50 protein-coding genes and 1 tRNA gene (2 of these 51 only partly in view) are annotated in these 56713 nt (G+C 69.4%); 24 read left to right on the top strand and 27 right to left on the bottom strand.

The genetic code is table 11. From position 1 onward, the window contains the following. On the bottom strand, nt 1-1135 hold the 5' portion of the coding sequence (locus tag ACX80J_RS02900; RefSeq protein ID WP_459345631.1) for a fumarylacetoacetate hydrolase family protein. 326 nt of this gene lie to the left of the window's left edge; 1135 of the gene's 1461 nt are visible here — the first part of the coding sequence; the start codon lies at nt 1133-1135; the stop codon falls past the left edge of the window. Between the two features lie 211 nt (nt 1136-1346). Between ACX80J_RS02900 and ACX80J_RS02895 the strand changes: the two genes are divergently transcribed. Beyond that, nucleotides 1347-3260 (top strand): FAD-binding monooxygenase, encoded by a 1914-nt coding sequence (locus ACX80J_RS02895; RefSeq protein WP_459345630.1) that lies wholly within the window; start codon nt 1347-1349, stop codon nt 3258-3260. A 34-nt stretch (nt 3261-3294) separates the two neighbouring features. Here the strand turns inward: ACX80J_RS02895 and ACX80J_RS02890 are convergent, their stop codons facing one another. From ACX80J_RS02890 to paaA, 6 genes are read right to left on the bottom strand one after another with little or no spacing between them, the layout of a single operon-like run. Then, a complete protein-coding gene (locus ACX80J_RS02890) occupies nt 3295-4071 on the bottom strand; it encodes an enoyl-CoA hydratase/isomerase family protein (RefSeq protein ID WP_459345629.1) in 777 nt (258 codons plus the stop codon). Between the two features lie 48 nt (nt 4072-4119). Continuing rightward, the gene (paaE, locus tag ACX80J_RS02885) at nt 4120-5283 is read right to left on the bottom strand and encodes a 1,2-phenylacetyl-CoA epoxidase subunit PaaE (protein WP_459345628.1); all 1164 of its coding nucleotides are present in this window, start codon (nt 5281-5283) and stop codon (nt 4120-4122) included. Beyond that, nucleotides 5283-5822, bottom strand: a complete 540-nt coding sequence (gene paaD / locus ACX80J_RS02880) for a 1,2-phenylacetyl-CoA epoxidase subunit PaaD (protein WP_459345627.1) — start codon at nt 5820-5822, stop codon at nt 5283-5285. Before paaD ends, paaE begins: the two co-directional genes overlap by 1 nt. A gap of 14 nt (nt 5823-5836) precedes the next feature. After that, nucleotides 5837-6667, bottom strand: coding sequence for a 1,2-phenylacetyl-CoA epoxidase subunit PaaC (gene paaC / locus ACX80J_RS02875; protein WP_459345626.1), 831 nt, complete (start codon nt 6665-6667; stop codon nt 5837-5839). After that, complete coding sequence (paaB, locus tag ACX80J_RS02870; protein WP_459345625.1) at nt 6664-6981, bottom strand: 1,2-phenylacetyl-CoA epoxidase subunit PaaB; 318 nt, start codon at nt 6979-6981, stop codon at nt 6664-6666. The genes paaC and paaB overlap by 4 nt, the downstream gene beginning before the upstream one ends. Before the next feature lie 2 nt (nt 6982-6983). After that, nucleotides 6984-8006: a 1,2-phenylacetyl-CoA epoxidase subunit PaaA gene (gene paaA / locus ACX80J_RS02865; protein WP_459345624.1), complete on the bottom strand. Its 1023-nt coding sequence runs from the start codon at nt 8004-8006 to the stop codon at nt 6984-6986. A gap of 155 nt (nt 8007-8161) precedes the next feature. Between paaA and ACX80J_RS02860 the strand changes: the two genes are divergently transcribed. Continuing rightward, a complete protein-coding gene (locus ACX80J_RS02860; RefSeq protein ID WP_459345623.1) occupies nt 8162-8785 on the top strand; it encodes a TetR/AcrR family transcriptional regulator in 624 nt (207 codons plus the stop codon). Nucleotides 8786-8831: 46 nt separating this feature from the next. Here ACX80J_RS02860 and paaZ read toward each other — a convergent pair whose 3' ends face one another. The 4 genes from paaZ to ACX80J_RS02840 are packed head-to-tail and all read right to left on the bottom strand — an operon-like array spanning nt 8832 to nt 13809. Next, nucleotides 8832-10919 (bottom strand): phenylacetic acid degradation bifunctional protein PaaZ, encoded by a 2088-nt coding sequence (gene paaZ, locus ACX80J_RS02855; RefSeq protein ID WP_459346756.1) that lies wholly within the window; start codon nt 10917-10919, stop codon nt 8832-8834. A gap of 33 nt (nt 10920-10952) precedes the next feature. Further along, on the bottom strand, nt 10953-11816 hold the full coding sequence (locus ACX80J_RS02850; protein WP_459346755.1) for a 3-hydroxyacyl-CoA dehydrogenase family protein: 864 nt from the start codon (nt 11814-11816) through the stop codon (nt 10953-10955). After that, nucleotides 11813-12604 (bottom strand): enoyl-CoA hydratase/isomerase family protein, encoded by a 792-nt coding sequence (locus ACX80J_RS02845; protein WP_459346754.1) that lies wholly within the window; start codon nt 12602-12604, stop codon nt 11813-11815. The genes ACX80J_RS02850 and ACX80J_RS02845 overlap by 4 nt, the downstream gene beginning before the upstream one ends. Next, on the bottom strand, nt 12601-13809 hold the full coding sequence (locus ACX80J_RS02840; RefSeq protein WP_459345619.1) for a thiolase family protein: 1209 nt from the start codon (nt 13807-13809) through the stop codon (nt 12601-12603). Before ACX80J_RS02840 ends, ACX80J_RS02845 begins: the two co-directional genes overlap by 4 nt. Before the next feature lie 177 nt (nt 13810-13986). On the opposite strand from ACX80J_RS02840, the gene purD reads away from it, so the two are divergent. The 3 genes from purD to ACX80J_RS02825 all read left to right on the top strand — a co-directional run bounded on the left by purD (nt 13987) and on the right by ACX80J_RS02825 (nt 17373). Beyond that, nucleotides 13987-15279 carry a phosphoribosylamine--glycine ligase gene (purD, locus tag ACX80J_RS02835; RefSeq protein ID WP_459345618.1) on the top strand — a complete coding sequence of 431 codons (1293 nt, stop codon included), beginning with the start codon at nt 13987-13989 and terminating at the stop codon, nt 15277-15279. Then, nucleotides 15276-16175 carry a phosphoribosylaminoimidazolesuccinocarboxamide synthase gene (locus ACX80J_RS02830; protein WP_459345617.1) on the top strand — a complete coding sequence of 300 codons (900 nt, stop codon included), beginning with the start codon at nt 15276-15278 and terminating at the stop codon, nt 16173-16175. The genes purD and ACX80J_RS02830 overlap by 4 nt, the downstream gene beginning before the upstream one ends. Nucleotides 16176-16383: 208 nt before the next feature. Then, complete coding sequence (locus tag ACX80J_RS02825; protein WP_459345616.1) at nt 16384-17373, top strand: NHL repeat-containing protein; 990 nt, start codon at nt 16384-16386, stop codon at nt 17371-17373. Nucleotides 17374-17425: 52 nt separating this feature from the next. Here the strand turns inward: ACX80J_RS02825 and ACX80J_RS02820 are convergent. From ACX80J_RS02820 to ACX80J_RS02800, 5 genes are all read right to left on the bottom strand, one after another. Then, nucleotides 17426-17502, bottom strand: a tRNA-Pro gene (locus ACX80J_RS02820). A gap of 99 nt (nt 17503-17601) precedes the next feature. Then, entirely contained in the window at nt 17602-19467 is a 1866-nt protein-coding gene (locus ACX80J_RS02815) for an ABC transporter ATP-binding protein (protein WP_459346753.1), read from the bottom strand. Beyond that, nucleotides 19464-21287: an ABC transporter ATP-binding protein gene (locus ACX80J_RS02810; RefSeq protein ID WP_459346752.1), complete on the bottom strand. Its 1824-nt coding sequence runs from the start codon at nt 21285-21287 to the stop codon at nt 19464-19466. The genes ACX80J_RS02815 and ACX80J_RS02810 overlap by 4 nt, the downstream gene beginning before the upstream one ends. Before the next feature lie 105 nt (nt 21288-21392). Next, a complete protein-coding gene (locus ACX80J_RS02805; RefSeq protein ID WP_459346751.1) occupies nt 21393-22334 on the bottom strand; it encodes a metallophosphoesterase in 942 nt (313 codons plus the stop codon). Nucleotides 22335-22362: 28 nt separating this feature from the next. After that, nucleotides 22363-24621: a transglycosylase domain-containing protein gene (locus ACX80J_RS02800; protein ID WP_459346750.1), complete on the bottom strand. Its 2259-nt coding sequence runs from the start codon at nt 24619-24621 to the stop codon at nt 22363-22365. A 35-nt stretch (nt 24622-24656) separates the two neighbouring features. Here ACX80J_RS02800 and ACX80J_RS02795 point away from each other — a divergent pair, with 35 nt between their 5' ends. Genes ACX80J_RS02795 through ACX80J_RS02785 form a run of 3 tightly spaced genes read left to right on the top strand, consistent with a single transcriptional unit; the run spans nt 24657 to nt 26236 of the window. Beyond that, nucleotides 24657-24812: a DUF4177 domain-containing protein gene (locus ACX80J_RS02795; protein WP_298253797.1), complete on the top strand. Its 156-nt coding sequence runs from the start codon at nt 24657-24659 to the stop codon at nt 24810-24812. Nucleotides 24813-24814: 2 nt separating this feature from the next. Continuing rightward, nucleotides 24815-25318, top strand: a complete 504-nt coding sequence (locus ACX80J_RS02790; protein WP_459345611.1) for a RidA family protein — start codon at nt 24815-24817, stop codon at nt 25316-25318. 3 nt (nt 25319-25321) lie between these two features. Beyond that, complete coding sequence (locus ACX80J_RS02785; protein WP_459345610.1) at nt 25322-26236, top strand: NUDIX hydrolase; 915 nt, start codon at nt 25322-25324, stop codon at nt 26234-26236. 161 nt (nt 26237-26397) lie between these two features. On the opposite strand, the gene ACX80J_RS02780 is transcribed toward ACX80J_RS02785, so the two are convergent. Then, complete coding sequence (locus tag ACX80J_RS02780) at nt 26398-27075, bottom strand: Crp/Fnr family transcriptional regulator (protein ID WP_087028341.1); 678 nt, start codon at nt 27073-27075, stop codon at nt 26398-26400. 240 nt (nt 27076-27315) lie between these two features. Between ACX80J_RS02780 and ACX80J_RS02775 the strand changes: the two genes are divergently transcribed. The 4 genes from ACX80J_RS02775 (at nt 27316) to ACX80J_RS02760 (ending at nt 32544) form a co-directional block, all read left to right on the top strand. After that, the gene (locus ACX80J_RS02775) at nt 27316-28512 is read left to right on the top strand and encodes a MarP family serine protease (RefSeq protein WP_459345609.1); all 1197 of its coding nucleotides are present in this window, start codon (nt 27316-27318) and stop codon (nt 28510-28512) included. Between the two features lie 297 nt (nt 28513-28809). Further along, complete coding sequence (locus tag ACX80J_RS02770) at nt 28810-30504, top strand: ABC transporter substrate-binding protein (protein WP_459346749.1); 1695 nt, start codon at nt 28810-28812, stop codon at nt 30502-30504. A 97-nt stretch (nt 30505-30601) separates the two neighbouring features. Further along, a complete protein-coding gene (locus ACX80J_RS02765) occupies nt 30602-31606 on the top strand; it encodes an ABC transporter permease (RefSeq protein WP_459345607.1) in 1005 nt (334 codons plus the stop codon). After that, the gene (locus ACX80J_RS02760; RefSeq protein WP_459345606.1) at nt 31603-32544 is read left to right on the top strand and encodes an ABC transporter permease; all 942 of its coding nucleotides are present in this window, start codon (nt 31603-31605) and stop codon (nt 32542-32544) included. The genes ACX80J_RS02765 and ACX80J_RS02760 overlap by 4 nt, the downstream gene beginning before the upstream one ends. An 88-nt stretch (nt 32545-32632) precedes the next feature. Here ACX80J_RS02760 and ACX80J_RS02755 read toward each other — a convergent pair whose 3' ends face one another. The 5 genes from ACX80J_RS02755 to ACX80J_RS02735 form a co-directional block, all read right to left on the bottom strand. Further along, nucleotides 32633-33592: a DUF5996 family protein gene (locus ACX80J_RS02755; RefSeq protein WP_459346748.1), complete on the bottom strand. Its 960-nt coding sequence runs from the start codon at nt 33590-33592 to the stop codon at nt 32633-32635. Nucleotides 33593-33724: 132 nt separating this feature from the next. Next, nucleotides 33725-35575 (bottom strand): dipeptide ABC transporter ATP-binding protein, encoded by a 1851-nt coding sequence (locus ACX80J_RS02750; protein ID WP_459346747.1) that lies wholly within the window; start codon nt 35573-35575, stop codon nt 33725-33727. A 55-nt stretch (nt 35576-35630) separates the two neighbouring features. Continuing rightward, complete coding sequence (gene aroQ / locus ACX80J_RS02745) at nt 35631-36122, bottom strand: type II 3-dehydroquinate dehydratase (RefSeq protein ID WP_459346746.1); 492 nt, start codon at nt 36120-36122, stop codon at nt 35631-35633. Between the two features lie 7 nt (nt 36123-36129). Continuing rightward, the gene (locus ACX80J_RS02740) at nt 36130-37455 is read right to left on the bottom strand and encodes an MFS transporter (RefSeq protein ID WP_459345602.1); all 1326 of its coding nucleotides are present in this window, start codon (nt 37453-37455) and stop codon (nt 36130-36132) included. A 171-nt stretch (nt 37456-37626) separates the two neighbouring features. Continuing rightward, on the bottom strand, nt 37627-38208 hold the full coding sequence (locus ACX80J_RS02735; RefSeq protein ID WP_459345601.1) for a TetR/AcrR family transcriptional regulator: 582 nt from the start codon (nt 38206-38208) through the stop codon (nt 37627-37629). A 113-nt stretch (nt 38209-38321) separates the two neighbouring features. Here ACX80J_RS02735 and ACX80J_RS02730 point away from each other — a divergent pair, with 113 nt between their 5' ends. After that, the gene (locus tag ACX80J_RS02730; RefSeq protein WP_459346745.1) at nt 38322-38744 is read left to right on the top strand and encodes an organic hydroperoxide resistance protein; all 423 of its coding nucleotides are present in this window, start codon (nt 38322-38324) and stop codon (nt 38742-38744) included. A 143-nt stretch (nt 38745-38887) separates the two neighbouring features. On the opposite strand, the gene acs is transcribed toward ACX80J_RS02730, so the two are convergent. Beyond that, complete coding sequence (acs, locus tag ACX80J_RS02725; protein ID WP_459345599.1) at nt 38888-40846, bottom strand: acetate--CoA ligase; 1959 nt, start codon at nt 40844-40846, stop codon at nt 38888-38890. A gap of 628 nt (nt 40847-41474) precedes the next feature. Between acs and ACX80J_RS02720 the strand changes: the two genes are divergently transcribed. From ACX80J_RS02720 to ACX80J_RS02710, 3 genes are read left to right on the top strand one after another with little or no spacing between them, the layout of a single operon-like run. After that, entirely contained in the window at nt 41475-42632 is a 1158-nt protein-coding gene (locus ACX80J_RS02720) for a hypothetical protein (protein ID WP_459346744.1), read from the top strand. A gap of 55 nt (nt 42633-42687) precedes the next feature. Continuing rightward, entirely contained in the window at nt 42688-43491 is an 804-nt protein-coding gene (gene nth / locus ACX80J_RS02715) for an endonuclease III (RefSeq protein WP_459346743.1), read from the top strand. A 48-nt stretch (nt 43492-43539) separates the two neighbouring features. Next, the gene (locus tag ACX80J_RS02710) at nt 43540-44241 is read left to right on the top strand and encodes an NUDIX hydrolase (protein WP_459346742.1); all 702 of its coding nucleotides are present in this window, start codon (nt 43540-43542) and stop codon (nt 44239-44241) included. Here ACX80J_RS02710 and ACX80J_RS02705 read toward each other — a convergent pair. Together ACX80J_RS02705 and ACX80J_RS02700 are read right to left on the bottom strand one after the other, a co-directional pair. Continuing rightward, on the bottom strand, nt 44153-45646 hold the full coding sequence (locus ACX80J_RS02705) for a hypothetical protein (protein WP_459346741.1): 1494 nt from the start codon (nt 45644-45646) through the stop codon (nt 44153-44155). The genes ACX80J_RS02710 and ACX80J_RS02705 overlap by 89 nt on opposite strands. A gap of 98 nt (nt 45647-45744) precedes the next feature. Further along, nucleotides 45745-47436, bottom strand: a complete 1692-nt coding sequence (locus tag ACX80J_RS02700) for a bifunctional 3'-5' exonuclease/DNA polymerase (RefSeq protein WP_459345594.1) — start codon at nt 47434-47436, stop codon at nt 45745-45747. A gap of 105 nt (nt 47437-47541) precedes the next feature. On the opposite strand from ACX80J_RS02700, the gene ssd reads away from it, so the two are divergent. The 7 genes from ssd (at nt 47542) to ACX80J_RS02665 (ending at nt 52819) form a co-directional block, all read left to right on the top strand. Continuing rightward, the gene (gene ssd, locus ACX80J_RS02695) at nt 47542-48687 is read left to right on the top strand and encodes a septum site-determining protein Ssd (protein ID WP_459346740.1); all 1146 of its coding nucleotides are present in this window, start codon (nt 47542-47544) and stop codon (nt 48685-48687) included. Next, nucleotides 48684-49997: a TadA family conjugal transfer-associated ATPase gene (locus ACX80J_RS02690; protein WP_459346739.1), complete on the top strand. Its 1314-nt coding sequence runs from the start codon at nt 48684-48686 to the stop codon at nt 49995-49997. The genes ssd and ACX80J_RS02690 overlap by 4 nt, the downstream gene beginning before the upstream one ends. Next, nucleotides 49994-50764 carry a type II secretion system F family protein gene (locus ACX80J_RS02685; protein WP_459346738.1) on the top strand — a complete coding sequence of 257 codons (771 nt, stop codon included), beginning with the start codon at nt 49994-49996 and terminating at the stop codon, nt 50762-50764. Before ACX80J_RS02690 ends, ACX80J_RS02685 begins: the two co-directional genes overlap by 4 nt. Then, on the top strand, nt 50761-51435 hold the full coding sequence (locus ACX80J_RS02680; protein WP_459346737.1) for a hypothetical protein: 675 nt from the start codon (nt 50761-50763) through the stop codon (nt 51433-51435). The genes ACX80J_RS02685 and ACX80J_RS02680 overlap by 4 nt, the downstream gene beginning before the upstream one ends. A gap of 130 nt (nt 51436-51565) precedes the next feature. Continuing rightward, complete coding sequence (locus tag ACX80J_RS02675) at nt 51566-51973, top strand: DUF4244 domain-containing protein (protein WP_459345589.1); 408 nt, start codon at nt 51566-51568, stop codon at nt 51971-51973. Next, the gene (locus tag ACX80J_RS02670) at nt 51973-52440 is read left to right on the top strand and encodes a TadE family type IV pilus minor pilin (protein ID WP_459345588.1); all 468 of its coding nucleotides are present in this window, start codon (nt 51973-51975) and stop codon (nt 52438-52440) included. Before ACX80J_RS02675 ends, ACX80J_RS02670 begins: the two co-directional genes overlap by 1 nt. Before the next feature lie 4 nt (nt 52441-52444). After that, entirely contained in the window at nt 52445-52819 is a 375-nt protein-coding gene (locus tag ACX80J_RS02665; protein WP_459346736.1) for an Rv3654c family TadE-like protein, read from the top strand. 58 nt (nt 52820-52877) lie between these two features. On the opposite strand, the gene ACX80J_RS02660 is transcribed toward ACX80J_RS02665, so the two are convergent. Both ACX80J_RS02660 and ACX80J_RS02655 read right to left on the bottom strand, forming a co-directional pair. Continuing rightward, nucleotides 52878-55397, bottom strand: a complete 2520-nt coding sequence (locus tag ACX80J_RS02660; protein WP_459346735.1) for a DEAD/DEAH box helicase — start codon at nt 55395-55397, stop codon at nt 52878-52880. Nucleotides 55398-55445: 48 nt separating this feature from the next. Further along, the gene (locus ACX80J_RS02655) at nt 55446-56096 is read right to left on the bottom strand and encodes a GNAT family N-acetyltransferase (protein ID WP_459346734.1); all 651 of its coding nucleotides are present in this window, start codon (nt 56094-56096) and stop codon (nt 55446-55448) included. Nucleotides 56097-56185: 89 nt separating this feature from the next. Between ACX80J_RS02655 and trhO the strand changes: the two genes are divergently transcribed. After that, nucleotides 56186-56713 carry the 5' portion of an oxygen-dependent tRNA uridine(34) hydroxylase TrhO gene (trhO, locus tag ACX80J_RS02650; protein WP_459345584.1) on the top strand. Its footprint extends 399 nt past the window's final position, so the window shows 528 of its 927 coding nt (coding positions 1-528); the start codon lies at nt 56186-56188; the stop codon falls past the right edge of the window.

Here is a 56713-nt window from a genome sequence, read left to right as displayed (position 1 = left end):
CGGCGGCGACGTCGCGGATGCCGCCGTCGGTGACGATGGCCGCGGCACCGCGCACCTGCGCCCGGAGGGCCAGGATGTCGCCGATGGTGCCGGTTCCCTTCTCCCCGCGTGCTTCCATGACGAGGATCTCGCCCGCGTCGATGGAGTCGATGGCCCGTTTCTGGGCGTTGTAACCGCCGCCGTATTCCGTGAAGAGGTCCTCCCTGTTCGGGACGTAGCGCAGCGTACGGGCCAGGCCGACCACGCGGCGGTCGGGGCGGGTCGATGTGAGGCCGTCGATGCTGACGTTGTTCAGGCCACGCTTGCGCAGCTGGGAGGACAGCGTCGCCGTGGCGACTGCTTCGAGCTTCTTCTTCAGGTCAGGGGTCAGGACCGACGGGCGCGGGGAGAGCCCTGCTGCTTCCCGGGATCCGTAGGCTTCCTCACGCTGCACGTCGTCGGTCTTCGGCTGCGCGCCGAGATCCGCGAAGGGAACGGTTCCGTCCGTCACGCTGGTGACGAGGCGGCCGGTGGTGAGTCCGCCGCCGATCTCCGTGACCTCGACCTCGAGTGTGTCGCCCGGAACCGCGACCGACGCTCCCGCCGGCGTGCCGGTGAGGATGATGTCACCGGTCTCGAGCGTCAGGAGCTGGGACAGGTCGGCGATGAGCCGCGCGAACGGGAACAGCAGGTGTGCGGTGGTGTCGTCCTGTACCAGGACACCGTTGTGCCAGGTGCGGACGCGGAGGCCGGCAGGATCGACGCCGTCGGCCGGGATCAATCCCGGTCCCACCGGCGTGAATCCGTCGCCGCCCTTGGACCGGAGGTTCGAGCCCCTGTCCGCGTGGCGGAGGTCGTAGACGCCGAGGTCGTTGCTCGCCGTCACCCATGCCACGTGGTTCCAGGCGTCCGGAAGGGGTACGCGCCGGGCCGGTGGTCCGATCACCAGCGCTATCTCGCCCTCGAAGCCGAGCAGTTCGCAGCCCGCAGGCCGTTCCACCGTGCGGTTCGTGAGGGCGAGGGACGACGACGGCTTCAGGAAGTAGGACGGCTGCTCGGGGACGCGACCCCGCTGGGCAGCGCGGCTGGGGTAGTTGAGGTGGACCGCGATGACCTTGCGGGCCGTAGCCAGCATTTCCTGCGCCACTTCCTGCATAGTCCGCTCCTTCGGGGACTCATCAGATATGAAATCGTATACGGACCCTAGGTCGGGACGACGCCGCCGTCAAGGGTCCCTCCGAAGGGGGAAGGGCACCCGCTGTTGCCTGCGCTCCTCTTCGGAATTAGCGTTCAGGTGCAACAGTAGAACGAGTAGTTCGGACATCGAGCACGACCAGCGTGGCATCACGACGAAGTGAGGAAAGCCCGTGCAATTCCACCACCATGGTTACGTCTCCGGTGATCCCCGTACCCGGCCCGCAGCAGGGGTCGGAGTGGAGCGGCCTGCAGATCTTCCGAACGACGTCGACGTCCTGATCGTCGGCACCGGGCCGGCCGGCATGATCACAGCCGCGCAGCTCTCGCAGTTCCCGGGCATCACCACGCGGATTGTCGAACGTCGACCTGAACGGCTGGCCATCGGTCAGGCCGACGGCATCCAGGCCCGGAGCGTCGAGACGTTCCAGGCGTTCGGGTTCGCCCAGCGGATCACCGAGGAGGCCTACCGGATCGTCGAGATGGCCTTTTGGAAGCCGGACGCGAAGGATCCCTCGCGCATCGTCCGGACGGCCCGCCCCGAGGACGATCCGACGGGCATCAGCGAGTTCCCCCACCTCATCGTCAACCAGGCGCGGGTCCTGGACTACTTCGCCGAATTCATGAAGAACTCCCCGACCCGGATGGAGCCCGACTACGGGTACGAATTCGTCCGGCTTCAGGTCGATGACGACGCCGAGTACCCGGTGACGGTGACGCTCGTCGGGACGGCGGGGGAGCGGCAGGGACAGGAGCGCGTCGTCCGGGCGAAGTACGTGGTGGGGGCCGACGGTGCCCGCAGCAAGGTCCGCCAGGCGATCGGCTGCACGCTCGCCGGGGACAAGGCCAACCACGCCTGGGGTGTCATGGACGTCCTCGCCGTCACCGATTTTCCCGACATCCGGCGAAAGTGCGCCATCCAGTCCGGGAACGGTGGCAGCATTCTGCTGATCCCCCGCGAGGGCGGACATCTCTTCCGCATGTACGTCGACCTCGGCGAAACGGACCCGCACGACAACGGCGCCGTCCGGCGCACGACCATCGAGCAGATCATCGCCAAGGCCAATGCCATCCTCAGCCCCTACCGGCTGGACGTGCGCGACGTCCCCTGGCACAGCGTCTACGAGGTGGGGCACCGCCTGACCGATCGATTCGACGACGTCCTCCCCGCTGACATCGGTACCCGGACGCCGCGCGTGTTCATCACGGGGGACGCCTGCCACACGCACAGCGCGAAGGCCGGTCAGGGGATGAACGTCTCCATGCAGGACGGCTTCAATATCGGCTGGAAGCTCGGCCACGTGCTCGAGGGCCGCAGCCCGGAGAGCCTGCTGGCGACCTACTCGGCCGAGCGCCAGGTCGTGGCGAAGAACCTCATCGATTTCGACAGGCAGTGGTCCACCCTCATGGCCAGGAAGCCGGAAGAGTTCGACGACCCCTCCGAGCTCGAGCATTTCTACGTCCGGACACAGGAGTTCCCGGCGGGCTTCATGACGCAGTACCAGCCCTCCATGCTCATCGCGGAACCGGTGCACCAGGATCTCGCGCGGGGCTTCCCGATCGGCAAGCGGTTCAAGTCCGCCCCCGTCGTGCGGGTCTGTGACGGCATCCCGATGCACCTCGGACACCATGCGGTTGCCGACGGGCGGTGGCGTATCTACGTCTTCGCGGATGGGGCGGCAGCGGGCGCTTCGTCCACGACGGCCGGGTTCGCCGACTGGCTCATGACGGCACCCGGATCGCCCCTGGCTGCCACGCCGGAAGGCGCGGACGCGGACGCGTGGTTCGACGTGAAAGTGGTCTACCAGCAGGACCACACAAAGGTGGACCTAAGCGTGGTGCCGGTTGCCTTCAAGCCGGCGGTCGGGCCCTTCGGGCTCACCGACTACGAGAAGGTCTATGCGACGGATCCGGCTGCGGACATCTTCGACCTCCGTCGGCTCGACCGTTCCGGGGTGGTGGTCGTGGTCCGCCCCGACCAGTATGTCGCCGCCGTGGCTCCCCTCGACGCTACCGGCGAGCTCGAGCAGTTCTTCGCGGGCCTCCGCTCGCGCGGAACAGCCCGCCACCTGGGGGAGGTCCGGTGAGCGGCGAGACTTCGGGTACGGCAGCGGCGGGTCCCTACAGCTGGCCTCCGGTGAAGCGCGGTATCCGCTTCTGCTGGAACGCTGCGAAGCCCTCGGCGTAGTCGGCGCTGCCGCAGAGCCGGCCCTGCACGCGGTTCTCGTGCTCGAGCGACTCCCACAGTCCCAGCCGCTGGTCGCGGATCTGGGCCACGAGTTCGCGCGATGCGAGGAAGGCCTGTGTGGGCCCGTCGGCCACTGCTGCCGCCCTGGCACGGGTGAACTCGAGCAACTCGTCTGCTGCAAGGGATCGGCTGAAGAGGCCGGAGCGTACTGCTTCGGCTCCGGTCATGAGGTCGGCGGTGTAGATCAGGTCCAGTGCGCGGTGGGCGCCGAGCCGCTCGGTGAACAGCGCGTGCCCACCGGAGTCGAGGGTGGCACCGAGCCGTGCGAAGGGGGACCCGATTTTCGCCGTGTCCGCGACGTACACGACGTCGGTGGCGATGGCCAGGCCCAGTCCCAGCCCGAGGCAGGCGCCCTGGACCGCGGCGAAGGTGGGGGCGGGAAAGCTGCTCATGGCGCGCAGCAGGGGGGTGACCTGCTCCGCGAGGAACCCGTAGGCGTCGTCGACCGCCGGGTCGACGGCGGAGATGTCCCGGCCGGCGCAGAAGCCGCGGCCCTCGCCCCGCAGGATCAGGGCCCGCACTCCGGCCCGTCCGGCCTCGGCGTACGCGTCGCCGAGTTCCTCGAGGGCCGCCTCGTCGAGGGAGTTCATCCGGTCCGGCGCGTTCAGCACCACTTCGGCCACGGGCCCGTGGATCAGCAGGTCGATCATGGTCGCTCCTTCGCAACGGAGCCGGAGACAGAGGGCCCGGCATGGCGTTCAGGCATCGAAGTCGACCACGAGCTGATCGGACGTCGGCCGGGTCTGGCAGGTGAGGACGAAGCCGTTGTCGACTTCGTCCTTCTCCAGGGCGTAGTTCTCCTCCATGACGAAATCGCCGGAGACGACCCTGGCCCTGCAGGTGCCGCAGACGCCGCCGGCGCAGGCGAACGGCACGTCGGGGCGGACGCGCAGCGCGGCGTTCAGCACGGTCTCGCGGGCACTCCTCGGCGACTCGACGACGCCGGAGAGTCCGTCGAGGGTGAAGGTGATGCCGTAGTTCTCGCCGGCGGGGTCTGCTTCGACGCGACGGCCCTGCTGGCCCTCCGGGCTCCCGGGCTTACCCGTGGTGAAGAGTTCGAAACGGATCTTCTCCTCGGGGACGCCGCGCTCCGCGAGACTGTCGCGGCAGAGCTGGACGAGTTCGAACGGCCCACAGAGGAACCACTCGTCGGTGCGGTCCACCTGCACCACCTCGTCGAGGATGGCGTCGAGCTTGTTCCCGTCGATGCGCCCGGACATCAGGGGGCTGATGCGCTGCTCGCGGGAGAGGACGTGGTGGACGGCGAGCCGGGAGGGGTATTTGTCCTTCAGGTCGCCGAGCTCCTCGGCGAACATGACGTCGATCGCCGAGCGGTTGGCGTACACGAGGTCGAAGGTCGAGGAGTCGGAGGCACGCAGCACGGCCTTGGCGATGGCCATGATCGGTGTGATGCCGGAACCCGCGGCGAAGGCCACGAGGTGCACGGAGGCGTTGAGGGCGATCTGCTCGGCGGCAAGCTCCTCCGCGTTGTTCATCGTGGTGAGCCCGAGCCTGGGGGTGAACGCCCCCTGGGGGTTCATGACATCGAGCCGGTCACCGGCCCTGAGGGACTCGTTGGCCCAGGAGGAGAACACTCCGCCGAGGTCCTGCTTGATGGCGACCCGGATCTCCCCGGGAACAGGTTCGGCACAGAGGGAGTAGGAGCGGCGTACCTCGTGCCCGTCGATCATCGCGCGGAGGGCGACGTACTGGCCCGGAAGGTAGTTGTAGTCACGAACGAGCTCGGGGGGTACGGCGAAGGCCACCTCGACCGAATCGGAGGTGAGTCTGCGGACCTGGGTCACCTCGAGGGTGTTGAACGTGGCCCGGCGCCTGGTCGGCCCGGTGAGGGTATCGGGCATCAGTGGACCTTGAAGTAGTCGAAGGGCTCCAGGCAGTCGTTACAGACGTGGAGGGCTTTGCAGGCCGTGGATCCGAAGCGCGTCATCTCGCGGGTGTCGAGCGAGTGGCAGCGCGGGCACTTGACGGTCAGGCCGAGGCGGACGGGTCCGACGGCGGCCGTTCCCGTGGGTGGCGCGATGCCGTACTCGTCGAGCTTCCGGCGGCCCTCGGCGCTCATCCAGTCCGTGGTCCAGGCCGGCTGCAGGACGACTTCGATCCGGACGTCGTCGTACCCGGCGGCGTTCAGGGCCCGGGTCACCTCCGTGCTGATCGTCTCCATGGCGGGACACCCGGAATACGTGGGTGTGATGACGACGACGGCGCGGCCGCCGTCGATCCGTGCATTCCGGAGGATCCCGAGGTCGGCGATGGACAGGACGGGCACCTCCGGATCGTCGACGGTGGCGGCTATGTCCCACACCCGCCCTGCGTCGTCGGACGTGGGCCGCAGCTCCTGTCCCGTGGGGTACGTCGTGTCGCTGTGCTGCTCCTGGGTCATGGTCGTGCTTCCGGTCACCAGGTGGCGCCCGGGTGCTGACGGGCCAGCACCTGCATCTCGGCCAGGATGTGGCCGCGCTGCTCGCTGAACTCACCGGAACGGTTTCCACCGTAGGCGCCGGGGACGCCGGGCAGGTCGAGGCCGGCTTCACCGAGGGCAGCGCCGATCCGCCGGTCGAAGTCGGGGCGGAGGGAGGACGGCAGCACGGCGGCGCCGCCGAGGGAACGGACCAGGTCGTCGTCGTCGTGGAACAGTTCATCGACGTAGGGCCACAGGTAGTCGAACCCGGCCTGGATGCGCCGCCTGGATTCCTCGGTGCCGAGACCCAGGCGCAGCACCCACTGGGTTGCGTGGTCCTGGTGGTACTGGACCTCCTTCAGGGCCTTGCCGGCGATGGCTGCAAGCGTGGGATCCGTCGAGGACACCAGCCGGCGGTAGAGCTCGTACTGGTAGAAGGAGAAGATGAGCTGACGCGCGATCGTCTGTCCGAAGTCGCCGTTCTCCTGTTCGACGAGGCGGCACGAGCGGAATTCCTCCTCGTCCCGGAAGTACGCCAGGTCGTCCTCGGTCTTCCCCCACGCCGTGCCGGCGTAGGTGAGGAAGAAGCGGGCATGTCCGAGCAGGTCCAGGGCGATGTTGGCCAGTGCCACGTCCTCCTCGAGTTCGGGAGCGTGGGCGATCCACCCGCCCAGGCGCTGGGCGAGGATCAGGGCGTCGTCTCCCAGCCACAGGGCGTAGCGGGCGACGTCCTCGGGCGCCCTGGTGCCGGCGGCGGCGATCTCCTCGGCGCTGATGGCGCTGCCGGCGCTGATCCTCGTGGCCGAGTCGTGGGATGCGAAGCTCACAGGTGCTTCACTCCTTCACTCTTCGTGTAGTAGATGGCATGCCGGTAGCTCTTGCCCTGGGGCGATTCGAAGTAACCGCCCTTGGAGTCGGGATCCGATGCGGTGATCGCCTCGGAGGGGATGACCCAGACGGACGTGCCCTCGTTGCGACGGGTGTACAGGTCCCGGGCGTTGCGGATCGCCATGGTCGCATCCGGGGCATGCAGCGAGCCGGCGTGGACGTGGGAGAGCCCGCGCGAGGACCTCACGAACACCTCCCACAGCGGCCACGCGGCAGATGATGCTGCGCTCTCGGCGGGGTCGCCGGAATCCATGCTCAGGCTCCTGCGAGTTCGGCCGAGGCGCGCTGCGTCGCCCTCTTGCCGGCGTACGCGGCTGCCGCTTCGCGGACCCAGGCGCCGTCGTCGTGGGCTTTGCGGCGGGTCTGCAGGCGCTGGACGCTGCAGGGGCCCTTGCCGGACAGCACGGCCTTGAACTCGTTCCAGTCGAGCTGCCCGTAGTCGTAATGTCCGCGCTCCTCGTTCCACCTGAGGTCGGGATCGGGCAGGGTCAGGCCCAGGGCCTCGGCCTGCGGGACGATCATGTCCACGAAGCGCTGGCGCAGCTCGTCATTGGAGAAACGCTTGATGTTCCAGGCCATCGACTGCTGGGAGTTGGGGGAGTCCTCATCGGGAGGGCCGAACATCTGCAGGGCCGGGCCGTATGTGCGGTTCACTGCGTCCTGCGCCATCTTCTTCTGCGCGGGCGTTCCGTGGGAGAGCTCGAGCAGGATCTCGAAGCCCTGCCGCTGGTGGAAGGACTCCTCCTTGCAGACGCGCACCATCGCCCGGCCGTAGGGACCGTAGGAGGCGCGGCACAGCGGGACCTGGTTGGCGATGGCAGCGCCGTCGACCAGCCAGCCGATCGCCCCCATGTCGGCCCAGGTGCGGGCCGGGTAGTTGAAGATCGAGGAGTACTTGGCCTTGCCGTCCAGCAACTGCTGGGTGAGGACGTGGCGTGGGGTTCCCAGTGTCTCGGCCGCGGAGTAGAGGTACAGGCCGTGTCCGGCCTCGTCCTGGACCTTGGCCATGAGGATGGCCTTGCGCTTGAGCGAGGGCGCCCGGGAGATCCAGTTCCCTTCCGGCTGCATGCCGATGATCTCGGAATGCGCGTGCTGGGAGATCTGGCGGACGAGCGTCTTGCGGTAGGCCGCGGGCATCCAGTCCCGTGGCTCGATCCGGGAGTCGGCGGCGATGAGGCGGTCGAAGTGCTCCTGCCCGGCGCGGTCCTCGTCGGAGGGAACGGGGCCGGCAGCCTCGGCGGCAGGGATGGAGCGGAGCCCGGGAGTCTGCGTCGTCATGGTGTCCCTTTCTTCGAAGGTGCCAGGCCAGGAGACTGACTGACCGTTCGTTCAGAATATAATGTTCATGGGACCGGGTCAACGCTCCCTGGCCGCGCAGGCCGTTCTAGACTCGTACTTCCACGTCCGTCCTCCCCGTCGAAACAGAGGTCCTCATGACGAACGCACCGGCGCCCGCGTCCGCGCCGACGGATACGCCGCGCCGGGGCCGGCCGGGCTACGACCGCGAGACGCTGCTGCGCGTGTGCGTGGACGTCTTCAACCTCCACGGGTACGACGCAACGTCGATGGGCACCCTGGCCGGGCACCTCGGGATCTCCAAGTCCGCCATCTACCACCACGTCGAGTCGAAGGAGGAGATCCTGGAGCAGGCCCTGAACCGGGCCCTCGATGCCCTCGAGGAGGTCATCGCCTCCGAGGACAGCGCCGCCGTGTCCGACCTGGAGCGGCTCGAGCACGTGGTGCGGCGGACAGTGTCCGTGCTCGTCGACCAGATGCCCTACGTGACCCTCCTGCTGCGGTTGCGGGGCAACTCCGACGTCGAACTCCGGGCGCTCGAGCGTCGGCGTTCCATCACCGCCCAGGTCGCAGCGTTCATCGAACGAGCCCAGCAGGAAGGCTCGCTGCGGACCGACCTGAGCAGCCGGTCGGCCGCCCGCCTGCTGCTGGGCATGATCAACTCGATCGTCGACTGGTACCGGCCCGAGGCCGGCAAGTCCACCGGTGAGCTCGCCGACACCGTCGTCGCGCTCGCCTTCTCCGGGTTGCGCGCTCCGTAACTGGGTCGAAACCCGGTTCGATGGCCGAGGCCGCCGTGCGGTCCGATCAGGCGGAGGGCCAGGTTTTGGCGACCAGTGTCAGCACGTCGTAGGTCGCCACGATCTCATCGCGCTGGTTGTGCAGGACCACGTCCCAGCACACCTCTCCGTACTCGTCAGTCACCCGCGGCGTGATCTGCTTCGCCGTCAGGGTCACCCGGATGGCGTCGTCGTAGGTCACGGGCGTGATGAATCGCAGGTTCTCGAGACCGTAGTTCGCCAGGACGGGTCCGGGCGCGGGGTCGACGAACAGCCCCGCGGCCCAGGAGACGAGCAGGTAGCCGTGGGCGACCCGGCGGGGGAAGAACGGGTTGGCTGTCGCAGCGTCCTCGTCGGTGTGAGCGTAGAAGGTGTCGCCGGTCGTTCCGGCGAAGTCGCTGATGTCCTCGAGGGTCACCGTGCGGAGCTCGGACGCGAACTGGTCGCCGATGCGCAGGTCTTCGAGCGATTTGCGAAAGGGGTGGATGCCCGTGCCGTTGTCCACGCTCTCGCGGGTCACGGTCTCCGCCGTGCCGCCCCGATGCCAGATCCCGGTGATGGCGGTGAGGATGTCCGGCGGACCCTGGATCGCGGTGCGCTGCATGTAGTGCTTGACGCCGCGGACGCCGCCGAGTTCCTCGCCGCCGCCTGCACGCCCCGGCCCGCCATGGATGAGGTGGGGCATGGGGGAGCCGTGACCGGTGGACGTCGTGGCGTCCTGCCGGTTCAGGTAATGCACGCGGCCGTGGTGGGCGCTGATGCCGGCGGCGAAGCGGGCCGCGGTGGCGCCGTCATTGGTGCAGACGGTCGCCACGAGTGAGCCGCCGCCGAGAGCGGCCAGGCGCACGGCGTCGTCGATGTCGGTGTAGCCGATGACGCTGGTGACCGGCCCGAAGGCTTCGACGACATGCACTTCCGGCGTCAACGGATCGTCGAAGGACAGGATGGTGACGGGGAAGAAGGCCCCTGCTGCCTCATCGGCGCCCGTCGGGGCGTCCGGACCCCCGAGGCGGACCATGCCGCCCGCTCCTACCAGTCGCTCCACCGCCTTGCGCACTTCGGACTGCTGCTCCTTGGACGCCAGGGCACCCATCGTGACGCCGTCGGTGCGCGGGTCGCCGACCACCACCCGCTGCTGCACCCGCTCCGCGACCGCCGAGACGACGTCCTCGACACGGTTCTGCGGCACGATGACGCGGCGGATGGCAGTGCACTTCTGCCCGGCCTTGGAGGTGATCTCGACGAAGACGGCCTTGACGAAGGCGTCGAATTCCGGGGTGTCGGGCGTGGCGTCCGGACCGAGGATGGCGGCGTTCAGCGAGTCCGTCTCCGCGGTGAACCGGATGCCTTCGTTGAGGACCCTGTCGGAAGAACGCAGGGTCTGCGCCGTTCCGGCGGACCCGGTGAAGGCCACGTGATCACGGTAGTCGAGGTGATCGAGCAGGTCCCGGGCGGAGCCGGAGATCAGCTGCAGCGACCCCTCGGGCAGGATCCCGGAATCGACCATCAGCCGCACGCAGGCCTCGGTGACATAGCCGGTAGGAGTGGCGGGCTTCACGATGGTCGGCATGCCGGCGAGGAAGGACGGTGCGAACTTCTCGAGGAAGCCCCAGACCGGGAAGTTGAAGGCGTTGATCTGCACGGCGACGCCGGGCATCCGGGAGTACAGGTGCTCACCCAGGAACGATCCGTCCCTGGACAGCTGCTCGACGGCCCCGTCCACGATGACGTTGGCGTTGGGAAGCTCGCGGCGACCCTTCGAGGAGAAGGTGAACAGGGTGCCGATTCCCCCGTCCACGTCGAAGAAGTGGTCCTTGAGCGTGCCTCCCGTGAGGTAGGAGACGTCGTAGAGTGCCTGCTTGTGCTCGGTGAGGTACTGGGCGATCTCCTTGAGCTTGAGCGCGCGTTCATGGATGGTGTACTCCCCGAGCGAGTGCTGTCCCACCGTGCGCCCGAACTCGATGGCTGCCCTGATGTCGAGCCCGTCGGTCGATATGCGGGCGACCGTCTCGCCGGTCGATGCGTCCCGAACCTCGGTGACCTTCTGCGGGTCGTCCGGGGTCCACCATCGGCCCTGGACGTAGCTGGGGAGGATGGTCTGGGTCTGGAGTGCCACGGGAGTCCTTTCACTGCGATGTCGGGGGTGGATCTAGTCGTCGTAGGTGTAGAAGCCCTTGCCGGTCTTGCGGCCCAGTTCCCCGCGATCCACCATGTCGCGCATCAGTTGAGGGGGCTCGAACCGGGGGCCCAGGGTGGAGGCCAGGTACTCCGCGATCCCGAGGCGCACGTCCAGGCCGACGATGTCCGTGAGGGCGAGGGGGCCCACCGGGAACCTGTAGCCCAGCACCATCGCATTGTCGATGTCGGTCGGCGAGGCGACACCTTCCTCCACCATGCGGATGGCTTCGATCGCGATGGCGACGCCCAGTCGTGACGACGCGAAGCCGGGGGCATCACGAACCACGACCGGCGTCTTGCCGAGGTCCTGGACCCACTGCACGGAGAGGTCCCTGAGTTCGGGTGCGGTGTGCCTGGAGATGACGACCTCGACGAGCTTCGATGCCGGTACCGGGTTGAAGAAGTGCAGGCCGCAGAACCGTTCGGGCCGGGCCAACTGTTCGGCCAGTCCGTCCACGGACAGTGAGGACGTGTTCGTGGCGAGCCAGGCGGTAGGGGAGAGGTGGCGTTCGACGTCCTGCAGGGCGGAGACCTTCAGGTCCCAGGACTCGGGGACGGCCTCCACGACGAGTCCGGCCGGCGCGAAGTCGGCAGGGTCGAGGGAGACGGTGAGCCGGCTCGCGAGTTCCTCGAAGGTGCTGCCGACGGTCCCGCGTTCCACGGAGGCGGCGAGGTCCCGTTCGATGCGCTGGCGGGCTGAATTCGCTGCTGCGTCGTCACGTTCCACCACCGTGACCGTCGAGCCGGCGACGAGGAGGGCGTGCGCAATGCCCCCTCCCATCCGGCCTCCGCCGAGGACGCCCGTCACGGCCGGGATGGTCTGCGCGGGGCTCATTCGTGCTCCTGGTGCGGCGGGTTCTTGCGGTCGAGGAAGGCCTGCATGCGGTCGAACTTGGCTTGGGACTCGAACAGCACGGCCTGGGCGAGCTCATCGATGTGCGGGTGGGCCGACCGGGGCGCGGCGAAGACGCGTTTGGAGATGCGCACGGCGAGTGGATCCTGCCGGGCGATGCGGTCGGCCAGCGCGTGCGCAGCTGCGAGCAGGTCGCCGGGGGGATGCAGTTCGGTGACCAGATGCAGGGCGAGGGCCTCCTCGGCGTCGAGGATCCGCCCCGCCAGCAGGATGTCCAGCGCGACGGGCTCGCCGACGAGCTCCTTGAGCCGCCACAGCCCGCCTGCGGCGGCGATGATTCCCAGGCCGGTCTCGGGTTGCCCGAGCCGGAGGTCGGGGGTGGCGATGCGGAAGTCGGCCGCGTATGCCAGCTCCGCGCCTCCCCCCAGGGCGAAGCCGTCGATCGCGGCGATCACGGGCAGGGGCAGCCTGTGGATCCGGTCGAAGATCTGCGAGTTGATCCCGGTCAGCGCGTCGTCGCGGCGTCGTTCCCTCAGCTGCGCGATGTCCGCTCCGGAGGCGAAGATCCCCCTCCCGTCGGCACGGGTGCCGGAGAGGATCAGGATTTTCGGCACGCGCTCCAGGTAGCCGCACACCGTGTGCAGTTCCTCGACCATGGTGGCGTCGATGGCGTTGCGTACTGCGGGGCGGTCGAGGGTGATGGAGAGGCGGTCCTCCCGTTCCTCGCTCCGCAGCGCAGTGAACTCTCCGCCGAACTGCCGGCCGGTCATGGCGTCTCCACGAGGAGGGCGCTGCCCTGGCCGACGCCCACGCACAGGGTCGCCAGCCCCCGTGCTGCTCCTTCACGCTCCATCCGTCCGAGCAGCGTGACCACCAGGCGTGACCCTGATGAGCCCAGCGGGTGTCCCAGGGCGATGGCCCCGCCGTACCTGTTGACGATGGAAGGGTCCAGCCCCAGGCGTCGAATGCAGGCGAGGGACTGCGTCGCGAAGGCTTCGTTCAACTCGACGGCATCGAGGTCTGTGATGCTCCAGCCCGCGCGCTCGAGCACCTTCTGCGTGGCGGGGACGGGCCCGAGGCCCATGAGGTGCGGTGGGACGCCGGCGGAGGCGCCGTCGACGATCCGTGCCCGCGGAGTCAGCCCGTACTTCTTCACGGCGGCTTCGGACGCGACGAGGATCGCGGAGGCTCCGTCGTTCAGGGAGGAGGAATTCCCGGCCGTGACCACCGAGCCGTGAGTCACGACCGGGCGCAGCCCGGCCAGGGTCTCCATCGTCGTTCCGGGGCGCGGTCCCTCGTCCGTGTCGACGACGGTCTCGGTCCCCTTCCGTCCCTGGACCGGAACCGGAAGAATCTCCTGGTCGAAGGAGCCGGCCTTGATGGCGGCGATCGCCTTGTCGTGCGATGCCACGGCGAATGCGTCGGCGTCCTCCCGTGTGACGCCGTCGACCCGCGCAACCTCCTCGGCGGTCTCGGGCATCGAGAACGTCATCTTGTCGATCTTCCGAAAGGCGGGATTCGTGAACCGCCAGCCGATGGAGGTGTCGAAGACCTCTCCGGGCTTCGCATAGGCCGTGGTCGGTTTCTCCATCACCCAGGGAGCACGGGACATCGACTCCACGCCGCCCGCGACCACCAGCTCCGCCGCTCCGGCCTTCACCATGTGGGAGGCCATCGTGATCGCACTCAGCCCGGAGGCACACAGCCGATTGACGGTGATCCCGGGTACGGTGTCGTCGAAACCGGCCAGCAGCCACGCCATGCGCGCGACGTTGCGGTTCTCCTCACCGGCGCCGTTGGCATTGCCCAGGATCACCTCGTCGACGGTCTGTGGGTCGATGCCGGCGTCGGTCACCACCTGCCTGACCACCAGGGCGGCCAGGTCGTCCGGGCGTATGCTCGCCAGCGATCCGCCGTACCGCCCGATCGGGGTGCGCCTGCCACCGACCAGGAAGGCTTGGGGAAGGAAAGACATGAGGCAGCTCCCGTCACGACGGGCGAGGGGTCGTCGTCGACTCCTAGTTACTGACCGTTCGTTCACCAAAGAATCCCATGCTGATCAGGGCCCGTCAACACGGGCCGTCCCGCCGGGTGGCGTAACAGGGGACGGGCGCTGTGTGCGTCGGAACCCTCTCCAGTACGCTGTCCTACTGTGAAGGTTCTTGTGCTGGGCCCCGGAGGCCGCGAACATGCCATCGTCCGGGCCTTGCTGGCCGACCCGCACGTCCGGGAGGTGCACGCGGCCCCCGGCAACGCCGGGATCGCCGAGGACGTCCCGACCCACGACGTCGACGCGAACGACCCCGCCGTCGTGACCGAACTGGCCCGCCGGCTCGGCTCCGACCTTGTCGTGATCGGCCCTGAGGCCCCGCTCGCCGCCGGCGTCGCCGATGCGCTGCTGGAGGCGAACATCCCCGTCTTCGGTCCCACGAAGGCTGCGGCCCAGCTCGAGGCGTCCAAGGCGTTCGCGAAGCAGGTCATGGCCGCTGCCGGCGTACCCACCGCGATGGCCCGGGTGGCCGCGACGGACGAGGAGGCGATCGAGGCGCTGTGCACCTTCGGCGCCCCGTACGTCGTGAAGGACGACGGGCTGGCCGCCGGCAAGGGCGTCGTCGTCACCGACGACCTCGAGGCGGCGCGTGCGCATGCGTCGGCGTGCTTCGAGGCAGGCGGCACCGTGGTCATCGAGGAATACCTCGACGGACCCGAGGTCTCGCTGTTCGTCCTCTCCGACGGCAGCACCGTGGTCCCGCTCGCGCCGGCCCAGGACTTCAAGCGCATCTCCGACGGCGACCAGGGCCCCAACACCGGGGGCATGGGCGCGTACTCGCCGCTGGAGTGGGTTCCCGGGGGCCTCGTCGACGAGGTCGTCGCCCGCGTCGCGCAGCCTGTGATCGACGAGATGGCCCTTCGCGGCACGCCCTTCGCCGGTGTCCTCTACGTGGGCCTCGCCCTCACCTCGCGGGGCATGCGGGTGATCGAATTCAACGCGCGGTTCGGTGACCCCGAGACGCAGGCGGTGCTCGCCCGGCTGACGACGCCGCTCGGGGGAGTGCTGCTCGCTGCCGCGAAGGGCGCCCTCGACCAGGTCGACCAGCTCAACTGGTCACCGAGGACGGCCGTCGCCGTCGTACTCGCATCCGAGAACTACCCCGATGCTCCCGCGACCGGGCGCCGCATCCGCGGGCTCAAGAAGGCCGCGAAGGTCGACGGCGCGCACGTGCTGCATGCCGGCACGGCGCTCCGCGACGGCAAGGTGGTCAGCGCCGGCGGCCGCGTGCTCGCCGTCGTCGGACTGGGGGACTCCCTCGAGGATGCGCGGTCCACCGCCTACGAGAGCCTGGAGCTGATCGAGCTCGAGGGTGGCCAGTACCGGACGGACATCGCGCTGAAGGCCTCCCGCTCCGAAGTCAAGGTCACCGGGCCCGCGGCGGCTCCGGCATGAGCACCTTCGCCCCCGCCCACCTCGAGCTGCCCGGCTGGCGGCACGTCTACTCCGGCAAGGTGCGGGACCTGTACGAACCGGAGGACGGGCGCGACGACGTCGTCCTCGTCGTCGCGAGCGACCGGATCAGCGCGTACGACCACGTCCTGGCCACGGAGATCCCCGACAAGGGGCGTGTGCTGACCCAGCTCAGCCTCTGGTGGTTCGAGCGGCTCACCGTCATCCCCAACCACGTGATCGCCTCCGACGGAGCCGGCGGCGTGCCGGCCGCCGTCGAGGGCCGGGCCATGATCTGCCGGAAGCTCGTCATGTACCCGATCGAGTGCATCGCCCGCGGCTACCTCACCGGGAGCGGGTTGGTCGAGTACCGGGAGTCGCAGACGGTGTGCTCCCTGCCGCTGCCCGCCGGGCTGGTGGACGGCTCACGCCTTGAGCCGGCCCTGTTCACGCCCTCGGCCAAGGCCGAGGTGGGCGAGCACGACGAGAACATCAGCTACGACGCCGTCGTCATGACCGTGGGCGACGACGCCGCGGCGCAGCTCCGTTCACTGACGCTCGACATCTACACGAGGGCCGAGGCCATCGCCCGGGAGCGCGGCATCATCCTCGCGGACACCAAGGTGGAGTTCGGCCTCGACCCATTCACCGGCCGCATCACGCTCGGAGACGAGGTGCTGACCCCCGACTCCTCCCGCTTCTGGGACGCCGCCCTCTACGCACCCGGGCAGGCGCAGCCCTCCTTCGACAAGCAGTTCGTGCGCGACTGGCTGAGGTCCGACGCCTCGGGTTGGGACCGCCACTCCGAACCGCCGGCCCTGCCGCAGGATGTCGTCGAGCGCACGCGTGCCCGCTACATCGAGGCGTACGAGCGGCTGACCGGGCGCACCTTCGCCTGAGGCTCCGCAGGCCTTGCCGTAGCGGGGCTGGACAGGCACGATGGGGCCGTGACCGGAATGTGATCGCGGTCCGGCCCCTGGTCGATACCCGGCCACCGGGCAGACTCGGCCGCATTCCACGATGATCGACCCTCTCCAGATCTCATTCGACACAGCGCCGTGCGGACCCTCCGGAAGGGGCCCTCGCGGCGCACCAGCGAGGAGCACAGTGAACACCAGCCAGAACACCACGGGCCGATCGGCCACCCGCCGGGCACTCCGCGCCGCTGCTGCCGCCGTCGCGGCAGGCATCCTCCTGCCGGGCACCGCCGCCGTCGCAGCCCCTCCCTCTCCGTCCAGCCAGGTGGCCCCCGCCTTCTCCAGGCACCAGGACAGCACCATTCCCCTCCCCGGCGCATCGTCGGCGGAGGGCATCGCGGCCGGCAGGGGCAAGACGTTCTATGCGGGCGACCTCGGCCGGGGGGACATCTTCCGCGGCGACATCCGCAAGGGTACGGCCGAACTCTTCATCGACGCCCCCGAGGGCAGGGCCGCCGTCGGACTGAAGGCGGACGTCCGGAACAAGCTGCTGTTCGTCGCGGGTGGCGCGACGGGCCAGGCGTACGTCTACGACACCCGCACCGGTGCCGCGGTCGCGGAGTTCCAGCTGGCCACGGGGGACGCGTTCATCAACGACGTCACGCTCACGAGGGACGGAGCCTACTTCACGAACTCCCGCAGTGCCGAGCTGTACTTCCTCCCGGTGGGACCGCGGGGGGCCCTCGGGGAACTGCGGACGATCCCGTTGTCCGGACCGGCAGCCGAGGTGGTGACTCCCGGATTCAACCTCAACGGCATCACCTCCGTCGACGGCGGCCGGACGCTGATCGTGGCGCATTCGGCGAACCAGGCCGTCTACACGGTGGATCCGGAGACCGGGGCCAGCGCCCTCATCGCGACGGGGGCGCTGCCGAACGTCGACGGCATCCTGGCCAAGGGCGATACGCTCTACGCCGTCCAGAACAGGCTCAACCAGGTCAGCCGGATCGACCTGTCCAGGGACCTGTCCAGCGGTGTCGTCGAGGACGTCATCATGAGCCCGCTGTTCGAGGTCCCCACCACGGTGGCCCTGTTCGGCAACACGCTGGCGCTCGCCAACGCCAAGTTCGGCGTCCCCGATCCCGACGGGTACGAGGTCGTGACCACCGCGGCCCGCTGACCGCGTCCTGACATGGGAAAGGCCCGCCGGCGTCTGCCGGCGGGCCTTTCTGTGGTCGGGGTGACAGGATTTGAACCTGCGGCCTCGTCGTCCCGAACGACGCGCGCTACCAAGCTGCGCCACACCCCGGTGTCGCTCCGGAAGGCGTGGACCTCCCGAACAGCAACTGTCCAAGAATAGCCGAGGATCAGCGGCGAGGAAAACCGGACCCGCCGAGCGCACGCCGAATCACACGAGCGAGTCCTTCCACGCCGCGTGCAGGGTGGCGAAACGGCCCGTTCCGCCGATCAGCTCCGCCGGCGTCCCATCCTCCACCACCTGGCCGTCGTGCACTACGAGGACGCGGTCGGCGATGGCCACGGTGGAGAGGCGGTGCGCGATGATCAGCGCCGTCCGGTTGCCGAGGAGCTTCTGCAGGCCCTCCTGCACCAGGCGCTCGCTCGGGATGTCGAGCGATGAGGTCGCCTCGTCGAGGATGAGGACGGTCGGATCGGCGAGGAAGGCCCGGGCGAAGCTGATGAGCTGCCGCTGCCCCGCGGACACGCGCCCGCCGCGCTTGTTGACGTCCGTGTCGAAGCCCTCGGGAAGCTCGAGGATGAAGCCCTCCGCACCCACGGCCCGGGCTGCCGCCACGATCTCCTCGCGGCCGGCATCGGGCCTGCCCAGGGCGATGTTGTCCGCCACGGATCCGCTGAAGAGGAACGCCTCCTGCGTGACCATCACGACGGCGCGCCGCAGGTCCGTCGTCGCGAGGTCCCGGAGGTCCACGCCGTCGAGCGTCAGGACGCCCTCCGACACGTCGTAGAAGCGGGCGATGAGCTTGGCGATGGTGGACTTGCCGGCTCCCGTCTGACCCACCAGGGCGACGGTCTGCCCGGCGGGGATGGACAGGTTCAGGGTGGGCAGCACCACCGGCCCGTCCCCGTAGCGGAAACCGACGTCGGAGAACTCGATGGTTCCGCGTGGCTGGGGCAGGGGCACGGGGTTCTTCGGCGGCCGGACGGTGGGCACTTCCTCCAGCAGCCCGGAGACCTTCTCCAGGGCTGCGGCGGCGGACTGGAACGAGTTGTAGAACATGGCCATCTGGTCCACGGGCTGGAAGAAGCGCTTGCTGTAGAGGAGCAGGGCGAGGAGTGCACCCACCTCGAGGGTTCCGCCGAGCACCCGGAACCCGCCGAACACCAGCACGACGGCGACGGTGACGTTGCCGATCAGCACGAGCCCGGGCTGGAAGATCCCGTTCAGGTTGATGGAGCGCACGGTGACCCTGCGATAGTCCTCGGCCAGCTCGTCGTACCGGCGCGCATTGACCGCCTCCCGGCGGAACGCCTTCACGGCGCGGATGCCGGTCATCGTCTCGATGAAGTGGACGATCAGCTTCGCCGACACCACGCGGGATTCGCGGTAGGCGATCTGCGAGTGCTTCTGGTACCAGCGGGCCAGGAAGAACATCGGGACCGCCGCCGCCAGGATCAGGAAGCCCGTCCGCCAGTCGAGGGCGAAGATGGTCGCGGCGGTGAAGAGCATGAAGATGACGCCCGAGGCGAGGGAGCTGACACCGGAATCGAGCAGTTCCCGCAGCGCATCGAGGTCCGAGGTCTGCCGCGAGATGATGCGCCCGGACGTGTATTTCTCGTGGAACTCGAGGCTCAGCCGCTGCGTGTGGCGGAAGACCCGCACCCGGAGGTCCAGCAGCATGGTCTGGCTGAGCTGGGCCGTCGCACGCACGTAGCCCGCTGTCAGGACCGAGGCGAGTACCGCCGCCAGGAGATAGGTGCCGCCGGCCGCCCACAGCAGGAGCGGATCGCCCGCGATCAGGGCGGGCAGGGCGTGGTCGATGCCGAAGGCGATGACGGCCGGCCCTGCCACCCGGGCGGCCTGGGAGATGACGACCAGGAGGAGGGTCCACAGGAACTGCCTGCGGTTCGGCCGGATGAGCGAGCCCAGCAGCCGGAAGGACCTCGAGCGCACGGACTTGCTCTGCGCCCGGTCGAGCAGGACGTCGTCCTCGTTGAGGACGCCGGCGGAGGTCGCTCCCCGTGGTTCCCTCCCGTTGTCCCCGGGGACCCCGCCGGGTGCTGCCGTGCGGCTCATGCCAGCGCCTCCTCGTCGTCGTGCTCCGGCGGGGCCGTGCGTCCCAGCTGAGCGATCTCCTCGTCATCGAGGCTGGCGATGACGTAGCGGTAGTGGTCGTTGCGGGCCAGCAGTTCGGAGTGCGAGCCGACGTCGGCGATGCGCCCGTCCTGCAGGAGCGCCACGCGGTCCGCCAGGGCGACGGTGGACGGCCGGTGCGCCACGATCAGCGTGGTCGTCGACCTCAGGACGGCGCGCAGCCCCTCCTCGACGCGTTCCTCGGTCGCGACGTCGAGCGCCGAGAGCGGGTCGTCGAGGACCAGCACCGTGGGGCGCGCGGCGATCGCCCGTGCCAGGGCGATGCGCTGGCGCTGGCCGCCGGACAGGCTCAGGCCCTCCTCGCCGATGAGGGTGTCGAGCCCTTCCGGCAGGGCGAACGCGAACTGTGCCTGCGCCACCTCCAGCGCCTCGGTGAGGACCCTCTCGGCCTCCGGGCCGGTCGTATCGGAACCCATCAGGACGTTGTCCCGCACGGAGCTGGAGAAGAGCGTCGTGTCCTCGAAGGCGACCGCCACGAGCGTCCGCAGCTCCCCGAGGCTGAACTCCCGCAGATCCACGCCGTCGATCGTGATGCTGCCACCGGTGACGTCGTACAGCCGCGGGACGAGCTGGAGGAGGGTGCTCTTGCCGCAGCCCGTGACCCCGACCAGGGCCATGGTCTCGCCGGCCCGCAGGTGCAGGTCGATGCCGTCGAGGACGTCGCCGGCGTCGTCCTGCGCATCGGGATAGCGGAAGTGGACGGACTCGAACAGGACCTCGCCGCGGGGCTCGGCGAGGTGGGCGGGCTCGCGGGGATCCGTGATCGTGTTCTCGGAGTCCATGACCTCGTAGTGGCGGTCGATGGCAGTCTTCGCCGTGAAGGTCATGGCGAGCAGCGGGCCGATGAATTCGACCGGCCCTGCAACGGCTGCGGCGGTCGCGAAGAAGGCGACGAGCGCCCCGATGGACACGGTCCCGTCCGCGGCCAGCATGACGCCGACGACGAGGGACGCGCCCAGCGCGAGTTCGGGCAGCAGCGTGACGGTCATCGAGAAATTGGCGAGCGACTTCGCCTTGAAGATCTCGGTCCGGCGCAGTTCCTCCGCCTGCTCCTCGAAGTCCTCCAGCGCCTCGCGGCTGCGCCCGAAGGCCTTCAGGACCCGGATGCCGTGGACCGACTCCTCGACCGTGGTGGCGAGGTCGCCGGCCTGGTCCTGGCTCTTCCGGGAGACGCGGCTGTAGGACCTGCGGAAGCGGTAGCCGTAGACCATGAGGGGCACTGCGGCCGCGAGGAAGATCAGAGCGAGCACCCAGCTGGTCAGGAACATCACGGTCACGCCCATGACCACGGTCAATGAGGTGACCACCAGCATGATGAGCCCGAACGCCATCCAGCGGCGCATCAGGTTCAGGTCGCTCATGGCGCGGGAGAGGAGCTGGCCGCTGCCCCAGCGGTCGTGGAACTCGATCGTCAGGTTTTGCAGGTGGCGGTAGAAGGAGGTGCGCATGCTCGTTTCCACCGCTGTGGCCGGAGTGATGACGAATTGCCGCCGCAGTGCCACGAAGGTCGCCTCGAGGACTCCCAGCAGGAGGACGACGCCGGACGCGATCCACACGGTACGCGCAGACCCTCCCTCCGCCAGGGCGTCATTGACCAGGACGCGCAGCACCTGGGGGATGGCGAGCGCCATGACGCTCGCTCCGAGGGCGCAGAGCAGTCCGAGAAGCAGGCGCGGGATGATCGGCCGGACGTGCGGGTACAGCCGTCCGAGCGATTGCCACAGTGTGATCTGGTTCTTCATGCCAACTCTTCGATGGTCGTTGGTGTCCCCTAGCAACCATGCTAGGGCAGAGCGGCTGTCCCACCGATCATGGTCCGTGACCCCGAAGAAGCAGGGAGATGCCGCTTAGCGGGAACTCCGGGGGGTGAGCGTCAGGAGCACTGCTTCCGGCCGGCAGGCGAACCGCACCGGCGCGAAACGCGAGGTTCCGATGCCTGCGGAGACGTTGAGCGGTACGGTGCGGCCGTTGGAGTCCCACTGGGTCAGTCCACGGGCACGCCAGGTCGGCAGGTCGCAGTTGCTGACGAGCGCTCCGTAGCCCGGGATGCACACCTGGCCGCCGTGGGTGTGGCCGGCGAGGATCAGGTCCGCTCCGCCGTCGCTGAAGTAGTCGAGGACGCGCTGGTAGGGTGCGTGCGCGACGGCGATCCGGATGTGCGGAGCCTCGGCCGAGGTGCTGCTCCCGGGAGGGTAGGGAACGTACCGGTCTCGGCCGAGGTGCGGATCATCGACCCCCGTGAAGTCGATGCGCATGTTCCGGAAGCCGATGGACTGGGCCCTGTTGGTGAGATCGACCCAGCCGGCGGCACCGAAGGCGCTGAACAGGTCCGCCCACGGCAGGTCCTGGGGGCCCTTCGGGGTGATCGACGGCCCTGCGAAGTACCGCAGCGGGTTCTTGATCACCGGAGCGTAGTAGTCGTTCGATCCCGGCACGAAGACTCCCGGAACCCTCAGCAACGGCTCGAGCGCCTCGAGCAGCGGACCGACGGCTTTCTTGGAGCTGAGGTTGTCGCCCGTGTTGACCACCAGGTCGGGCTTCAGGCTCGCCAGGCCGGCGAGCCAGTCAGCCTTGGACTTCTGTCCCGGAACCATGTGGATATCCGACAAGTGGAGGACCCGCAGGGGAGCGGTGCCGGGCGGGAGGATCGGAACCGTCTCCTCCCGCAGCTGGTACAGCGTGCGCTCGACCGCCGAGGCGTAGGCGAGGGTTGCGGCCGCGGTGGTCAGGGTGAGCCCTGCCGCCCAGCCGAGCGGTGCCCCGCTCCGGGTTGTCTGAGTCGATTTCACGCTAGCTGCTTCCTCCGTCGTCGTCCGCCTATCCCCCAGTGGTACCACCGGTGGAGTCGCCCGTGCCAGTCCCACCGTTGTTGGGGCCGGGTGTCGCAGGAACCACCGTACGGGACGTGCCGGGGATCGGGCGCTGGGGACCGTTGATCATGCTGGCCGGAGGGTTGGCGAACGGTGCTCCTACGTACAGGCCGGGGATCTGCTGCATGAAGCGCGCCCAGGACGGTCCCGCGATGAGCGAACCGTCGATCTCGGGGTAGACCTGCCCGCCGATCTGCAGGCCGCCGAGCGAGCTGGTTTCGCCCTCACCCTGCCAGTTCCCCACCCAGCTGGCGGTGACCATGCCGGAGTTGTAGCCCATGAACCAGGTCTGCGAACGGGCATCGTTGGTGCCGGTCTTGCCCGCCATCGGGATGTCACCGTATTCGAGGAGCTGCCCGGACCCGTTCGTCATGACGCGCTGCGTGGCGTAGTTGACTCCGCGTGCCACGTCCTGGGAGATCTTCCGCTCGCAGGACACGGCGGGGACGGGGTAGCTCGTCCCGTCGACGGCAGTCACCTCGGTGAGGGCGCGGGGATCGCAGACGACACCCTCGTTGGCGAAGCCGGAGTACGCCTTGGCCATCGACATCGGTGCGGCCTCGCCGCCACCGCCGATCAGGGCCGACGGCTGAAAACCGAACTTCGCTTCCTCGCCCTCGGAGCTCTTCGCCTGGTGGACGCCGAGGCTGTAGGCGATGTCGCGGATCCTGCAGAGGTCCAGCTGCCGGGCACTGGCCATCGTCAGGGTGTTCAGCGACTGGGCGAGACCGTCCAGGACGGTCGTGAAGCGGTAGTTGATGTCACCGTAGTTCTGCGGCGTGTAGCCGTCCTCCTCCTGGATCAGGAATTTCCCGCCCTGCGCGCAGCTGGCCTTCCACTCGTCGAACTGGCGGTAAGTCTTCTTGGTTCCGTCGAGGACCTGGTTCAGGCTCCTCCCGTCCTCCACCCACGCCGCAACGGTGAACGGCTTGTAGGTCGAGCCCGGCTGGAACCCGCCGCCGCCGCCGAGGCTCTTCGACGGGTCCCCGCCGTCGAACTGGTCCACGTTGAAGTTCAGCACCGTGTTGCCCTGGCCCGCTTCGGGGTTGTACCGGGTGTTCTGCGCCATGGACAGGATGTTGCCGGTCTTCGGGTCGAGGCTGATCATCGTGTGCCCCACCTTGCCGTCCGTGGTGTCCGGATTGGCCGTCTCGGTGACGGCGGTCTGCGCCGCGGCCTGCACCCGGGAGTCGAGCGTGGTCTTGATCGTCAGGCCCGAGCGGAACAGCACCTTCTCGCGGTCCTCCGCGGTATCGCCGTAGGCGGGGTCGTTCATGATGAGGTGCGTGACGTAGTCGCAGAAGTAGGGGGCCTGCGCGGCACCGACGCAGCCGCTCAGGGTCGGGGTGATGTTCAGCTCGAGGTCCGTTGCGATAGCGGCATCGTGCTGCTCCTGCGTGATCTTGCCGCGGGTCAGCATGGCGTCGATGACGATGTTGCGGCGCTGCAGCGCTCCCTCCGGGTTGGACTCGGGGCTGTAGGCGCTCGGGCCGTTGACCAGACCGGCGAGCAGCGCGCTCTGCTGGATGTTGAGGTCCTTGGCGTCGACGTCGAAGAAGTACTTCGAGGCAGCCTGGACGCCGTAGGTGGTGCCGCTGAAGGGCACGATGTTGAGGTAGCCCTCGAGGATCTCGTCCTTGCTGAGCTCCTTCTCCACAGCGATGGCGAGCTTCATCTCGCGGAGCTTGTCGCCCACGGTCTTTCCGCCACCACTGAGCGTGAGCGTCCCGCCGTTCTGGCGGGCGGTGTCGATCAGGACGTTGTTGACGAACTGCTGCGTGATGGTCGACGCGCCGCGCTGCGTACCGCTCGAGACGTTGCTGGCGATCGCGCCGAGGATGCCCTCGAGGTCCACGCCGCCGTGCTCGTAGTAGCGGTAGTCCTCGATGGAGATCAGCGCGTCGCGCATGGTCGGCGACACCTGGTCGAGCGTCACCGGCTGGCGGTTCTCCTCGTAGAGGGTCGCGATGAGGGACCCGTCGGTCGCCACGATCTTGGTGGGCTGGGCGAGCGCCTCGCGCTCCAGCTCAGCCGGGAGTTCCTCGAAGAACTGGATGGAGGCGGAGGCTCCCGTCCCCGCGGCGGCAGCCACGGGTACGAGCAGGCCCGCGGCGAGCACGCCGGCGAGCCCGCTGATCCCGAGGAATGCCATGATCCTGCCGAAGGTGGTTGCCGTGTCGAACAGGGGTGATTTGCGCGCAGCCATTATTCCAGTTTACAAGCACGCGATAGGCTTTCCCCATGAAGAAATGGGAGTACTCTACGATTCCGCTCATCATCCACGCAACGAAGCAGATCCTCGACCAGTGGGGCGATGATGGGTGGGAGCTCGTGCAGGTGGTCCCCGGGCCGGACGGCAACGGCCTCGTCGCGTACCTCAAGAGGGAGAAGAACTAGCGGTGTCTGCTGGAAATACAGCTGGGAATACAGCGGTTTCGGCGGTCGAGGCACGCCTCGCGGACCTCGGGATCACGCTCCCCGAGGTGGCTCCGCCGGTCGCCTCCTACGTCCCCGCGGTCGTCACCGGCAGCTACGTGTACACGTCCGGCCAGCTGCCGTTCATTAAGGGCAAACTCCCAGCTTCGGGCAAGGTCGGCGCGGCCGAAGGCGGTGTCGACGCCGAGACGGCGGCCTCCCTCGCCGCTACCTGCGCGGTCAACGCGCTGGCGGCGATCAAGAGCCAGATCGGGGACCTCGACCGCATCACCCGCATCGTGAAGGTCGTGGGCTTCGTGGCGTCCGACCCCTCGTTCACCGGGCAGCCCGCGGTCATCAACGGCGCATCCGACCTGCTCGGAGCCGTCCTCGGCGATGCCGGTGTCCATGCCCGCTCCGCCGTAGGTGTCGCCGTCCTTCCCCTCGACTCACCCGTGGAGGTCGAACTCCTCGCGGAGTTCGTCTAGGCCGTGGACCGCGTCAGCACCAGGCTCTTCCCCGTGCACCCCGACCAGCGCACGGCAGCGGAGAGCTGGATCGAACACGGGGAGCGCACGCCCCTGAAGGCCCGGCCGGCGTCGTCGGTGGTCCTCCTGCGTGACACCGCGATCGGCACGGAGACGTATCTCTCCTACCGCCGGGGTCAGTCGCCGCTCGGCGTCATCGGGTTCCCGGGCGGGAGCATCGAGGAGTCCGACGACGACGACCTCCCGTGGTTCGGGCCCACGCCGTCGATGTGGGCGAAGACCCTCGGCGTCGAGGACCACCGGGTTGCCCGGCGGCACGTACTCTGCGCCATCCGCGAGCTGTTCGAGGAGACGGGCGTGCTCCTTGCCGGGCCCGACGCCTCGTCGATGGTGGAGGGCACCCAGGCCAAGGAATGGATGAAGGCCCGGGCGGCCATCAACGAGGGGGAGAGCCGCTTCTCGGAGATCCTTGCCCGCCGCGGCCTGGGCGTCCGCACGGACCTCATCAAGCCGCTCTCGCACTGGCTCACCCCTGATTTCGCCCACCGCCGCTTCGACACGCACTATTTCGCGGCGGCGCAGCCCGTGAACCAGGAGCCCAGCATCCTCGAGAGCAAGGGCGTCTGGGGCCAGTGGCGCTGGGCTGCGCAGGAGATCGCGAACCGGGACACGACGAGGCTCGGCGACGAGGTGGGCCAGGCGAACACCGTGGGTCGCACGCTCAGCGAGCTCGCGGTGCCGGCGGTCGAGATCATCCTCGAGAAGATCGGCTCCTCGCGCGGCTGCATCGCCTACCTCTCGCACAAGCGTCCCGTGAAGATCTACTACCCGCAGCTCGCCGAGCACGACGGTGACCTCGTGCTGCAGGTCGAATGTCCGAAGCTCAGCGAGGGCGGCTCGGTCCAGCGGGGCCGCTGACCGACCGACTTCTCTGCCGTCGAGGCGGCAGAGAAGACCGCTCTTCGCGCCCCGGGGCGGTCACTTCAGTCTCCTCGGGCCTCACCGGACCAGCGGACACCCAGCCACGACGAAGAAAGGCACCTGCTTGCGGGCAGGTGCCTTTCTTCGTCCTCTCGAAATCAGCGGCTGCGCTGGCGCAGCCGCTGGATGTCGAGGATGACGACGGCGCGGGCCTCCAGGCGGAGCCAGCCGCGCTGCACGAACTCGGCAAGGGCCTTGTTGACCGTCTCGCGGGAAGCGCCGACGAGCTGGGCCAGTTCCTCCTGGGTGAGCTCATGGGCGACGAGGATCCCGTCGGTGGCGGGCCGGCCGAAGCGGTCCGCGAGGTCGAGCAGGGCCTTCGCCACACGGCCGGGAACGTCGGAGAACACGAGGTCGGCGAGCGACTCGTTGGTGCGGCGCAGCCGTCGGGCGAGCGCCTGCAGCAGCTGGGCCGAGACCTCGGGACGGGTCTCGAGCAGCGTGCGGAGGTTCTCGTTCTTGAGGCCGGCCAGGCGTGTCTCCGAGACCGCGGTGGCGGTCGCGGTGCGCGGGCTCGGGTCGAACAGGGCCATCTCGCCGAACAACTCGCCGGGGCCGAGGATCGCGAGGAGGTTCTCGCGGCCGTCCTGGGCGGTGCGGCCCAGCTTGATCTTGCCGGAGACGATGAAGTACAGCTGGTCGCCCTGGTCACCCTCACGGAACACCGACGAGCCGCGGGGGAGGTCCACTTCGATCAACTCGTCGGTGAGTGCGGCGAAGACATCGTCTCCCAATGATGCGAAGAGGGGCGCCCGGCGCAGTACCTCGATATCCATGAATTCTCCTGATGCTCTCTGATGCGTCTCGATGCGGCGGTCCGCGCTGTATTCTCCTCTCCATCTTGCCGTACTGGAGCGGATGTGACGACAGATACGCGCTCCGGAGGCCTGTATTCCCGCTCCATTCCCGCTGGCGCACCTCTCCTTCCCACCGTGCTCCCATGCTTCGCGGCTAGAATCGCTCGCAGTGCCGGAGGTGGGCAACCTTCCGTCGGCCATAGCCAGGGGAGAATAGACGTGCCGGAACTGAATCTCGCGGGGTTCACCCTCTTCGACGTCATCCTGGCGGTGATCCTCCTCGGGTACCTCGTGAGCGGGATCCGGAAGGGGTTCCTCGTCACGCTCGGGGGCATCGCGGGTTTCGTCGCGGGTGCGGTCGCCGCGTTCTTCGCGATCCCCCTCGTCAGCGAATGGGTGCCGGACAATCCCTGGCGGCTGATCGCCGTCATCGCGACGGTGATCGTCCTCGTCCTCGTGGGCCAGGCGGTCGGTTCTGCGCTCGGCGCGTCCATCCGCCGCTGGTCCGACTTCCCGCCGCTGCGACTCGTCGACCGCCTCCTCGGCGGCGTGGTGAACGTCGTGGTCGCCGCGCTCGTCCTCTCCATGCTCGCCTTCAGCGTGGGGACCCTCGGCGTCCCGTTGGTGTCCCAGCAGCTCTCGTCCTCGCAGGTGATCCGCGGAATCGATACGGCGACACCAGGCCCGGTACGGTCGTGGATGGCGCAGCTGCGGACGATCGCCGTCGACGACGGCATCCCCACGCTGCTCGCGGGCGTCGCACCCGTGCCCGCGCAGGTACCGGACGCATCGGTGGACACTCCCGAACTGGCCGCTGCGGCCGCCTCCGTGGTCCGCATCACCGGCACGGCCTACCAGTGCGGCCAGAACCAGACGGGATCGGGTTTCGTCGTCGCTCCTGGCAGGGTCATCACGAACGCCCACGTCGTCGCCGGGGTGAACGAGCCCGTCGTCGAGGTGCCCGGCGGGGGCGCCCTACCGGGCCGGGTGGTGCAGCTCGACATGGCGCGCGACATCGCCGTGATCGCCGTCGACGACCTCGAGGCGGCCCCGCTGCCGCTCGGCGACGAACTGGCCAATGGGACAACGGCCGCCTTCGCGGGGTATCCGGCCGGCGGGCCCTACCGGATCCAGCCCGCCAGCGTCCAGGGCCTCTCGCCCGTGCTCGTGAACAACATCTACGGTGCGGACCCCCAGCCCCTCCAGGTCTACAGCCTGGCCGCGAACGTGCAGCAGGGGAACTCGGGCGGACCGCTGCTCGACCTGCAGGGCCGCGTGGCCGGCGTCGTGTTCGCCAAGTCCACGGCGGACGCCCCCGTCGGCTACGCACTCTCGCTCGAGGAGCTGCGCCCGGTCGCCGAGAGTGCCGCAGGACTGAGCGACTCCGTCTCGGCCGGGCAGTGCACACGGGGATAGGGCTCCCATGCTACGGACGGCCCTGCGCGTCCGGACCCGGTGACACCGCGATAGCGCACCGATGTTGCCGCGGCCGTTTCCGTCGTCGGTCCTCCGGTTTCTGGGATGTTACGGACCCGTATCGCTGGTCCGATTCCTTCCGCGCGATGCCAAATCGTAACCACTAAGGGCCGGGAAATGCCGTCCGCGGGCTTCCCGGAAGTTAGGCTCGTCACACGGATCAGCGCGCTCGCCGCTGTGGTCCCCATGGCTGCCGGTAGATCCGGTAGGAATCACTCGTTCACCAGGGAGCAACACATGTCTAACAAAGGCACTTCCGTGCGAGGCGCAGGATTCGCGAGAAAACGCGCTGCGCTCACCGCCGGTTTCTCCATCGCCGCACTCCTCCTCACCGGCTGCGTGCAGAGCCAGCGCGAGGAGAACACCGGCACCGAGGGCGAGGCCGCCGTCGACTCCACCTTCGTCTTCGCCGCGTCATCGGATCCCAAGTCCCTCGACCCCGCGTTCGCCAGCGACGGGGAATCCTTCCGCGTCAGCCGCCAGATCTTCGAGGGCCTCGTCGGTGTGGAGCCCGGCACGGCCGATCCCGCCCCGCTGCTCGCGGAGTCCTGGGAGACCGCCGAGGACGGCCTGTCCACCGTCTTCCAGCTCAAGGAAGGCGTCACCTTCCACGACGGCACGCCCTTCAACGCCGAAGCCGTCTGCTTCAACTTCGACCGCTGGTACAACTGGACCGGCATCCAGCAGGCCGAGTCGACGTCGTACTATTACGGGTCTCTGTTCCGCGGCTTCGCCGACAGCCCGGAGAAGGCCGTGTACAAGTCCTGCGAGGCCAACGGAGACAACGAAGTCACGGTCAACCTCGCCAAGCCGTTCGCCGGATTCATTCCGGCACTGTCCCTGCCGGCCTTCGGGATGCAGAGCCCGACCGCGCTCGAGGAGTACAAGGCCGACGAGATCGGCGGCACGGCCGAAGCACCGTCCCTGAGCGAATACGCCCTCGGCCACCCCGTGGGGACGGGCCCGTTCAAGTTCGATTCGTGGGACGTCGGCCAGCAGCTCGAGATCTCGATCTACGACGACTACTGGGGCGACAAGGGCCAGATCACCAAGACGATCTTCCGGATCATCGACGATCCCCAGGCACGCCGCCAGGCGCTCGAGGCCGGCGACATCGACGGCTACGACCTCGTCGCTCCCGCCGACACACAGTCCCTCAAGGACGCCGGCTACAACATCACCGCGCGCGATCCGTTCACCATCCTCTACCTGGGCATGAACCAGGCCGTCCCCGAGCTCAAGGACCCGAAGGTCCGCGAGGCCATCGCCCACGCGATCGACAAGGATGCCCTCGTCGCGCAGACCCTGCCCGAGGGCACCAAGGTCGCCACGCAGTTCATCCCCGAGGTCGTCGACGGCTACAACGAGGACGTCACGACGTACGACTTCGACCCCGAGCGCGCCAAGGAACTGCTCGCCGAGGCGGGCTACCCCGACGGCTTCGAGGTGACGTTCAACTACCCGACGAACGTCTCCCGTCCGTACATGCCGACACCGGAGCAGGTCTTCACCAACCTGCAGGCCCAGCTGGCGGACGTCGGCATCACGGTCAAGCCCGCTCCCGCCGCCTGGTCGCCCGACTACCTGAACCAGGTCCAGGCGACACCCGACCACGGCCTGCACCTGCTCGGCTGGACCGGCGACTACAACGACACCGACAACTTCATCGGCGTCTTCTTCGGCCAGGAGAAGCTCGAGTTCGGCTTCGACAACCCGGAGCTGTTCGCGGCCCTCGACGAGGCCCGCGGCATGAGCGACCGCGAGGAGCAGACGGAGAAGTACAAGGAGATCAACGAGCAGATCGCCGAGTTCAACCCGGCCATCCCGCTGGCCCACCCGGCTCCCTCGCTGGCGTTCGCGCCGCGCGTCACCTCCTACCCGGCGAGCCCCGTCAACGACGAGGTCTTCACGGACATCGAGCTGAGCGAGTAGCAGCACCACACAGCGCGGGCCGGCCACTGATCCCGGTGGCCGGCCCGCGCTGTCCTACCCCCGCCCGGCATCCCGGTCCACCCGGAAGGATCCCCCAGTGTTACGCGTCATCGGTAAGCGGCTAGCCCTGCTCATTCCCACCCTGCTCGGCCTGTCCATCCTGCTGTTCCTGTGGGTACGCAATCTCCCGGGCGGCCCGGCCACCGCCCTGCTCGGTGAGAAGGCCACCCCGGAAGCCATCGCCCGGATCAACGAGCTGTACGGGTTCGACCGCCCTCTGATCACCCAGTACCTGACATACATGGGCAAGCTGCTCCAGGGGGACTTCGGGGTCTCGATCAACACCGGGCGCCCCGTGCTCGAGGAGTTCGCCACCCGCTTCCCCGCGACGCTCGAACTCACGGTCGTCGCCCTCATCTTCGCCATCGGCGTCGGCGTCCCGCTCGGATACCTGGCGGCGCGGCACAATGGCCGGCTCATCGACCACAGCTCGGTGGTCCTCAGCCTGATCGGCATCACGGTGCCGGTCTTCTTTCTCGCGTTCATCCTCAAGTACCTGTTCGCGATCCAGTGGTCGCTCCTGCCCCCGGACGGTCGGCAGGACCCCCGGATGGATGCCACGCACTACACGCAGTTCTATGTCCTGGACGGCCTGCTGACCGGTGAGTACGACGCCGCCTGGGATGCCTTCCTGCACCTCATCCTCCCCGGGCTGGCCCTCGGCACCATCCCGCTCGCGATCATCGTCCGCATCACACGCGCCTCGGTCCTCGAGGTGCAGAACGCGGACTATGTGCGGACGGCCCGCGCCAAGGGACTCAGGGAGAGCACCATCCGGGGTAGCTTCATCCTGCGGAACGCGATGCTCCCGGTCGTCACGACCATCGGCCTCCAGCTGGGCCTGCTCATCTCGGGCGCCGTGCTGACCGAGACGGTCTTCGCCTTCAACGGGATCGGCCGGTTCCTGCGGGACGCCATCTTCGGGCTCGACTACCCGGTCCTCCAGGGCTTCATCATCTTCATCGCGATCCTCTACGCGCTGATCAACCTGATCGTCGACCTCTCCTACTCCGTCATCGACCCGAGGGTGCGTGTGCAATGAGTACCATCCTGCCCCCCGCCGCCGGCGGTTCCGTGGCCCCGAACGATCCCGCCATCGACACCGGGCGCGGCACCGGCCTGTGGAAGGACGCCTACCTCCGGCTGCGCCGGAACCCGCAGGCCATCGTGGGCGCCGTCGTCATCGGGCTCTTCCTGCTCGTGGCCATCCTTGCGCCGATCCTCGCGCCCTACGGCGGCGACGAGCTCCCTGGGCGCACTTCGATCACTCCCACCACCATCCCGGGACCGGGCGAGATCGACGGGTTCCCGCTGGGCCTGGACCGATTCGGCGGAGACGTCCTCAGCAAGCTCATCTGGGGCGCCCGGGCATCGCTGCTGATCGGCGTCGTCTCGACGGCGCTCGGTCTCGCGGGCGGCATGCTGCTGGGCGTCCTCGCCGGGGGCCTCGGCGGCTGGGTCGACAGCGCGATCATGCGGTTCGTGGACATCCTGCTGTCCGTACCCAGCCTCCTCCTCGCCGTCAGCATCGCTGCGGTGCTGGGCCAGAGCACCTATGCGATCATGATCGCCATCGGCGTCTCGCAGATCCCCATCTTCGCGCGGCTCCTGCGCTCCACGATGCTGTCCCAGCGGGGCGCCGACTACATCCTGGCTGCGCAGACCCTGGGCCTCAGCCGCCGGACGATCACCATGAGCCACCTGTTGCCCAACAGCATGGGTCCCGTGATCGTGCAGGCCACCCTCAGCCTCGCCACCGCCGTGATCGACGCCGCAGCGCTGGCCTTCCTCGGCCTCGGTGGCGGGCTGCCGCAGACCGCCGAGTGGGGCCGCATGCTCACCTACGCGCAGGCGGAGCTCGGGGTCGCGCCGCAGCTGGCCTTCCTCCCAGGTGCGTGCATCGTCATCACGGCGCTGGGCTTCACCCTGCTGGGCGAGTCACTGCGCGAGGCCCTCGACCCGAAAACCCGCAGGAAGTAGCACCAGCCACCGGCGGCCACCGATCTCCGGATCGGTGGCCGTTTCCGTCAAAGGGGTCCGCCGGGAGCTGCCCGGCCCGCCGCTCCCGTCAGCGGGCATGCCTGTCCAGCCGGTGCGGGTCGATGAGGAGGGCGGGATCCCAGTCGCCCGCGGTCGCCGCAGCCCGGTAGGTACCCCGCAGGAATCGGAGGAGCGTGGCGTCCGGATCCGCTGCGCCGCGCACGGCCTCGTAGGGCAGCAGGAACTGGCGGAACTCGGTGCTGTAGTAGGCGCCGTCGACGTCGATGACGGCGTCGCGGTACCCCTCCGGCTCCGGGTAGGCGTAGGAGTAGAAGGCGCCTTCCTCGCCACCGCCCGGCCAGAATCCGCAGCTCGAGAGCTCATGCGAGTACCCCTCCTCCATGACCCAGTCGGCGCAGTTCGGGGCGCCACCGGGATGGGTCGGGGCGGGACGGCCGGTGAAACGTGTGCACGCGAGGTCCATGGCGCCCCAGAAGAAGTGCACGGGGCTCACCTTGCCGAGGAACTCCGCACGGAAGCGCGTGAGGACCCGCTCCGCCTGGATGAGCTGCCGCCAGAACGCCGTGACCGCCGCCGCGTCGTAGGACGCGTGGTGGTGGTCCTCCGCGAAGGGCACGGCCGGATCCACCTCGGTCGGGACGGGCCGGATGGGCGCCTCGATGCCCAGGTCGGACAGCGCGGTCATGGTCCGCGCGTGGAACTCCGCCACCGACTGCGGTTCGAGGGGTACGCTGCGGTCCTCACCGGAGCTGCTGCGCACCACCAGCCGGTGCGCCACGACGTCGACCTCGATGTCGAACATGCCGTCCCGGTAAGGGATCGGTGAGGTGCCGAGCCCGCGTGGCGTCACGTAGAGCGGCACCTGCCACCAGTGGTTGACCAGGGGCGCGCGCGCCATCCGGACCTTGCCCACCACCTGCAGCCACATGTGCAGCGTTGCCTGCGTGTCCTGCCAGTCCCCGACGCGCAGCGCCGGCCACCCCGAGACCGCCGTCGTTCGTCCCGCTCTGGTGACCTGCTCGCCCATGGTTCCTCCGCGTCGTCGTGTGCGGCCAATCTATGCGCCCATCGGCCCCCCGTACAGGCAGCGGCACCAGGGGGCATCCCACGTGCCGCCGGGACGGCAACCCGATCCCCGGGGATCAGGCGGGAACGGACGCTAGGACGCGAGGTCCTCGTCGATGTTGAGCTCATTGCCCGGGATGGAGGCCAGCAGCCGGCGTGTGTACGGGTGGCGGGGGTTCTGGAAGACCTCCTCGGAGCTGGCGGCTTCCACCAACTCGCCGTCCTTCATCACGCAGACGTAGTCTGAGATGAGGCGCACCACCGCGAGGTCGTGCGAGATGAACAGGTAGCTCAGGCCCAGCTCGGACTGCAGGTCGCCGAGGAGCTTGAGGATCTGGGCCTGGACCAGGACGTCGAGGGCGGAGACCGGCTCGTCGCAGACGATCAGTTCGGGCTGCAGGGCGAGCGCCCGCGCGATCGCGACACGCTGCCGCTGCCCGCCGGAGAGCTCCGCCGGGTAGCGGCGGAGGGCGTTCTGGGGGAGGGAGACCTGATCCATGAGCTCGCGGACCCGTGCCGAGCGTTCCTTTTTCGATCCGCGCTTGTAGGCGTTGAGGGGTTCCTCGACGATGCGCTCGATCGTGAACATGGGGTTCAGGGAGGAGTAGGGGTCCTGGAAGATGGGCTGCACGCGCTGGCGGAAGTCGTTGAGCTGCGTCTTGTCGAGGGTGGCGACGTCCATGCCGTCGAAGGTCATGGTGCCGGATGTGGGCTCGATGAGCTTGAGCAGCATGCGTGCCGTGGTGGTCTTGCCCGACCCCGATTCCCCGACGATCGCCACGGTCTGCCCGCGCGGGACATCGAGCGTGACGTTCTTCGCGGCGTAGAAGTCGTCCTTGCTGCCGCGGCGCTTGTAGACCTTCGTGAGGTCCCGGATCTCCACGATGTTCTGAGGGGCGGCCGCATGCTCCGCAGAGGAGGCGGGCCGGTCGGCGGACGACGTCGCGGCATGGGCGCCGCCTGCGGAGGGAAGCGGCCCTGCGGGAGGCGCCGTGTGCCCGGGGTCCGGGGTCCCGTGCCCGGCCTCGTGCTCCGCGAATACTTCCTCGGCGAGTTTCCGCCGGGTGGCGGCATCCGCCGTGAAGGCGCCGGGGCGCAGGCGGACGGCAGCGACGCTCGGAGCAGCGCGGACGAGCGACTGTGTGTAGGGGTGCTGCGGATCGTTGAGCAGCTGGTCGGCGGGGCCGGTTTCCACGACGCGTCCGCGGTGCATGACCACGAGCTGCGAGGCGCGCTCGGCGGCGAGCCCGAGGTCATGGGTGATGAGGAGCACCGACGTGCCGAGCTGGTCCGTCATCGTCTCGATCTGGTCGAGGATGGTGCGCTGCACCGTGACGTCCAGGGCCGACGTCGGCTCGTCGGCGATGAGGAGCCGGGGCTGGCAGGCGAGGCCGATAGCAATGAGCGCCCGCTGGCGCATCCCGCCCGAGAACTCGTGCGGGTACTGCTTGGCACGCTCGCCGGCGTCGGGCAGACCGGCAGCCGACAGCACCTCGATGACGCGCTGCTTGACGTTCTTCTTGGTGGCCATGCCGTGGACGAGGAGCGTCTCGGCGACCTGCGTGCCGATCTTCGTCACCGGGTTGAGGTTGGACATCGGGTCCTGCGGCACGAGGCCGATCGCCCTGCCGCGGATCGAGCGCATCCTCGCTTCCGGCAGGGTCACGAGGTCCTGGCCCTCGAAGAGGATGCTGCCGGAGGTCACCCTGCCGTTCCCGGGCAGGAGGCCGATGCACGCCATCGCCGTCGTCGACTTGCCGGACCCGGATTCGCCGACGATCGCGAGGGCGCTGCCGCGCCGAAGGGTGAAGCTGGCATCCTCGACCGCCTTCACCTCACCGCCGGTGGTACGGAAGCTGACCGCCAGGTTGCGCACCTCCAGCAGGGGTGCGTCGGGGTCGTCGGTCAGGTCGGTCATGCTGCCGGCCGGGGTGATGTCCGTCATAGCACCATCGTGCCCTATGCGCAGGGCGGTCGCCGCCCGATCGGCCGGCGACCGGCTAACTTTCTGGCAACGGTGCGGCGTCCGCGGCGGCAGGGCGGGCGGTGAGGCGTGCCGCCAGGTGGTCCACCGCGAGGCGATAGCCGTCGATGCCGGCGCCGACGATCACCGCGTCGGCCACGGCGGAGATGTACGAGTGGTGCCGGAACTCCTCGCGCCGGTGCACATTGCTGATGTGGACCTCCACCACCGGCAGGCCGACGCCGGCGAGGGCGTCGCGGATGGCGATCGAGGTATGCGTGAAGGCCCCGGCGTTGATGACGATCCCCTCCGACGTCGAGCGCGCGGCATGGATGGCGTCGATGATCTCGCCCTCGTGGTTCGACTGCATCGCGGTGGTGGCGCACCCGCGCTTCCGTGCGGTGTCCGCTGCGAGGCGGACGACGTCGTCGAGCGTCGCCGTCCCGTACACGGCCGGTTCCCGGCTGCCGAGCAGGTTCAGGTTCGGTCCGTTGATCACGAGGATGCTGGGTGTGCGTGCCGGGCTCATGCCCTAACTATGCCGCACTGTGCGCGGCGGGTACGGGATCCGCCGATCGAGCGCGCAGGACCACCGCGCCCAGCGCTCCGGCTACGGTCACGAGGCTCAGGACCGCCAGGACGACGCCGGGGTGCCACCAGGCACCGCCCGTCGCGATCCCCAACCGCTGCGTGATCGACGGCACGAAGCCCGCCACGATGGCGGCGATGCTGTAGGCGAAGGACAGGGCGGTGAACGCCGTCGCCGGCCGGAAGATGTCCGCCATGAGCCCGCCGAGGGCGGCCCAGCTGGCGGTCGGGAGGATGCCGCCAAGGATGATCGCGGCGATGTACATCGGCTCGGTCGCGATGCTGATGACCCAGTAGAGGGGGAAGGCAATCAGGGCCGTGCCCAGCGCGCCGCCGGCCACGACCTTCGCGGAGCCGATGCGCATGGCCAGGTAGCCGAAGGCGGGGATGGTGGCGAGCTGGAGGACGGATCCCACGAGGGCGGCGTTCAGGACGGTCTCCTGCGACAGTCCGAGGGTCTGTGTGCCGTAGGCCTGCGTGTACGTGACCATCAGGAAGTAGGAACCGATTCCCAGCACCGCGGAGGCGATGGCGACCACGATGGCGACGGGCTGGGACTTCAGGACCTCGAGGAAGGGGGCGCGGGGAAGCGCGTGCCGGCGGTCCGCCTCCTGGAAGACGGGCGTCTCATCGATGGCGAGCCGGAGGTAGATCGCGACGGCGAGGAACGGGAAGGCGAGCAGGAACGGGATACGCCAGCCCCACGAGGCCATGACATCGGGGGCGACGACGGCAAGGACGAGGAAGATCGCGGAGATCAGCATGGTGCCGACGGGGGAGCCGAGCTGTGGGATGGAGGCGTACAGCGCGCGCTTGCGCGGTTCGGCGTGCTCGGTGGCGATGAGGATGGAACCGCCCCACTCGCCGCCGAGCGAGAGGCCCTGCAGCAGTCGGAGCACGGTGAGGATGATCGGGGCCCAGACGCCGATGGTGGTGTAGTCCGGCAGCAGTCCGACGGCGCCCGTGGCCAGTCCCATCAGGGTGATGGTCCAGATCAGGGTGCGCTTGCGGCCGATCCGGTCACCGAGATGCCCGAACAGGATGGCGCCGAGGGGGCGAGCGACGAACCCCATCGCGAAGACCAGGAAGGCCGACAGCGTGCCGGCGAGCGGATCCTGCTCGGTGAAGAAGACGGTGTTGAAGACGAGTGCGGCGGCCGTGCCGAACACGTAGAAGTCGTAGGACTCGAGGGCGGTTCCGACGAAGGAGGCTCCGGCGACGCGGCGGGCCATGCGCGGATTCGATACGGGGGGCTGCTGCAGGGTTGTGGACACGCTGAAATTGTCCTCTTGCCCCCGGGCCCGGGCCATCTTTTCGGACGAACGTCACACCGGCGGTACCGCGCTCCCGCCGGCAGCGCCGGTCGCGGCCTCCCGGACGCCGGGGAGACGGACGCGGGGAGATGGACACTGGGATGCCTCCGCGTCAGGCGGGGACCACGTGCGTCAGTCGGGAAGGGGCGTGCGGACGTGGGCGGCGACGATGGCGCGCCCGGCGGTCACGAGGGACCGGGTCACGGCGGACGCATCACCCATGAAGCCGTGCACCATCGCTCCGTCCCGCAGCATGATGAGCTGGTCCGCGACGACGTCGGGCTGGTCCGCCTCCAGCTCGGCCAGGAGTTCGGCGACCACGCCGTGCAGCCATGTCCGGTAGCGTTCGACGGCGTCCCGGACCGGGTTGCCGTCCGCCGGGTACTCCGCCGCCGCATTGATGAAGGTGCACCCGCGGAAGCCCGGCCGGCAGGCGGCGGTGCCGTTGACGGCGGCGAGACGGAGCAGCACGGCGCACGCGTCCCGGTCCATCCGTTCCCGCGTCACGACGGTCTCCAGCTGCTCGAGCTGGCTGTCCAGGTACGCGACCACGAGGTGGTCCTTCGACCGGAAATGCCGGTAGAACGTCACCTTGGTGGTGCCGGCGTCGGAGATGACCCTGTCGGCGCTGACCGAGCGGATGCTGGTGGTGTCGAACAGTCGGGTGGCCGAGGCGAGGATGCGCTCGCGGACGGGAAGCTGCGCGTTCATCATGCTCCATTGGAGGTTCGAGGCGGGATGCCCAGGATTTGGAGGAAGTAGAGTTACTAGTTAGTCTACCCGTAGTGAGGGTGCCAGTCCGGCCCCGGAACGGAAGGATCGACAGCATGGGTGCTCTTTACACCGCAGTGGCAACGGCAAGCGGCGACGGACGCAACGGCAAGGCACGCACCGACGACGGGGAGCTCGTCGTCGACCTGGCGGTCCCGAAGGAGATGGGTGGCACCGGCGGTGCGACGAACCCCGAGCAGCTCTTCGCCGCCGGCTACGCGGCCTGCTTCCACAGCGCACTGAAGCTCGTCGCGAGCCGCAGCAAGGCGAGGATCAGCGACACGGCGGTCACCGCCGAGGTGAGCATCAACGCGAGCGACGGCGGCGCGTTCCAGCTGGCCGTCGCCCTGCACGCCGAGATCGGCGGAGTGGACCAGGAGACCGCGAACCAGCTCGTCGAGCAGGCGCACCAGGTATGCCCGTACTCCAACGCGACCCGCGGCAACATCGAGGTCACCGTGGACGCCACCATCGGCTGACCGCTCCACCGCACGATGCCGCTCAATTTCGTCGGGCGTCGTCCCGCCGCAACGAGGAAGGACCCCCGCAGGTGCGGGGGTCCTTCCTCGTTGCGGGCCTCAGGTCCACGCCTTCCGCCCGGGTCCCGGGCCCGGCCGAACCCCTACTTGCGGAGCGAGACCGCGATCTGCTGCATGATCGTCGGATCGGACAGGGTCGTGGCATCGCCCACCTCGCGGCCCTCGGCGACGTCCTTGAGCAGGCGACGCATGATCTTCCCGCTGCGCGTCTTCGGCAGTTCGGGGACCACCAGGATGTTCCGCGGCTTGGCGATGGGCCCGATCTCCTTGCCCACATGGTTGCGCAGGGTGGTCACGATGTCGTCGTCGTCCTTGGCCGAACCGCGCAGGATGACGAACGCCACCACCGCCTCGCCCGTCGTCTCGTCACTGGCCCCGACGACGGCGGCCTCCGCCACGGACGGGTGGCTCACCAGCGCGGACTCGATCTCCGTGGTGGACAGGCGGTGGCCCGAGATGTTCATGACGTCGTCGACCCGCCCGAGGAGCCAGATGTCCCCGTCCTCGTCCTTCTTGGCGCCGTCCCCTGCGAAGTACATGTCGTCGAAGCGGGCCCAGTAGGTCTCCTTGAAGCGCTCGGGGTCACCCCAGATGCCGCGGAGCATGGCCGGCCACGGCTCCCGGATGACCAGGTAGCCGCCGGACCCGTTGGGCACGGATTCGCCCATCTCGTCGACGACGTCGACGGCGATCCCCGGCACGGCGACCTGCGCCGAACCGGGCTTGGTCGCGGTCACGCCCGGCATGGGCGCGATCATGTGGGCGCCGGTCTCCGTCTGCCACCAGGTGTCCACGATGGGAGCCTTGCCTCCGCCGATGACCTCCCGATACCACATCCACGCCTCGGGGTTGATCGGTTCCCCGACGGATCCGAGGACGCGGATGGAGGACAGGTCGTACTTCTTGGGGATGTCGCGGCCCCACTTCATGAAGGTGCGGATGGCCGTCGGCGCCGTGTAGAGGATACTGACCTTGTACTTCTCGATGAGCTCCCACCAGCGGCCCTGGTGCGGCGTGTCCGGCGTCCCCTCGTACATCAGCTGTGTCGCGCCGTTCACGAGGGGTGCATAGGCGACGTAGCTGTGCCCGGTCACCCAGCCGATGTCCGCCGTGCACCAGAAGACGTCCGTCTCGGGGCGCAGGTCGAAGGTGTTCAGGTGGGTGAAGGCGGTCTGCGTGAGGAAGCCGCCGGTCGTGTGGAGGATGCCCTTCGGCTTCCCCGTGGTGCCCGAGGTGTAGAGGATGAACAGGGGGTGCTCGGCGTCGTGCGCCACGGCCGTGTGCTCGTCCGAGGCCGTGTCGACGACGTCGTGCCACCACAGGTCGCGTCCCTCGGTCCACTGGACCGGCTCGTTGTTGCGCCGTACGACCACCACGCTGGTGATGGTATGCCCCTCCTTCTCGAGGGCGCCGTCGACGGCGGGCTTGAGCGGACTGGGCTTGCCGCGGCGGTAGGTGCCGTCCGAGGTCACGACGATCTTGGCCTCGGCGTCGTCGATGCGGCTGCGGAGGGCGTCCGCCGAGAAGCCGCCGAAGACCACGGAGTGGACGGCGCCGATCCGGGCGCAGGCGAGCATCGTGACGACGGCCTCGGGGATCATGGGCAGGTAGACCGCCACGCGGTCACCCTTCTGCACGCCGAGGGACTCGAAGGCATTCGCCGCCTTCTTGACCTCCCGGGTCAGCTCCGCGTACGTGATGGTGCGGGTGTCGCCGGGCTCGCCCTCGAAGTGGATGGCCACGCGGTCCCCGAGTCCCGCCTCGACGTGCCGGTCCAGCGCGTTGTACGCCGCGTTGACGGTGCCGCCGACGAACCATTTGGCGAACGGTGCGTCCGACCAGTCGAGCGTCTGCGTGAAATCGGAGTCCCAGGTGAGGAGGTTCCTGGCCTGCCGGGCCCAGAACTCCGTTCCCTGCTCCCGCGCCTCGTCGTAGAGTGACGGCTGCGCGACGGCGTTCTCAGCGAATTCCTCGCTGGGCGGGAAACGGCGTTCCTCATGCAGCAGGTTCTCGAAGGCGTCGCCTTGTCGTTCGGCGCTCATGGTCTACCCCTTTGTGACGTCGTGTGGAACGGACGGGACGCAGGGTGCGGCGACGACTCGCCGCACCGCCACGTGCTCTAGGGGAACACTATCGAGTTCTGTGCGCAGCGTGTGCCCGGCGTCACAGGAGCTAGCCGAGTTGCGGCGATTGTGCGGTGAGTGGCGGGAGGCCACGACCCCGGGGTTGGTGGAGAAGGCGGGTGCCGGTGGCTAGGGTGGAAGAAGGTAATCGACACCCGCCGCTCGAAAGTGGGCCGCGGGTGACCAGCGCTAGAAACGGGAGTAAGAGATGACCGAAGCATCCGAGGGGCAGCGCACGATACGCCCTGAACCGTCGACGTCGGGACAGGGCTCCTCGCCCGGTACGGACGGATCGGCTCCAGGGACGGGCGCGAGCGCCTCCGGTGCTTCACCCCTCGCGGCAGGGACGGCGGGACAGCCCGCAGGTCACGAGGCAGGTCAGGAGGTTGGAAAGGTCGCGGGCCGGACGGCTGGACAGGCATCGGCCAGTAGCTCTGCCGGTCCGACTTCTGCCGGTCCGACTTCTGCCGGACCGACGTCTGACGGTCCGAGCTCTGCCGCGCTCGGTCCCTTCACCCTGCGTGAACTCGTCTTCGGCGGCGGTGTCGTGATCGCCTTCATCGGTACGCTGCTGCCTTTCACCGACGGCAGGGTGCTGTACGCGAACTTCTGGAACAGCGTCCCGCTCTTCTTCATAGGAATCGGCATCCTGCTGCCCGTGATCGCCCTGGCCCTGCTCGCCGGGCGGCGCCTGGGCAGTTCCGGCCTGCGAGTGGGGTCCCTGTCGGTCGATCAGTTCGCGTCGGTCTCCGCGGTCCTCGCGGCGACATACTTCTTCCTCCAGACCGTCACCGCGTTCCATCCAGGGCCACTGCTGGCGCTGATCGGCTCCCTGCTCATGCTGGCCGCCACCGTCGTCGGGCCGTTCCTCCCCGTCTTCCGGAACGACTTCGCGGGCCGGCCCGAGGCCCCGGCACATGCTGTGGCGCGCCCCATCACCGCGGCGCGCCCCCGCCCGCCCAAGCCGGCGAAGCCCGCCGCTGAAGCGAAGGCCGGCCCGGCCGGAATCACGTCCCGCACCGAGTCCGATCCTGCCGGGGTGAACCCTGCGGCTGCAGCGGTCCGGCAGAACGGAGCAGGGCTGTACGGTGCGGGCGGAGCCGGGGCAGTGGGCGCCGGGGCCGCGGCCTCGGGCCAGTCGGGTATGGAGCGCGAGGGGTCCGGGAACAGTTCGACGTCCACCTCCGCGTCCACCTCCGCGTCCACCTCCGCGTCCACCTCCGAGCATGCGCCGCGTCATGTGGAGAGCGGAACCCACGCCATCGGTACTGACGAGGAGAACGGTGTGCAGAGGACGCAGGACGAGCACTCGTCTCCGGACCGTTCCTCCGACGCCGTCCAGTTCCAGCCCACGGACACCGTCGGCGGAACGCGCATCCAGGATGTCGTCCACGGCGGCTCCACCTCCGCCCCCGCTGCCTCCACCTCCGCCGCTCCCGGTGCGGAGGAACGGCGTCAGGAGACCATCACCGCGACCCGGTCCACCGACGAGGAGCCGGTCGTCGAGGCCTTCTGGTTCGCTGTCGGCTCGTCCCGACCCGTCTTCGACGAGCAGACGGGCCGCCAGGTCTTCACCCTCCAGCCAGGCGACTGGGAAGTGGGTATCGAGGATCGCGGCAACGAGTTCCTGGTGCAGGACAAGCGCACGGGGGCCGTGGGCATCCTGCGGGACCTGCGCAACATCGAGCGCGCTCCCCGCGACTGACGCCTGCCACTGGTGCCCAGTGGTACGAGAAGCACCACCGAGAGGAGATCCGCGAGTGGCAGGCAGGAAAGCGAAGCCCGAGGAGGAATCGCCCGTCGCCCTGAAGCGCCGGGCCCGGAAGATCGGTCGGGTCCTCGGCGAGACGTACCCGTACGCGGTGGCCGAGCTCGACTTCCGCAACGCCTTCGAACTCCTGGTGGCGACCGTGCTCTCCGCGCAGACCACCGACGTCCGGGTCAATCTCACCACCCCTGCGCTGTTCGAGCGATACCCCGACGCCCGTGCGATGTCCGAGGCCCAGGAACTCGAGCTGCAGGAGATCATCCGCCCCACGGGGTTTTACCGCGCGAAGGCCAACAGCCTCCTCGCACTCTCCCGGCGCCTGGTCGACGATTTCGACGGCGAGGTCCCGGGACGGCTCGAGGACCTGGTGACCCTTCCCGGTGTCGGGCGGAAGACCGCGAACGTCGTCCTGGGTAATGCCTTCGGTGTCCCGGGCATCACGGTGGACACCCACTTCGGGCGACTGTCCCGGCGGTTCCGCTGGACGGCGTCGGAGGACCCCGTCACGGTGGAACGCGAGGTCGGTGCCCTGTTCGAGCGCAAGGACTGGACCATGCTGTCGCACCAGGTCATCTTCCATGGGCGTCGGATCTGCCATGCCAAGAAGCCCGCGTGCGGGGTGTGCCCCGTCGCCGCGCTGTGTCCGTCCTTCGGGGAGGGTGAGGTGGATCCGATGAAGGCGGCGAAGCTGCTCAAGTACGAGCTGGCTCCCGGGCGCGAGGAACTGGTGGAGCTGATGCGAGCCGGACGGACCCGTGCGGAGCTCCGCGAGGCCGGGTACGGTCTGGGTGCCTAGCCTCCGGCCCACCCTGGTCCGGGGCGCGCCCGCGGAACCGGTCCTGCCGTGACGGTGTACGACGAACTGGCGGCGTGGGCGAAGTCCATGGATCGCCCCGACGCCGCCCTGGTGCGCCCGACCGGCTGGCAGTTCGCACGGCTCGATCCCGCACGGGCCCGGCGTGCGGCGGTCCTCATCCTGGTCGGTCCGCGCGACGGCGAACCCTCCACGCGAGATCCTGAGCATCCCGGTCCCGACGACGTCCCCGGTCGCGACCTGGACATCCTGTTCGTGATGCGCGCCGGCTCGCTGTCCAACCACCCCGGCCAGGTCGCCTTCCCCGGCGGCACCATCGACCCGGGTGACGCGGATGAGGGCGCGGCGGCCTTGCGCGAAGCCTGGGAGGAGACAGGCGTGGATCCGGACGGCATCGAGATCCTGGGCCTGCTGCCGGAGGTGGGGCTTCCCGTCAGCAATTTCATGGTCACGCCGGTGCTCGGGTGGTGGGCCGAGCAGTCGCCGATCCATGCCGTCGATACGGCGGAGTCAGAGCTGGTCTTCCGGGCTCCCGTGAGCACCCTCCTCGACCCGGAGCACCGCAGGACCGCCGTGGTCCGGCGCGACGGATTCGTCAGCAGGACCCCTGCCTTCCTGGTGCCGGAAGCCGTGATCTGGGGCTTCACGGCGATGCTGCTGGACGCGATGTTCGATGGGCTCGGCTGGACGCGCGCCTGGGACCGGTCCCGGGAGATCCCCGCACCCCTGTGAGCCGGCCGGGACCCTGGAATCCGGCCGCCGGGATCCGGATGCGACCGGGGGAGTACCGGTCCCTGAGGGAACCCGAAAGGGCAGCCAGGCCGGTGACCGTGTCGACCCGGCCCTTCGCCCTGAGGGCCGCCTCGGCTGCGGGTACGACGGGCGAGGCACCGAAGCGGGAACTCCGCAGCACCGCCAGGGCCTGATCCGCCCCGCTACCCCTGACCGCCCCGGGTCCGAGCACGGCGCGCCGCACCTGGTAGGACAGGACGTTCCGCGCCAGAACGGCAGGACTCGACAGAGCGACGGAGACAGCCGTCGAATCGAGTCCGCGGAGCCCGGCCGCTCCGAGGGGCCGGAGGATGCGCACGGCCGGCGCGAGGCGGGACGGGCGACCCGTTGCGGTTCCCGCGCTCGGCGCCGATCCGAGCGCCTGTCGGGCGGACCGGACGGACCGGAGAAGGGCCGGCGCCCGTGCGCCCTGCAGCCCCGTGACCAGCCTCGCCGCTCCGGGTAGCCGCGCGGCAACGACCGGCACGGTGCGCGCGAGCGCGCTCAGCCGTGCGAGGACCTGATGTACCCGGGCCACCATCTGCGCGGTGCGGGCCGCACCGACCAGGGCGGTGATCGCGGCCGAACCACCGAGCGTGGCGAAGCTCAGCGCGGTTCCGACGGCCGCCAGCGCCGCACACTCCAGGGTGAACGACCGGGTCTCGTCGATCAGCTCCTGGTGCGCCTGCTCGACGGCGGCGGCGAGCGACGCGCACCCGGTGGCGATGTCCCTCGACGCCTCGGCAACACGACGGCCGCAGCTCTGGAGCACCGCACTCCTCGTCCGGAGGAGCACGAGATCCTCGGCCAGCAGGCCATCGAGGAGCATGTGCGACTGGGAGGCGGGACCGTCGAGGGTCGCGTCGACGTCATTGGCGAGTACGGCCCAGGACATCCCCGCCGAACGGAGGAGTTCCGGATCACCGGAGGGCCACGCCACGCCGGCTATCCCGGCGACGATGTCCCAGCACGGAGGGGGCCAGCCGGGATTGACATCACAGGCGGACGGCGGGCACGGAGCGGCTCCTTCCCCGACCGCCGCCGGAAGCGACGGGCGAATCAGCGCGGACATGCCGCCGGAAGCGACGTGCTCCGCGAGGATGTAGTTTCCCGCCGAGATGGCCAGTGCCTGCGACGTGTCCGATGACGCGAGCGCGAGCTCGTGGCACGCGGCCAGGACCTCGCGGGCCGCCGGGTCGTAGGAGGCGGCCCAGCCGGCGCCCAGAGCGTCCCACCCGGCCATGCCGGCGGTCCGCACCAGTGCCGCACTCGCCGCACCCGCGGCGTCGGCGAGTCCACGGGCGGCGACCGAGGCCAGCGTTGCTGCTTCCGCGTACCGGTCGGTATCGATCCTCAGGACGTTCACGCACTCCGCCTTCCCGCACTCGTGCTGCCACCGTACGGGGAGACCGGTCCGTGCTCGAAGTGTCCTCGGACGATGTGGACAACGGTCCGGAGTCCGAACTACTTCGCGTCCGCGTAAGAGGAGACCGCGACGGTGTTGATGGAGAACTCGATGGGGATGTCGCCATAGATCAGCCGCGTCGCCGCCCGGGCGGCGAGGTCGAGGATGGTGCCCGCCTCGTCCGCCTGCTGCGCGGGGACATGCAGCACCACTTCATCGTGCAGGAAGAAGATGATGCGGCTTCGCGGTTCCGGGATGCTGCTTGCGGCCAGCCGCCGTCGGATCTCGGCGAGCCAGCACAGCGCCCATTCCGCCGCCGAGGCCTGGACCACGAAGTTCCGCGTGAAGCGGCCGCGAGCCCGGGCCGCTCCGTCCGCCCGGCGCTGCTCCTCCGCCGTCGTCGTCCTCTGCCTCGCTCGCCATTCCTCCGACGCGGGCGGGCAGCCGCGGCCGAGGTAGCTGGAAACGCCGCCCCCTGCCTCACCGGCCCGGGCGGCCGATTCCACGACGGCGATGGCCCGCGGGTAGGCGCGCGTCAGCTGTGGCATCAGCCTGCCCGATTCGCCGCTCGTCGCGCCGTACATCGCGCCGAGCATGGCGAGTTTCGCCTGAGCGCGGTCGCCGCCGAACCCCTGGTCCGCGATCCCCTGGTAGAGGTCCTGTCCGCGGGCCGCGGCTGCGAGCGCCGCGTCCTGCCCGAGGGCTGCCAGAACCCTCGGCTCGAGCTGCGCCGCGTCGGCGACGAGGAAGACATGGCCCTCGTCGGGCCGGACGGCGTCGCGCACCTGCCGTGGGATCTGCAGTGCACCTCCGCCGCGCGACGCCCAGCGTCCCGACACGACACCGCCCACCACGTACTCGGGCCGGAACCTGCCGTCCCGGACCCAGGCGTCGAGCCAGTTCCAGCCGTTCGCGGTCAGCAGGCGCGAGAGCTTCTTGTAGGCGAGGAGCGGTTCGATGGCCGGATGCTCCTGCCGCTCGAGTTCCCAGGAGCGCGTCGTCCGGACCTCGATACCGGCGCGGTGCAGGGCGCGCAGAACCTCCTGCTGTGAATCGGGATTGAGCGAGGGGTTACCCAGGGCGGTGCGCAGCTCCTGGGCGAGCCGCTCCAACTCAGCCGGTCTCGAGCCCTCCGGCGGGCGCGGTCCGAGGGTCCGTTCCAGCAGGTCCTCATGGACGTCCCGGCGCCAGGGAAGCCCCCAGTGCTCCATCTCGGCGGCGATGAGCGAGCCCGCGGATTCCGCGGCGACGAGGAGATTCAGGCGCCCAGGCCCCGCACCCGATACCGCGGCGAGCTGCTCCCTGAACTGCCCGGCGACGTCGCCCACCGGGGGGCCCACCGGTTCCTGCGGTTCGTCGAACAGCGAGTGCTGGTTCGGCGCCGCAGGGGGCGGCAGCAGGTGACGGGCAGGCTCCGTGCCATCGTCCGTTCCGGCGCTGGCCCTCAGGGATTCGATGTACGGAGAGGGGCGGCACGACGGCGAGTGCGCGAGGATGTTTCCCGTCAGCGACAGGTCCCAGCACCTGTCCACGGACACGCCTGCGGACAGGAGGTCGGGGTACCAGAGGCGCGTGCTGCTCCAGACCCAGCGCGGCCGCCGGGTCTCCGCCTCTGCGACGGCGGCCGCGAACGCGTCGTGATCGACGACGTCGGGCTCCCCGAGCTGCCGGCCCTCGGAGTCCAGCTGCTGGAGCGCCATTCCTGCGCTGCCACCGCGACTCGACGGCACGGAGGCCACGGCAATGTACATGAGCACATTGTCGGCGGTGGGGGTGTCATTCCTCGAATCGGGAGGGTTGTCCACATGGCGGCCGTGCCCGCTCCGGAGGGAACTCCCGCCGAGGACGCTTGACCGATGACGCAGGCGATGTGGGCCCTGAACGCCCGGCGGGGGCCGGTGGTCCTTGCGGGCGGCTCGCAGCTGGTCAAGGACCAGGTGGCGAGGGCCTGTGCTGCCGCAGGCGTCGCGCCGATGCTCGTGCCCGTCCTCGCCGAAGCCCTTTCCCTCGATCCACTGGTGCTTCTCGTCGGCTGCGAGCAGGTCACTGAAGGGCTGCACGGCCGGCGTGAGGTCATCGTGGTCGGGGGAGCCGGGGATGAAGCGAGGGCATGGGGGAGCGCCGCCGGCCTGCCGTCGTCCCGCGTCGTCATCCTGCCCCAGGGTGCAGGCTGGCTCGCGGAACACCTCGGACGATTGCTGAACCCGGCCGCCACCGGGCCCGTGGTCGGTGTCCTCGGGGCCGCCGGCGGATGTGGGGTCAGTACGTTCGCTTTCTGGTGCGCCCGCCATGCCGCCGCCGGGGGAGGGTCCGCATTGCTGGTGGATGGGAATCCCCTGGGTGGGGGCCTGGACCTCGCCCTCGGCCTCGAGGACCGCCCCGGCGTGCGATGGCATGACCTCGGGGAGATCCGAGGCACACTGAGTGCCGAGCAGCTCGCGGCGGCGCTGCCGACGGACGGTACCTTCTCCCTGCTGTCACACGCCGCGCCGACCGGCGCCGTCCAGATTCTGTCAGGGGACGGCATGGGGTCCGCCGGAGTCGTCCTCGAAGCTGCGCGGGGTGCCTTCGACACCAGTTTCATCGATCTGGGCAGCAGTGGTGCCGCCGTTCCGTCGCTGGTGGCTGCGTGCGATCGGCTGGTCCTCCTCGTCCCGGCCCGGCCTCGCAGTGTCGCCGCAGCTGCCGCCGTCCTGCAGGCCCTCGGGTCGGCACCCGTGACGGTGGTGCTGCGCGGTCCGGTCCTCGACCGCCTGGATGCGTGGTTCGTCGCCGAATCCGTCGGACGAGCCGGCCCCCTCCCGTACCTTCCCTTCGTGCGGGGAGTGGCGCAGGCGGAAGCAGACAGCAGGATGCTCGATTTCCGCCTGCCGAAGAAGGCGCGGAAGCTCGTCCAGTCCGTGGTCGACGGTGTCGTCGCAGGTGCCGTCGCGGGTGCCGTCGCGGGTGCCGTCGGGGGCGCCGTCGGGGGCGCCGTGGCGGGTAGGGAGCGGACGGCATGAGGGGCGGCGACATGCCGGGCGGCCCCACCCGGCGCCAACTGCGTGCCACCCTCGGCAGTGTCCCTGCCTACCAGGATCCTCCGGGGTGGCCGGCCGGCGACAGGGCAGGGGGCAAGGATCCCGGAGGGGCACCCGGGGCATCGGCGTCCTCCGGGGCATCGGGGGCCTTCATGGTCGAGTCGGTGCGGAGGGCTGTTCTTGCCGGAGATGTGCCGGCGACCGGAGCGGCCTTCGCCGACGCCGTGGGATCGAGCGGGAAGCTGCTCGGGTCGGAGGGGACCCTGTCCGCGCTCGATCACGTCCGTGCCGAGCTCAAGGGACTGGGGCCGCTCGAGCATCTCCTGGCGGAGGAAACCATCACGGACATCCTCGTCAACGGGCCCGATGACGTGTGGGTCGACGGCGCGACCGGCCTGCGGCGAATCGGCTGCATGTTCGACACCGACCAGGAGGTGCGCGCGCTCGCCGTCCGCCTCGTGGCCGCCGGCGGCAGGCGCCTCGACGACGGGTGTCCCGCCGTGGACGTGCGTCTGGGAGGGCTGCGGATCCACGCCGTCCTCCCGCCGATCTCGACGGCGGGGACACTCCTGTCGATCCGGATCCGGAGGCCCCGGGTGTTCACCCTTCCGGAGCTCGTCGCCGGCGGGACAGTCGCCCCCGCGATGGCGGAGGCCTTGACGCTGATGATGCGGCACCGCCTGAATTTCCTCGTCAGCGGCGCGACAGGAACCGGGAAGACCACACTCCTCTCCACCCTCCTCGGCCTGGCCGGGCACCAGGAGCGCGTGGTGCTGGTCGAGGATGCGGCAGAGCTCAACCCGTCCCACCCGCACACCGTCGGACTCCAGTCCCGTCACGGCAACCTCGAGGGGGCGGGCGTACTCGATCTCACCGAACTCGTGCGGCAGGCGCTGAGGATGAGGCCGGATCGGTTGGTGGTCGGGGAATGCCGCGGTGCGGAGGTTCGCGAGTTGCTGTCGGCGATGAACACAGGGCACGACGGCGGCGGGGGAACGGTGCATGCGAATTCGGCGAACGCCGTCCCGGCCCGTCTGAGCGCGCTCGCCGCTCTTGCTGGTCTGGCCCCGGAAGCCCTCGCACTGCATGCGGCCAGCGGTCTGGACGTAGTGGTGCATGTCGTACGCGATGCCCGGGGCCGACGCGTTGAAAGCATCGGACTCGTGGAGCTGAGCCCGGGCAAGGACCTCGCGGTGACGCCCGCCCTGGTCGATACCGGTACGGGTTGCCGCCGGGCGGCGGGATGGAGCGGCTTCGCCGTCAGGGTGGGCTGGACCGGGCCCGACCCGTGACCGGGACGACCGTCGCATGCCTGCTGGCGTGTGCTTCCATCGTGCTCGCACTCCCCAGGACGGTACCGCGGGGCAGGAGGCCGCAGTCGGGTACGGTCCTCGCCGGGGCGTCCGGTGTCCGGGGCGCCGGCGTCCGGGCAGGGCTCGGGCCGACGGGCGCCAGGACGGCCGACCTGCACGAATTGCCGCTGTTCGTCCACCAGCTGGCCGGGCTCCTCAGGGCAGGGCGGCCACCCCACGTCCTGTGGGCGGACCTCGAGCTCGTCTATGCAGATCGGCACAGCGCTTTCGGCGATGCAGCCCTACCGGTGATCGCGACGGCACGCCGGGCGGCCGGCCTGGGCCTCAGCGTCCCGGATGCCCTCCGTCAGGCTGCGGGAGGCTCCAGCGCCACACACCGCAGGGGCTCGAGCAGCGCCCACGTCGACCGCCTGTGGATCGACCTCGCGGGCTGTCTGGAGGTTGCAGAGCGCAGCGGGGCGCCGCTGGCGGGGATCCTCGAGCACTACGCGGCCCAGCTCGACGCCCAGCTCGACGGGCTCTCCGCCCGCGACACTGCGCTGGCAGGACCCCGTGCAACGGTCGTCCTCCTCGCCTGGCTACCGGTCGTCGGCCTGGTCCTCGGCTTCGCCCTCGGCATCAACCCGTTCGAGGTACTCGCCGGCTCGGCCCTGGGACGGCTCGCCCTCATGACGGGCGCAGTCCTGATGGTGGCATCACGTGAATGGTCCCGGCGCCTGGTGCAGCGCGCAGGAGGTGCGCCATGATGGCCGGGCCACTGGTCTCCCTGTTGCTGGCCGCTGCGGCTCTCACGCTGATGGTCGGATCGGGACGGGTCAGGACCAGGATCCCGCCACCCGCACGTCCGGGAGGACGACGGGGGATCAGGGACGCCCCGCTCATCCTCGACCTGCTGGCCGCCGTGTTGTCCTCGGGTGCCTCGGTCGAGAAGGCCCTGTTCCTCGTGGCGGAGACCTGCGAGCCCCGGATCCGCTCGTCCCTGGTGCGCGTTTACGCCGCCCGGGTCCTCGGCGCTTCATGGGACGCCGCATGGGATGCCGCATGGGATGCCGCGGGGGACATCGCAGGGGATTCCGCCGGCAGAGCCGTGAGGCACGACGGGTGGACCGGTAGGAGCCGTCCCGCTGCCCGGAAGCAGCGGGCTCCCCGGCTCCGCCGGGGACGTGGAGTGACGGTTCAGGGTGGGGTCGTCGACGACGTCCGGCAGGGCCTTCGCTTCGCCACGTCCACGGGTGCGCCGTCCGCGGCGCTCCTGCATGCCCACGCGGCTCAGCTGAGACGGCGGCACAACCGGGAGGTGGACAGGAAAGCCGCGGCACTGGGAGTGCAACTCGTCCTGCCCCTCGGCCTGTGTTCGCTACCTGCCTTCATCTGCCTCGGAGTCGTGCCCGTCGTCCTGGGGCTCTTGCCCCTCTAGTTCCGCCAGCAGTTATCCACTTAGCCCTCCGGGGAATCCACCGGGCACGTCCCCCTCGGGAGAGTTGTTCCTGCGGCGACTGCCGCTCCCAGCACGGGGACCAACGCCCCCGCCGACAGAAGGAGTTCCCATGTCATCGGAAACACACGCAAGGATGCCGGGTGGTTCCTCGTTCCAGGTGCCCGCGGAAGCCCGACATGACGGATCGTTCTGCCCGATCAGCGAGTCCCCGGTCGATGGGGTCAGCCCCGAGCCGGTCCTCGGACAGGACGGCAAGGGGTGTTTCCCCCGCCCGGAGCCCGTGGGCGACCGGGCCGCCCGTCGGGCTGATGCCCGGCGGCGGCGGTCGAACGCACGGATCATCCGGCACCGCCAGGATGACGTGCCCGGTGGGGAGGCAGGCATGGCGACCGCCGAGTACGCCATCGCCACGCTCGCCGCAGTCGCCTTCGCGGCATTGCTCGTCGCGGTGCTGTCCAGTGGCGAGGTCAAGGGCCTCCTGATGTCCCTGATCACGTCTGCGCTGAACTTCGGCTGATGGGTGCGGACCGGGGCAGGCCGCGGCGGGGACGGACGGGATGGGAACCGCACCGCCGCCGCGTTCCTGCCGGCGGTCTCGGCGGGACGCCTTCCGCCTGGGACCGTGGCAGGGGACGCGCACGCCCTGGCCAGCGCGGGTCGGTCACCGCCGAGGTCGCCGTCGTCCTTCCCGTCCTGGTCGTCCTGCTCGCGCTCCTGCTCGGTACCGCGCACATCGGCACGGTCCAGCTGCAGCTGGAGGAAGCAGCACGGGCAGGAGCACGCGAGGCCATGCGGGGTGAGAGCAGTGCGTCCGTGGAACAGACGGTCCGGCGGCTTGCAGGAAGCAACGCGACCACTTCCGTGGCGTTCGGCTCCGGCTGGACCACCGTGGAGGTGAGGGCGCGGGTCGATGGGCCTGTCGTCGAATTGATGGGAATCGAGCTGATTGCGACCGCCTCGGGGAAGGAGGAGGACCGTGGGTAGGTGCATGACCGTGGGCAGCGCGGGGTCGCCCATCGACTCCGAGGGCGGGGCCGGGACGCTGCTGATGGCAGGCCTCGCCATGCTGGCACTGCTGCTGATCGCCTCCGCGGCCCTGCTGCTGCAGGCCGCATCGGGCGCGTCGAAAGCGGCGACAGCAGCAGATCTCGCCGCACTGGCCGCAGCGGACGCTGCCCGGGGACTCACGGTCGGCGACCCGTGCTCCACGGCCGGATCAGTTGCGGAACACCATGGCGCAGTTGTGCAGGCCTGCACCATCGGCGAGACGGGTCCGGGAACCGCCCTGGTCCGCGTCTCCGTCGGCATTGCGGGCCTGCTTCCCGATGCGGTGGGTGCGGCGCGGGCCGGGCCGCCGCCATGATGTCGACGGCAGCGCGGCCTGGACGTCCTCCATGACGCCGTCTCCTGGTCCTGGCGGTCTAGGCTTTCCGGCCCAATGCGATGGCGGATCCGGAGGCCACTTCGGACGCCACTCCGGACGTGACGACCGTGGATCCGGCCGCCGCTCCGGACGCCGCCGCTCCGGACGCCGCCGCTCCGGACGCCGGTGCACCGCGGGAGCCGGAACCCGTCCCGGAGGCGGAGTCCGTCCCCGGTGCCGGCTCGGCTCCGGTCGCCGCGCCAGCGGCCTGCTTGAGGATCAGGGAGAGGACCGCGACGGCACCGCCCTTGCTGAGCGGATTGTTGCGGTTGCCGCACTTCGGGGACTGGACGCAGGAGGGGCAGCCGGACTCGCACTCGCAGGCTTCGATCGCGTCCCGGGTCGCGGACAGCCAGGTCCGTGCCGCCTCGAAACCGCGCTCGGCGAAGCCTGCACCCCCGGGGTGGCCGTCGTACACGAAGATGGTCGGCAGCCCCGTGTCGGCGTGCAGGGCCGTGGACACCCCACCGATGTCCCACCGGTCGCTCGACGCCACCAGGGGCAGCAGCCCGATCGCGGCATGCTCCGCCGCATGGAGTGCTCCGGGAAGCTCCTCCGCGAGGATGCCTTCCGCCGCGAGGAGTTCCGGGCTGATCTCGAACCACACGCTCTTCGTGAAGAGGTCCCGTGCCCCGAGTTCGAGCGGCTCCTCGGCCAGGACCTCGTTGGAGGAGAAAGCCTTGCGCTGGAAGGACACCACCTGGGTGGTGACCTTCACATCGCCGAAGTTGGCGAGGACACCGCCCCAGAGTCGGCTGACGTCGCGCCCGATGACCTCGATCTGCGTGACGTCCCGCGCCTGCGTGTAGTAGTCGGGATGGGCGCGCGAGACGACAGCACAGTGGTCCTGCTCGTTGAGCTCCTGCACCACGTAGGTCCGCCCCTGATGGACGTATACCGCGCCCGGATGCGCCTGGTAGTGGCTCTGGGGCGAGTCCATCGTCCCGAGCAGCGCCCCGGAATCAGCCTCCACGATGTTGATCGGCCCGCCGCCGTCGGCGCGCAGGTTGACCATCGCGGCGGCGCTCTGCGGGTGCGTCCAGAACCATCCCGCGGGGCGCCGCCGCAGGAAGCCCTGGTCGCACAGGGTGCCGAGCAGATCCTCCGAGGTGGCACCGAACAGGCCGAGGTCCCCCTCGGTGAGGGGCAGCTCGGCCGCGGCGGCGCACAGGTGCGGACCGAGGACATAGGGATTGGAGGGATCGAACACGGTCGCCTCGACGGCGAGGTCGAAGACCGCCTCGGGGTGGTGCACCAGGTAGGTGTCCAGCGGGTCGTCGCTGGCGACGAAGGCCGCGAGGGCGTCCTGTCCTGACCGTCCGGCGCGGCCGATCTGCTGCATGAGGGAAGCCCTCGTTCCGGGCCAGCCGGCCACCAGGACGGCATCGAGGCCGGAGATGTCGATGCCGAGTTCCAGCGCGGACGTGCTGGCGACACCCAGCAGTTCCCCGCTCCGCAGCGCAGCTTCGAGCGCCCTGCGTTCCTCCGGCAGGTATCCGGACCGGTAGGCCGCGATGCGGTGCGGGAGGCTCGGGTGCACATCCTCGAGCATCCTCCGGGAGGTCTGGGCAATGCTCTCCGCACCGCGACGCGACTTGATGAACGCGATGGTCCTCACTCGGGAGGACACGAGGTTCGCGAGCAGGTCGGACGTCTCGGCAATGACGGTCCGCCGGGTGGGAGCGCCGTTCTCGCCCTTCATGCCCGTGAGCTGGGGCTCCCAGAACGCGACCGTCGTCGAACCGTGCGGCGAGCTGTCCTCGGCGACGGCGGACACCGGGGCGCCGATCAGTCGCCCGAAGGACGCGGCGGGCTCCGCCGACGTCGCCGAGGCCCCGATGAACACAGGGTTCGCGCCATAGCTCGCGCAGATCCGCCGCAACCGTCGGAGGAGGTTGGCGACGTGGGAGCCGAACACCCCCCGGTAGCTGTGGGCTTCGTCGATGATCACGTACTTGAGGCGCCGGAAGAAGCGGGCCCACCAGGTGTGGTTGGGCAGGATGCCGTAGTGCAGCATGTCCGGGTTCGCGAGGACCAGGTTCGCGTGGTCGCGGATCCAGCGGCGCGCGCCGGACTCCGTGTCGCCGTCGTACGTCTCGGCCCGAACCGTGGGCAGTTTCAGTGCGTTGATGGCGGACAATTGGTCCGCGGCCAGGGCCTTGGTGGGCGCGAGGTAGAGGGCCACGGACCCGTTAGGTGCGAGGGTCGCGCGATTTCCGAGTTCGCTGCGGTGGATCTCGTCGAGGACCGGAAGCTGGTAGCAGAGGGACTTCCCCGAGGCGGTGCCCGTCGCGATGATCGTGTGCGCTCCGTCGTGGGCGGACCTGGCCCCCTCCACCTGGTGCCGCCACGGTTCGACCACTCCGCGGGTCCTGAACGCCTCGATGACGTCCTGGTGCGCCCATTCGGGCCAGGGGGCGTGCTCGGCCTCCCGGGCCGGGATCTCGCGGACGTGCAGCAGTTGCTCAGGGTCGGGTCCACCTCCGAGCAACGGGATCAGGGAGTTCTGCGCAGCCACGCCGCAATTGTCCCATCGCGCATCCCGCATGCACGGCGGAAACGGTCCTTATCCTCTGATGACGAACACGTCGGCGAGATTCTGCCACCCGAGGAATGCATACAGGGCGCGGCCGTCCGCCGAGGCCATGAGCAGGCCGGTGGTGATGTCGTCCTCCAGGACCGCGGCGGTCAGGGCACGCATGACGTAGCTGCCGAGGCCCCGCCGCCGGTAGCCCTCCTCCGTGACGATGCGATCGTAGACCGCGTACTCGCCCACCACGGCGACCGACCCCCGGGCCGCGAGCTCCCCGCCGGCATGGACCGTCACGCTGCGGCAGGCGCCCTCACGGGAGCGCTCGAGGGTGAAGTCCTCACCGGGCGCCCGCGGGTCCTCGACGTCCTGGCCCCGCATGTCGAGACTCATCAGGGACTGCTGGCGGTCCGTGACCTGCACGTGGAGCGGCTGGGCCGCGTCGATGAGCTCCTGCATCCGGCGGGTGACGACCGTCAGCACCCGTCCCGGATCCTGCCGGGTCTCGGATGCCAGCTCGAGGAACCGTTCGGTGGTGGGTTCGAAGAGGAAGTGCTCCGTCCGGTTCTGCTGGTCGGTCAGCAGGACGGAGGTACTGCGCCCGTCCCTATGCGGTTCGTATCCGCGGCACGCGGACCATCCGTCGATCCAGGTCTGAAGGAGCTCGTCATCTGCGTGTGCGCCCATGTGCTGAACCATAGTTCGCGGGGACCGCGAATCACAGGGACTGCAGCCGCGGAGGCGGCCGTGTGACGCCGCGAAGTAGGCTTTAAGCCGTGTCGATGAACCGTATTGCCCTTTATTACGCCTTTTCACCCCTGCCGGATCCTGAGGCAATCCGCCTGTGGCAGCGCGCACTCTGCGAGAAGTGGGGGCTGCGCGGGAGGATCCTCATCTCCAGGGACGGCATCAACGGAACGGTGGGCGGCGAGATCTCGGCCGTGAAGCAGTACGTGAAGACGACGCGTGAGTACCCGGCGTTCCGTGGCATGGAGATCAAGTGGTCCGACGGCGGCGCGGACGACTTCCCGAGGCTGAGCGTGAAGGTGCGGGACGAGATCGTCTCCTTCGGTGCCCCGGGTGAGCTGAAGGTCGACGGGAACGGGGTCGTGGGCGGCGGCACGCACCTCGCGCCCGAGGAGCTGCATGCGCTGGTCGACGCCAAGCGGGCGGAGGGGGAGGAGGTCGTCTTCTTCGACGGCCGGAACGCCCTCGAGGCGCAGATCGGCCGCTTCAAGGGGGCGGTGGTCCCCGACGTGCGCACCACGCACGACTTCGTCCGCGAACTGGACTCCGGCAAGTAC

The sequence above is a fragment of the Arthrobacter rhamnosi genome, from assembly GCF_054510975.1.
Note: the sequence above shows the minus strand (reverse complement) of the source record. Positions and strands in the feature narration are given on the sequence as shown.

Coding starts and splice junctions, on each gene's coding strand:
- ACX80J_RS02890 (WP_459345629.1), bottom strand. CDS start 4,071: ATGATCGACCTGCTGATCCACGGGCCCGTGGCCGAAGTGGTGCTGAAC.
- paaE (WP_459345628.1), bottom strand. CDS start 5,283: ATGCCCGATACCCTCACCGGGCCGACCAGGCGCCGGGCCACGTTCAAC.
- paaD (WP_459345627.1), bottom strand. CDS start 5,822: ATGACCCAGGAGCAGCACAGCGACACGACGTACCCCACGGGACAGGAG.
- paaB (WP_459345625.1), bottom strand. CDS start 6,981: ATGGATTCCGGCGACCCCGCCGAGAGCGCAGCATCATCTGCCGCGTGG.
- paaA (WP_459345624.1), bottom strand. CDS start 8,006: ATGACGACGCAGACTCCCGGGCTCCGCTCCATCCCTGCCGCCGAGGCT.
- ACX80J_RS02860 (WP_459345623.1), top strand. CDS start 8,162: ATGACGAACGCACCGGCGCCCGCGTCCGCGCCGACGGATACGCCGCGC.
- ACX80J_RS02850 (WP_459346755.1), bottom strand. CDS start 11,816: ATGAGCCCCGCGCAGACCATCCCGGCCGTGACGGGCGTCCTCGGCGGA.
- ACX80J_RS02845 (WP_459346754.1), bottom strand. CDS start 12,604: ATGACCGGCCGGCAGTTCGGCGGAGAGTTCACTGCGCTGCGGAGCGAG.
- ACX80J_RS02840 (WP_459345619.1), bottom strand. CDS start 13,809: ATGTCTTTCCTTCCCCAAGCCTTCCTGGTCGGTGGCAGGCGCACCCCG.
- ACX80J_RS02830 (WP_459345617.1), top strand. CDS start 15,276: ATGAGCACCTTCGCCCCCGCCCACCTCGAGCTGCCCGGCTGGCGGCAC.
- ACX80J_RS02815 (WP_459346753.1), bottom strand. CDS start 19,467: ATGAGCCGCACGGCAGCACCCGGCGGGGTCCCCGGGGACAACGGGAGG.
- ACX80J_RS02810 (WP_459346752.1), bottom strand. CDS start 21,287: ATGAAGAACCAGATCACACTGTGGCAATCGCTCGGACGGCTGTACCCG.
- ACX80J_RS02800 (WP_459346750.1), bottom strand. CDS start 24,621: ATGGCTGCGCGCAAATCACCCCTGTTCGACACGGCAACCACCTTCGGC.
- ACX80J_RS02795 (WP_298253797.1), top strand. CDS start 24,657: ATGAAGAAATGGGAGTACTCTACGATTCCGCTCATCATCCACGCAACG.
- ACX80J_RS02780 (WP_087028341.1), bottom strand. CDS start 27,075: ATGGATATCGAGGTACTGCGCCGGGCGCCCCTCTTCGCATCATTGGGA.
- ACX80J_RS02770 (WP_459346749.1), top strand. CDS start 28,810: ATGTCTAACAAAGGCACTTCCGTGCGAGGCGCAGGATTCGCGAGAAAA.
- ACX80J_RS02760 (WP_459345606.1), top strand. CDS start 31,603: ATGAGTACCATCCTGCCCCCCGCCGCCGGCGGTTCCGTGGCCCCGAAC.
- ACX80J_RS02755 (WP_459346748.1), bottom strand. CDS start 33,592: ATGGGCGAGCAGGTCACCAGAGCGGGACGAACGACGGCGGTCTCGGGG.
- ACX80J_RS02750 (WP_459346747.1), bottom strand. CDS start 35,575: ATGACGGACATCACCCCGGCCGGCAGCATGACCGACCTGACCGACGAC.
- aroQ (WP_459346746.1), bottom strand. CDS start 36,122: ATGAGCCCGGCACGCACACCCAGCATCCTCGTGATCAACGGACCGAAC.
- ACX80J_RS02735 (WP_459345601.1), bottom strand. CDS start 38,208: ATGATGAACGCGCAGCTTCCCGTCCGCGAGCGCATCCTCGCCTCGGCC.
- ACX80J_RS02730 (WP_459346745.1), top strand. CDS start 38,322: ATGGGTGCTCTTTACACCGCAGTGGCAACGGCAAGCGGCGACGGACGC.
- acs (WP_459345599.1), bottom strand. CDS start 40,846: ATGAGCGCCGAACGACAAGGCGACGCCTTCGAGAACCTGCTGCATGAG.
- ACX80J_RS02700 (WP_459345594.1), bottom strand. CDS start 47,436: ATGTACATTGCCGTGGCCTCCGTGCCGTCGAGTCGCGGTGGCAGCGCA.
- ssd (WP_459346740.1), top strand. CDS start 47,542: ATGACGCAGGCGATGTGGGCCCTGAACGCCCGGCGGGGGCCGGTGGTC.
- ACX80J_RS02690 (WP_459346739.1), top strand. CDS start 48,684: ATGAGGGGCGGCGACATGCCGGGCGGCCCCACCCGGCGCCAACTGCGT.
- ACX80J_RS02680 (WP_459346737.1), top strand. CDS start 50,761: ATGATGGCCGGGCCACTGGTCTCCCTGTTGCTGGCCGCTGCGGCTCTC.
- ACX80J_RS02675 (WP_459345589.1), top strand. CDS start 51,566: ATGTCATCGGAAACACACGCAAGGATGCCGGGTGGTTCCTCGTTCCAG.
- ACX80J_RS02670 (WP_459345588.1), top strand. CDS start 51,973: ATGGGTGCGGACCGGGGCAGGCCGCGGCGGGGACGGACGGGATGGGAA.
- ACX80J_RS02665 (WP_459346736.1), top strand. CDS start 52,445: ATGACCGTGGGCAGCGCGGGGTCGCCCATCGACTCCGAGGGCGGGGCC.
- ACX80J_RS02655 (WP_459346734.1), bottom strand. CDS start 56,096: ATGGGCGCACACGCAGATGACGAGCTCCTTCAGACCTGGATCGACGGA.